A 55,509-nucleotide genomic window follows, 5' to 3' on the forward strand; every position below is an offset into this window, starting at 1 on the left:
CTCCGTCGCCCCTGGCCAGGCAACATCAACCATGCTTCACTAACATTCGATCTGGAGCCGCCATTGGGGGCCGGTCACTATTCACATTTTGCCGTATATTGGCGTTCTCTAATGTTGCTGTCAGCCCGTTGATTAAAGGCAAAAAAAACCGCTGGGTTGCCCCAGCGGCTTGAGTTTTGGGAGGATTTTTCGTTGCATAAAAAAGTGAAAAAAAACAACGTATTCAATGGTTGGTGACATGAGCAGGTCACATTTACAGGTCACATTTTGATTGATGTGCGGACGTTAAATAGGTAGGGTTGGCACTCCATCGGAGTGTGGTGTCATGCCCAAGGATAGCGGGCTTTCGAAGTATCTGTTTCGTAAGGGCGGCACATTTTACGTTCGAATGGCTGTTCCAAAAGAAATAAGGGGGGCTTTTGGCGGTAAGGATATCCTCCTTCGCAGTCTCAGGACTGGTGATCCGAAAGTCGCCGAGATAAGAAAGGATATTGAGGTCGGGAAAATAAAGGCCGATTTTCAGCGCCTTTCAAATCCTGACCATTTTGCACGCTCTTTGACATCATCATTACGGTGGTCACTCAACGCCGATGGAACTGCTTCTATCATGGAGCCTGTTGAGACAAAGGCGACCGCCATTGGGGCGCTTTCTGTGCAAATCCTCCTGGAAGATGACCCGGAGAAGAGGGCCGAATTAGAGGCCAGAAAGCAAGTCATGCTTGAAAAAATGCAGTCATCTGTTTCCGAATGGAAAGAGGACTTCCTGACGAGAAGAGGCCCTTTCGCCCGCGATCATATTGATGTAGCCAATCCAACGGACGTCCAGTCGTGGGTGCGAGACGCCAATAGGTTCTCCGAATTTATGGATGGCGGAAAGCCTCTCGATCAATCCATCCCCCTTGATGCTCTCGCCGCCGAGATCAGTGGGCGGGACGTCAGCGAAACGGTAAGGGCGCAGATCGTCCAAGAGATTCCTTCCGCCTTGCTGCCCGAGCGCGCATGGCCATACCTGTCCCGTGCCCGGTCGCCCAGTGTGCCGAACGCGGATAACATCACCTTGGGCGATCTCATCAAGCGGTTTTTCGCCGACGACAAACGTGCAAACCTCGATACTGCCACTCGGCGCAACTACAACACGACCATCGAGATCATGATTGATCTGCTTGGAGCGAATACGCCGCTTCGGGCAATAAAACGTGACGATATTCGGAGGGTGCAGAGGGTCATAAGATACTTACCGCCCCGAGCCAAGGACTGCGAACGATTTCGTGAAATGACCTATCAACAGATTTCAGAGATCGCTGAGAAAGAGAAGATAACTGCTATTAAATCTGGAACCCGTAATAAATACATTCGTAACATTGGAACATTGTTCGCTTATGCATTAGAGGAGGAAAAGGTCGAGAGTAACCCTGCCCTTGGCCTTCTGCTACATCTTCCAGAAGACCGAAATGAGCAAGGAAAGGCTCCATTTGACTCGGATGATCTTCGGGCGATGTTTCCTAACACATACCAGATGATGGGATTAAATTGGCTTCCGTTGGTTATGCTCTTTCAAGGGTTCCGGCCAAACGAAGCCGCACAGTTGGATACCGCGGACGTCATCAGGGTCGATGGCATTTGGGTATTTGACTTGACTGAGGAAACCAAGGGTCGGGTCGGTTCGGATCGCTGGGCCGACAAGTCATTGAAGAATGAAACTTCGGCGGTGCGGCGGGTGCCAATACATCAAAAGTTGATCGATTTTGGATTTATTGATTATATTAAGTTGCGTATTGATGCAAATAAGCAAAAGTTGTTTGACGTAAAGCGGTATGGTCAGGCTGGATACTTTTTATCAGTCCAAGATCAGTTTGCCGCATGGCTTGAAGGTGTTGGCGTGAAAAATCCCAGCACATCGCCGCATTCGTTTCGCCATACTTGGGCGACGAAATCCTTTGGGGTCGTTCATGACGGTCTTCGGAAGATTATGGGTGGATGGACGCTAGGCAAAGGCGTCGATGTTCAGACGTATCTTCATACAAATCTGCTTGATATCCATCGAATGAAGGCGGAACTGGACAAGGTGACGTTCGATATCTGCAACACCGATCCCGATCCTGCCCGAACTCATCCGGGGTTGATCGCGACCAAGTTAAAACGGCGGGCGACGCGGAACGGGAAGCGGCGCAGAACTATCCTTGCGGACACGCCCACTTGATCCAATCCCATCTTCGGCAGTGATCAGCGGCCATCGCTCTCCGGTCATGTCATGGGTTATAGCGGGCCGTTGTTGTGGGAGTGACTCTCAAGCATGCCGAGCATCCTTTGATAACGCTCGTCTATGGATTGAACGTCCAATGCATTTCTGCATTTAATGTGTTTATTTTCCTTGATGAGGGCCTGACGCCATAGCGCCAGTACATCATGAAAAGACTCAGTTTTGGTGATAACGCTGTTGTGGAAGGCTCGAACGTGGGTCACCTCTTCCCCCACCCACGTTGGTAGCACTATGTCCTGCCAGGGATGGAGTAGCTCGACCTCGGCTACGACCAATCCAGTATGGCGTCCTTTGAATTCATCAATCTCCCAGGACAGGTCACCGACAATCCACACATGGCGGACTTTTTCCACTGGCCGATTGGGGCAAGTCGTGAGCAACTGCGCGGCGGTGTCCGGCGGAATTGAGCACTCTGCCTCCCATCTCGTTCCGGCAAAGACCGGGGTTTTGACGGTGATAGTTCCCAGCTTCTCAGTCCAGCGGACGCGTAGGGTAATGCCGGGGGCAGAAGGCAGGTATCCCTGTCGGATGTAATGTCCCGGGGCATCACGGGGCCATCCATCGCGGACCAGGAACTTTCGTTCAGTCTCAGTACCGAGGATCATATTGTGCATGGACCGTAAATCCCGCCGGATGCAGCGCAAGTGTCCTCCCAGTGACACTGTGATTGCAATGGCCGATGCGGCAGATCGACTCTACTTTCCTGTCGATTTCCCCATTCGGGGCAACTTCTGACTTTCGGGCTGATCAACGTCAGAGCGGTCGGCTGCGGCACAGATGGACAGCAGGAACGGCTCATCTCAGGGATGTCGGAGCATCGGGCAATATGACCACAAACGTCGTTCCTTGGCCTTCCTTGCTATCGACCTCAATTCGACCGCCGTGGGCCTCAACTATCCGCGAGCAAATGTAAAGTCCAAGCCCGTTCGATCGCTCCCCTGCAGTCCCGATCTTACCTTTTACGAAGGGCTTGAAGAGATTAGCCATGACGTCTGGCGGAATGCCGCTACCGTGGTCAGAAACCGACAGTCGTTTACCGCCCTCGTCCTCGGACACTGAAACGGTGACGACATCACCGGCGCTGGAGAATTTGATCGCGTTGCAGATCAGGTTGTTGAGCACCTGCTTAACCTTCACAGCATCCCCTTCGGTCCAAGCCGGTTTTGCATCAACGATAAGATGAACTTGCTTTTTTTCAGCGGCGACAGAGCCGATGGCAACGGCTTCTTCCGCTACAGCTACAAGATTGATGCACTGCCAATTAACCTTAATGTCACCGGCATCGGCGATGGCCAGTTCCAGCACTTCCTCGATCAAATCGTTCATGAAGCTGGCTGCTTCGCGGATGGCTGTGAGCGAGCTGACCATTCGTGGCGACAGAGAGTTTTCTTCGGTCATTTCAAGGAATTCGGCATAGCCGCTGACCGCCCCAATGGGGTTCCTGAGGTCGTGTGCCAAAATCCCGAACAATTTGTTTTTCATCTCAACGGTGGCGCGGAGATCCTTGACCAAGGCTTCACGCTCTAGCATCAGGTTTATGCGGGTGATGGCGTAGCTGATCGCCCGCCACAGCATAGGACCAGTGAAGTACCCCTTTACCAGATAGTCCTGCGCCCCAAGGGCAACCGTCCGTTCGGCAAACAAGGCGTCGTCTTGGCCGGTCATGATGATGATGGGAAGGCTTGGAGCCGCCTCGCGCATGCGCAGAAGCGTTTCCTCCCCCATCGCATCGGGGAGGGAAAGATCGAGCAGAACGATGTCCGGGCCGTTGCTGGAACCGAGATGACACCGCGCCTCCACCAGCGTCACTGCGAATGACACTTGGAACTCGGGCAGCGTCGATTCTGCGAGTGCGACCGCAATCAGTTCGGCATCACCAGGGTTGTCATCAACAACAAGGACCCGCAATGATTCTCTCATAGATCAATCCAGTTGCCGTCGATGGGGACATTCACGCTTGGAAAGGTAATTATTCGCTTGGACAGTTTTTTCTGACATGCGGCTTCCTGGAGCACCCAGCGTTCTGCCATACACCAGAATTCCAGGTCTCGCCCCTCTGGCCGACCTGCAATTATCCAAAGTTTCCGAGCAATTTTTTCAATCTTCGCCTTATGATTGCTCATGGTATTCACCTTATGGTGAGGCATGAAACACGGGGCCTTCGCCACACGTGGCTACTTTGCCGCATAAAGGTTCCATTCCTGTCGATCTGCCCAGCCTGCATTCCTCGCAACGCCGGAGTAGCCGCAATGCCGTTTCGACGCCACGGACCGCCATGCAGACGAACTCCGCATCATATTTGTCACTGTGGCTGAGGATCGTCTGCGAGGCGGACATCAGCTCTTTGGCAGCTCGATGTCCATAGCAGTAGGATCGATCCAATTCACATTGCATGCGGCACCGTATTGCTCATGACAGTTTCTCCGCCGGGGCGAAGAAACGCATTAACCGTGGCGCTTTCTCCTCCATGAATCGAGAAAAGCCAAAAGGAGCGACTATGTGCAGCTTCGGAACATGCTCCTCATGGGCCTGCTCCATGGCGCGGACGGCGACGGGAAAGAGCTTCCTGAGGGACAGCGGCTTGGATACGCGGGCGGTGGCTCCCGCCTCAATGACCTGACCTGCCATATAAGCCTCCATCCATTCGTCCTTCTTGGGATCGGTCAGGACGATGATTGGGATGTTCCGCTTGCACCCGGCTTTGCCGTTGCGGATCTCGCGGACATGGTCGAGACCGCTGACACCGTCGCTTTCATACTCGACGATCAGCAAATTGGGCTTGTAGGCCCGCAAGACACTCAAAGCTTCCTTGTGGTTTTCCACTTCAGTTATTTGGTGATGGCCGGGGTAATTGAGAATCATCCCGATCAGGTGACGAAGTGGTCGGCTCTTTTCTTCAATGACGATGTGCTTGATTTTCGACATGCTACACCTCATTGCATTCCAGTATCACTTGTGCGGCTCTTTATGCTGCGGCGCACACATCTTTTCAAGTTACCGTTATCTGGCCTTTATATGACGATCAAACTGCCAAATGATGGGTGGCGAGCAACTGGGTCATCGCCAGTCATTCCCCTCGACGGAAACAAGAACAGCACCAAGTCAGGTAGGCGGCGCATTTAGGCAAATGGGACAGGCCCATTTGCGTGCGCCTCCCGCCTACCGGCGGTCGATCCGGGGTGCGCCGTGGCGATCTACTCTTTCAGCGTCAAGCCGCTGGCGGCCGGAAAGGTCGGCCCGGCATTGGCCTACCAGACTCGCCAGCCATTGCGGCTGGACGCCCAGACATTCCGGCCATCCAAGACCGGCGGCTTGGCTGCCGAGGGCATCGTCTGGCCACCGGGCGCTTCCGGGGACCTTATCTTCGGCGGGCGGGACGTCCTATGGGCCGCCGTGCTGGACGGCGAGCGCGTCCGTAAGCGCGGGCCACGACAAGGCGACATCCGGCGAAGGGCCGTGGCCGGCCGCACCGCCATCGTGGCTCTTCCGCATGAACTGTCCGCCGCCCAGCGCCATACGCTGGTGGAGGAATTCGCACGGGAGATCGCGGAGAGATACGGGTGCGCCGTTGATTACGCGCTCCATGCTCCTGATGCCGCCGGAGACCACCGCAACCATCATGCCCACATCGCCCTGACCGAACGGGTCATCTGCGGCGATGGAACCGGCCCGAAAATAAGAGCTTTCGGCGGTAGCGACCGGGCCGAGGAACTGCGTCGGATACGACAGGCGTGGGAAGACTGCTGCAACCGCCATCTCGCACGCGCCGGGTTTGTGGAACGGATCGATGCCCGATCACTGGAAGCGCAGGGAATTGGACGAAGGCCCACCCGCCACCGTGGCCCCGGACAGACCGCCATCGCCCGCAAGCGTCCAGCCGTTTCATGGGCGGTTGCGATGGTGCCCCATGACCGGCGATCAATGCGCAAGGACGCCCACACCGCCGTCTTGGCGCTCGCCAGTGCCGTCCGGCTCGCCAATGACGAAGCCTCTCGGCTGGCCGCATGGAAGTCGCTCCTGACCAACTGTCGGGACGCGGTCAAGATGGGCCTCGCCCAAGGCGATGCTCTGGACTTGGCCAAGTGGGCGCTGAGGGCCGAGGCCGCAGCGGCATGCACGAAAGCATCGGCGCGGCCTTCCGGCACCCGCCTAGGTAAGCGTGTCGGGCAAGTGCTGGCCGAGGCCGCCGAGCCGATTAACGATGCGCGCACCGGAAGGATCAATGCCGAGGAATATCCCGCTGGCGAACTGGACCCAATCCTTACCGCATTGACTGCCGCGCACGGGGCGGTGCGGCGGTTCCACCGCCAGCGGGCACGGTAAAGCCAGCGGATTGGATTACCAGCAGAACCAGTTGCAGTTCGGCTGTGGTCAATTCTCCGAACGCCCCGTTGCAATGCCAGCGGTGCAGATAAGCCGCCAACCTCGCTCTGTTCTGGATCAGGATGCTCGGGTCGCGCAGTTTGTCGAGAGCACCGGGCAACAGCACCGCGACGCGGTTCCCGAGGGTGTATTCCACGTTTCGGCGCTGCGCTGCCCACCATTCTGGACGATTTGCCCATCTTTGGGCGTCGGTGATCCCGCCGTCATCCCAGAATTCGGCATCGCCCGGCCCTTCGTCCCATGGGATGGGACGGCGCATTGCAGCGGTTAGGCTGCGTTTGGGCTGTGGCTCGAATGCGGTGGGTTGTGCGTGGTGTTCCATGGTGTTCTCCGGGAGCGGCATTGCCCGCCAACCATACATAGGGCGACCTTCAAGGCCGGTAAGGGCAAGCCATCATCATCGGCTTTCTTTGCTTTCGGCTCCAAGAGCATGCGATTTCTAATGCGTGCTAGTTTGTGATTCAATTACAGCCTTAGCAAGCATTTTTCAAAAATTGTGCCCCGGCCCCATCGGATCGTGAGATCGCGAACACAGTATTCTGTCAGCAGGCCGGAATGGTCCGGGCGCTGTGTGAGATTTCGGAAGAAGGGGAAGTAATCATGAGCGCACATGATTTGATTGAAAAATGGTCCGCATTTGAAGAGGCCCTTGCGAGATTTCGTAAAATATTAGTGGAAGCCCCGCCCATAGATGTGATGACCGAACACGCTAGAGGTAAGGCTATTAAATCGTTTCGACGATACGGTGATCCGCAATGGCCATTAGAACTAGAATATGCAAAGAACAGAGTGTTGCAGGCTATGAAGGAGTTGTTAATTGCTGGCGGCGACATTAAAAAAATATTAAATAAGACAAAAGAACACGCAGTAATATCCGGTATAGCCAAGAGTATATCTAATGGAATAGACGCTTTTGAAACTACTTTTCCGGAATGGTTTTACATAGATTTAATCTTCGAGCGGTATCTGCCGCCAGACTTTTCCGATCCATGATTTTAGTAAAGAGAGAAAACGTCCTATATTGATACTGGCGCGGCAGGCTCCTTCGTCGCGGCCAAGGCGCTCTCGGATGCACCGTGAGCGAATGTGCGAAGGGCGGCCCATGGAGGCCGCCCTTTTCGGTGCCGGAGGACATCTTTATGCCGCAAGAAACCGGTCACCTTCGACCAACACCAAGCCGGCCTTTGTCAGGCCATCTCGCGCTTCGCGGAATGCCCGAGCCGGATTTGCCCCGCCGACCGCGCCGGACTCTTTGGCCACCTCCCGCCATTCGGCTTCGGTCAGACCGCCGTCGTGCTTGACCAGTATATCGAGCACCGCCTGCTGGTTTTTACCTCTGGGCTCGGTATCGTTCGCCGGTGCTGTGGCTGCGCGCTCTTCGCCGTCGAGGACTGCAACGAGACTGGTGATGGTTTCACCGTCCTCATCAATTCCGACCTCATGACTAAGCATTTCGAAGCCGAATGCGATGCCGGATGGGCCATCCTTCTGCTTTCGGATAAAGGCCTCAAAGCCCCGGTCCGACTTGCCGACCCGGACCACGAAGTCGCAGGCGCCTTCCAGCGCCCCGCTACCCCTCATGTCGTCAGCCTCTTTCGGGGTGTGGTGAATGATGATGATCGCACAGCCGAAGGTGCGACGCAGTAGATCGCACGCCTCGATAAAGCGAGCCATGTCAGGTTGGCGGTTCTCGTCGCCATCCCCGAAGCAGCGGGCTAGAGTATCGATTATTATCGCTCGCACCGGCTCGCCATCGAACCGGTGGGCCATGTCTCTGACGAGGGCTTCGACGGCATCGGCATCCAGCAGATTGACGGGATGGGGTAGCACCTGCACGGTTGGGCACCGAGCCGCGTCGAGGCCATGATGATCGTGCCACGCCTTGACGCGATTGCGTAGGCCGCCAGCGCCCTCGCCAGCGATGATTGCAACTCCACCCTGAACGGTTCTGCGCCCGAAGCACTGTCGCCCGTGGCCAATGGATAGGGCCAGCGCCAAAGATAGGAAGGTTTTTCCAGCGCCGGGCTTGCCGTAAAAAACGCCGAGGCTTTCTCGACCAATCAGGTGCTTGATGAGCCATGCCATAGACGGTTGGCTCAGGACATCTTCAAGGTTGAGGAACCTATGACGGGGGTGATGGCTCACGGGATTGGCCTTGGAAAGGTCAATGGTGATCGGGATTGGCTTTCGGTCGATGGTCATGGTGCGCTCCTTTCGCTTTTGCTTCGACGGGGTGACGAAGCAACGCACACCTAGGGGCGAAGCAGCAGATTGACGGCGCAGGGCGGCTATGATCCGACGGCATTTCGCCACCGCTAATCTTGACCCCATGTCCAGCGGTTATGCTGGCGGAACGATGGTGACGGACGGACGGTTTCTTTTGGAAACCGTCCGTCCGTCACCATCGCCGGGCTCGCGAATTTTTATCCGTTTGGTCACATGGAGAAGTCACATTTCCAGGTCACATTTCAGGTATATTAAAGAGTGCGAATATATGTGCTAATGCATTGAAAATAATAAAAAAAACCGCTGGGTTGCCCCAGCGGCTTGAGTTTTGGGAGGAAACGTCCAAGAAAGACAACAAACTTAGGTCAGGAGACTTTCCGTTTGCTGCAGTGCAATATATAAAGGCTGGCGTTGCCGGGTGCAAGCGGAAATATTGAGCACGCCACCCTGATTTCGAGAAAATGCCTGTTTTTCAGCCCCTTGCTGACGCAGATCAGGTATGACCACTTATCCTGGGCAAGATGGCGATTGCTGGCACGGGGGATGCAAGAGTAGGGTGGCGGCAATGCTCGGGAGCGGACCCATCATGATGAAATGGCGGCAAGCGTGGACGGTGGTGGGATTGACCATCCTGTTGCTCGCCCCGGTCTCCGCCCGGGCGGTGACGCCGCCTGTCAACGAGGGGATCTGCGCCGCCGAGGTGGCGACTGCCGAACGCAGCTACGGCATTCCCCAGGCCTTGCTCCATTCCATATCCATCGTCGAATCCGGTCGCTACGACGCGGGGCACCGGGCAGTTATTGCCTGGCCCTGGACGGTGATGGCGGAAGGGCAGGGGCGATATTTTCCCAGCAAGGCCGAAGCCGTCGCCGAGGTGCGCAAGCTGAAGGCCCGCGGCGTGCAGAACATCGATGTGGGCTGCATGCAGGTCAACCTGCGCTATCACCCCACCGCTTTCGCCAATCTGGAAGAAGCGTTCGAGCCCAGCGCCAATATTGGCTATGCCGCCCGATTCCTGAAGGGCCTGTTCGACGCCACCGGCCATTGGCCGACGGCGGCGTCCTATTACCACTCCCAGACCCCCAGTCTGGCCGCCATTTATCGCGAGAAGTTGATGAAGGTGTGGACCGGCACCGGCGCCAATACCCAACTGGCCTCGGCGGCTCCCCGGGGCGGCTACAAGACCGTTCCCCACGCGCCCAGCCTGAAGGCGGTGCCGGGCTCGCAGGATGTGGAAGAGAAGCGCCGCGCCTGGCGCGAGCAGACCCTGGCCAGTCGCGACGAGGCCACGCGCATCGCCGCTGCCTACCGCCAGGCCCGGGTGTCGGAATATCAGATGCGCCGCGCCCGCTTCATGGAAGCCCGAGCCCAGCTCAATCCCGCCCTCAGGTCGCGCTGACCGCCGCCAGCAGAGCCTCGACCGCGGCCACGAACATGGCCTCGGTCAGTCGTCTGGTATTGGTGTTGTAGCGCGAGCAGTGATAACTGTCGGTCAGCACCAGTCCTCCGGGAAGTCGATGAACCGCCCCATGGCCGAAGGGGTGGGCGGATTTACGCAGGCCCAGGGTGGTCAGCACCTGATCGTGGGATTCCCGCCCCAGGCAGAGAATTCCCTTCAGGCGGGGCATGGCGGCGATCTCGGCCGCCAGGAACGGGCGGCAGGCGGCGAATTCGGCGGGCAACGGCTTGTTGGCGGGGGGGGCGCAGCGCGCCGCATTGGTGATGCGGCAATCGCCGAGGCCATAGCCGTCATCGGCGGTGGCGCCATAGCTGCCCTGCCCGAGACCCAGCCGTGACAGGGTGGCGTAAAGCAGATCGCCGGCATAGTCGCCGGTGAAGGGGCGTCCGGTGAAATTGGCGCCTTTCAGGCCCGGAGCCAGCCCCACCACCAGGATGCGGGCATCCAATCCGCCAAAGCTGGGGACTGGCGCGTTATGACGGTCGGGCCATGCGGCTCGGTTGGCGGCGCGATAGTCCACCAGTCGGGGGCAAAGGGGGCAATCCCGACCCGGCTGGGCCGGTTGGGCCTCAGTCGTCGATGGCATTGGGCTCGCGATGGCTGGGGGCGCGGGCGATCTGGGATTCCAGGTCCAGCAGTTCCAGGAAGACGTCGGCCTGACGGCGCAATTCGTCCGCCACCATGGGCGGTTGCGAGCGGATGGTGCTGACCACCGTGACCCGGACTCCCTTGCGCTGCACCGCCTCTACCAGGCGGCGGAAATCGCCGTCGCCGGAGAACAGGACCACATGGTCCAGGTGCTGGGCCATCTCCATCACGTCGATGGCCAGTTCGATATCCATGTTGCCCTTGATCTTGCGGCGACCCATGGCATCGGTGAATTCCTTGGTCGGCTTGGTCACCATGGTGAAGCCGTTATAGTCCAGCCAGTCCACCAGCGGGCGAATGGGGGAGTATTCCTGGTCTTCCATCAGGGCGGTATAATAGAAGGCACGAATTAGCCGCCCCTTGGTGGCGAATAACGCCAGGAGCTTTTTATAGTCGATGTCGAACCCCAGGGCCCGCGCGGCGGAATACAGGTTGGACCCATCGATGAACAGGCCGACGCGCTCGGCCGAATAGAATTGCATGGGAAATCCCGCTATTGAAAATGTACTTGGCCACCTCATAGGTAGGACCAATAGGGCCAAGGTAGGGTGAAAACCCGATAAGCGCAAGAGGGTCGGCCCTTGCTTTCCCGAACGCATAGGATATATAACCACTCTCCCTTTTTTGATGGTCTTAGACAAGGATCGGCCATGGCGCGCGTTACGGTAGAAGATTGCGTTCTGAAGGTTCCGAACCGGTTCGAGCTGGTGTTGATGGCCGGTCAGCGCGCTCGGGACATTTCCGCGGGCGGCAAGCTGACCGTCGAGCGCGACAACGATAAGAATCCGGTCGTGGCGTTGCGTGAAATCGCCGACGATACCATCTCCCTGGAAGCGCTGCAGAACGCGCTGATCCAGAGCCTCCAGAAGCATGTCGAGGTCGACGAGCCGGAAGAGGACGAGATGGAGGGCTTCATTCCCGATGGCGATCTCGCTTTCGAAACCGTCGCCAATGAAGACGAGATGGTCGAGGACGGCATGTCCATCAGCGATGACGGCGCCGATTTCGACCCCGAAGCGGCCGGTGATCTGGCCATCGGCGAGGATTGATCCGCTTTCCTCTTTTCCTTGGGGCCGTCACCGTTCACACTCTGAGACGGGGCGGCCCGGTGGCCGCCAGGCGAGGGCACTGACGGCATGATGCGCCAATTCGAACTGGTGGAGCGCGTCAAGTCCTACGATCCGGGAGCGGATGAGGACGCCATCAACCGCGCCTATGTCTTCGCCATGAAGATGCATGGCTCGCAGTTGCGGGCCTCGGGCGATCCCTATTTCTCCCATCCCATCGAAGTGGCGGGCATCCTGACCAAATACCGGTTGGATGCTTCCTCGATCATTACCGCCCTGCTGCACGACACCATCGAGGATACCCCGGCGACGCTGGAGGATATCGAACGGCTGTTCGGGCGCGAGATCGGCCGCCTGGTGGACGGCGTCACCAAGCTGAACCGCATCGAGCTGCAAAGCGACCACGCCAAGCAGGCCGAGAACCTGCGCAAGCTGGTGCTGGCCATGAGCGAGGACATCCGCGTCCTGCTGGTCAAGCTGGCGGATCGCATGCACAACATGCGCACGCTGCATTACATCAAGAACCCCGACAAGCGCCGCCGCATCGCCATGGAGACCATGGAGATCTACGCGCCGCTGGCCGAACGCATCGGCATGCAGGGCATCAAGATGGAGCTGGAGGATCTGGCCTTCGCCGAGCTGCATCCCGATGCGCGCGGCTCCATCGTGGCGCGGCTGTCCTTCCTGCGCGAACAGGGCGGCGACCTGATCAGCCGCATCCTGGAGGAATTGCGCAAGATCCTGGGCGAGGCCGGGGTCAAGGCCACGGTCTCGGGGCGCGAGAAGACGCCTTATTCCATCTGGCAGAAGATGCAGCGCAAGAATGTCGGCTTCGAGCAGTTGTCCGACATCATGGCCTTCCGGGTGGCGGTGGACAGCATCGAGGACTGCTACCGGGCGCTGGGCGTGATCCATTCCAAGTATCCCATGGTCCCCAACCGCTTCAAGGACTACATCTCGACGCCCAAGCCCAACGGCTACCGCTCGCTGCATACCGGCGTGTTCGGCCCCGAGCGCCACCGCATCGAGGTGCAGATCCGCACCGTGGAAATGCACGAAGTGTCGGAACTGGGTGTCGCCGCCCACTGGAAATACAAGCAGGACGGCGGCAACCTCACAGATGGCCGCCAGTACCGCTGGCTGCGGGAACTGCTCGACATCCTGGAACACGCCTCCAACCCCGAGGAATTCCTGGAGCACACCAAGCTGGAGATGTTCTCCGACCAGGTGTTCTGCTTCACGCCCAAGGGAGACCTGATCTCGCTGCCGCGCGGCGCTTGTCCGGTGGACTTCGCCTATGCCGTCCACTCCCAGGTGGGCGACACCTGCGTCGGCGCCAAGGTCAACGGCCGCATCATGCCGCTTCGGACCCAGCTCCAGAACGGCGATCAGGTCGACATCATCACGTCGAAGGCCCAGACGCCCAATCCCACCTGGGAACGCTTCGTCGTCACCGGCAAGGCCCGCGCCCGCATTCGCCGCTATATCCGCACCCAGCAGCGGGCGCAGTACACCGAACTGGGCCGCGCCATCCTGGTGCGCGGCTTCCGCCAGGAAGGCTACGACTTCACCGAAAAGGCGGTTGAGGGCGTTTTACGCATCTTCAAGGCCGCCACGGTGGACGACCTGCTGGCCATGGTGGGCGAGGGGACTCTGACATCGCGCGACGTGGTGTCCTCGGTCTTCCCGGAATTGAAGAACCAGGCCAGCCGCGTCGACAACGTGGTGGCGCTGAAGGCCCGGCACAAGGCTTCGGGCGACAAGAAGGACAAGGGCAACGCCGTCCCCATCAAGGGCCTGATTCCCGGCATGGCCATGCACTTTGCCGGATGCTGTCATCCGCTGCCCGGCGACCGCATCGTCGGCATCGTGTCCACCGGGCGCGGCGTCACCATCCACACCATCGACTGCGAGAATCTGGAACAGTTCGCCGACCAGCCCGAACGCTGGCTGGATCTGGCCTGGGACGAGGCTGATACCGATGGGCATGTGGGCCGCATCGATCTGGTGGTGACCAACGAACCCGGCGCCTTTGGCGCCATCTCCACGGTGATCGCCAAGAATATGGGCAATATCACCAATCTCAAGATCACCAATCGCACCACCGACTTCTTCGAGATGATCATCGATATCGAGGTGCGCGATGTGAAGCACCTGACCAATGTCATCGCGGCGCTGCGCGCGACCCCCGCCATCAATTCCGTCGACCGCGCCCGCAACTGAGCTTGGCGGCGGTTGCATTTGGCTGTTGGTCGGTTACCCTTCTCCCCACATTCCCCCCGGAGGTTCGCCATGAAGGCAGTCCATTTTCTTCCCGCCCTTGCCGTGACCGTTCTACTGTCCTCGGCCGCCCTGGCCCAGCCCATGAGCGGCGGCGCGGGAGAGGCCAAGGTTTCGGCCCCGGCCCCGGCCCTGGCTCCGACGGTTACTCCGTCGCCCGCCTGCGTTCCCGGCGGCCTGATCGAGGCCTTCTCGGAAGGGGCCTGGTATCCCGCGGTGGCGTTGGACCAGTTGCGCGACGGCCGCTGCTTCGTCCATTACGACAATTACGGCCAGGACGACGACGAAGCCCTGGCGCCCAAACATGTCCGCAGCCGGCGGTAGTTTCCCGACCATGAGCCAGCGTCTGCGTCTCGGCGTGAATATCGACCACGTCGCCACCATCCGGAACGCCAGGGGCGGCCTGCATCCCGATCCGGTGCGGGCCGCCCATATGGCGGCAAGCGCCGGGGCCGATGGCATCACCGCCCATTTGCGCGAGGACCGCCGTCATATATCGGACCGCGATATGGAGCGCCTCGCCAACGAGATTACCCTGCCGCTGAACTTCGAGATGGCGGCCACCGAGGAAATGGTGGCCATCGCCCTGCGTCACCGCCCCCATGCCGCCTGCATCGTACCGGAAAAGCGCGAGGAACGGACCACCGAGGGCGGGCTGGACGTGGCGGCCCACCGGGCGAGCTTGGCTCCCATAGTGGCGCGGCTGGGCGAGGCGGGAATTCGCGTCTCCATGTTCATCGAGGCCGATCAGCGTCAGCTGGATGCCGCCAGGATCATCGGCGCGCCGGTGGTGGAGCTTCATACCGGTGCCTATTGTGACGCCGAGGGCGAGGCCCGCGACCGGGAACTGGCGCGCATTATCAGCGCGGCCGCCCATGCCGAATCCATCGGCCTGGAATGCCATGCCGGGCATGGCCTGTCCTATGACACGGTCAAGCCGGTGGCGGCCATCGCCTCCATCAGGGAGCTGAATATCGGACATTTCCTGGTGGGTGAGGCCATCTTCGTCGGACTGGAGGCTTCCATCCGCCATATGCGACGCCTGATGGACGAGGCCCGCGCCCGATGATCATCGGCCTGGGCAACGACCTGATCGACATTCGCCGCATCGAAAAGACCCTGGCCCGCTTCGGCGAGCGCTTCATCGCCCGGGTCTTCACCCAGGTGGAGCGGGACAAGGCCGAGCGGCGCACCGAGGCCATCCGCGCCGCCACCTATGCCAAGCGCTATGCCGCCAAGGAGGCCACCGCCAAGGCCCTGGGCACCGGCTTTCGCGACGGGGTGTTCTGGCACGATATCGGTGTGGTCAACGATGCCCTAGGGCGGCCGACCATCGAGCTGACCGGCGGCGCGGCGGCGCGGTTGCAGCGCATGCTGCCGCCCGGCATGCGGGCCGATATCCGTCTCACCATGACCGACGAATATCCCATGGCCGAGGCGGTGGTGATCATCTCCGCCGTCGCGGCTTGACAGCCGCCTTGCGGGCTGGCTTGATCTGGCCGGAATTCCAAGCCGCCTGCTCGCGGCAAAATTTTATGTTTCAACAAGTTGCATGGCGGTCTTGATGTCTAAGGAAAAGCCCGGTGGAATGATGGAGACGGTGCGGACCATCGTCTATGCCATGCTGATCGCCGCCGCCGTCCGCACCATCGCCTTCGAGCCCTTCAACATTCCTTCGGGGTCCATGATCCCGACCCTGCTGATCGGCGACTATCTGTTCGTGTCCAAATTCGCCTATGGCTATTCGCGCCATTCCATGCCGTTCAGCATCGGGCCGGGCGGTGGGCGCATCCTGGAATCGGTGCCCGAGCGCGGCGACGTCATCGTGTTCAAGAAGCCTACCGAGAACAAGGTGGACTACATCAAGCGCGTGGTCGGGCTGCCCGGCGACCGCATCCAGGTCACCGGCGGTATTCTGCACATCAATGGCGAGGCGGTGGAGAGGAAGCGGGTCGAGGACTTCATCGAGCGCGACCGTGACGGCAACATCATCCGCGCCGCCCAGTATATCGAGACCCTGCCCAATGGCCGCAAGCACCGGATCATCGAATTCATGGGCGATCGCGGCCTGGCCGACAACACCGTCGAGTTCAAGGTTCCCGCCGGGCATTACTTCATGATGGGCGACAACCGCGACAATTCCACCGACTCCCGGTTCGCCGATGTGGGCTTCGTTCCGGCGGAAAATCTGGTGGGCCGCGCCGAGGTGCTGTTCTTCTCCAGCGACGGCTCCGCTGCCCTGTGGGAAGTGTGGCGCTGGCCCTGGGCCATCCGCTACGCCCGCCTGTTCAAGGGAATCGAGTAGGTGACGGGGGCGCTCGGCCAGTTCGCCACGGTGCTGGGCCATCGCTTCGCCCGTCCCGAGCTGCTGACCCAGGCCCTGACCCATCCCAGCATCAGCCAGGGGCGCCGCAAGCAGTCGGCGCCCTATGAACGCCTGGAGTTCCTCGGCGACCGGGTGCTGGGTCTGGTGGTGGCCGACATGCTGTTCAACGCCTTTCCCGACGAGGCCGAGGGCGCCCTGGCCCGGCGCTTCACCGGTCTGGTACGGCGCGAGGCGGTGGCGCGGGTGGCTCTGGCCATCGGGCTGGACGACCGCCTGTCCATGGCCAAGGGCGACGAGGAGGCGGGCGGTCGTGCCAATCAGGGCATCCTGGCCGATGCCTGCGAGGCGGTGATCGGAGCGATCTATGCCGATGGCGGCTTCGAGCCCGCCGCCCGATTCGTCCGCCGCCACTGGGCGGCTTTGATGGACGAGGCGGCAGCGCCGCCCAAGGACGCCAAGACGGCGTTGCAGGAATGGGCCCAGGGACGCGGCAAGCCGCTGCCGATTTATACGGTGGCGGGCGCCGAGGGACCGCCGCATGAACCGATCTTCCTGGTGGAAGTGACGGTGGAGGGCGCAGGATCGGCCCAGGGGCGGGGAAGTTCGAAGCGTCTGGCGGAACAGTCCGCCGCCGCCGCCCTGTTGGAAAAGGTGACTGTATGACCGAGATTTCGCAACAGGATCAGCGGTGCGGCTTCATCGCCGTGGTGGGGGCGCCCAATGCGGGCAAGTCCACCCTGGTCAACGCCCTGGTGGGGACCAAGGTCTCCATCGTCTCGCCCAAGGTGCAGACCACCCGGTTCCGGGTGCTTGGCATCGTCATGGCCGGGACCGCCCAGATCATCCTGGTGGATACGCCCGGCATCTTCGCCCCCAAGAAGCGGCTGGAACGCGCCATGGTGGCCGCCGCCTGGAGCGGCGCCACCGACGCCGACCATATCTGCCTGCTGATCGATGCCCATCGCGGCTATGACGACGACGCTCGGGCCATCGTGGAGAAGCTGAAGGAGGCGGGGCGCAAGGCCATCCTGGTGCTGAACAAGGTGGATCTGGTCAAGCGCGACAAGCTGCTGGGCCTGACCGCCGATCTGGATGCCGAGGGCATCTTCACCGATGTCTTCATGATCAGCGCCCTGAACGGCTCGGGCGTCGCCGATCTGATGGCCCATCTGGAAAAGCTGGTGGCGCCGGGGCCGTGGATGTTCCCCGAGGATCAGGTTTCCGACCTGCCGCAACGCCTGCTGGCGGCCGAGATCACCCGGGAAAAGGTGTTCCTGGCCCTGTATCAGGAACTGCCCTATTCGGTCCATGTGGAGACCGAAAGCTGGGAAGAGAAGGAAGACGGCTCGGCGCGCATCGATCAGGTGATCTATGTGGAGCGCGACAGCCAGAAGCCCATCGTGCTGGGCAAGGGCGGCAAGCAGATCAAGGCCATCGGCGCCGCCGCCCGCACCGAGCTGGAGGAACTGCTGGAACGCCGCGTCCATCTGTTCATCCATGTCAAGGTGCGCGACGACTGGAGCGAGAAGCGCGGCCATTACAGCGAAATCGGCCTGGATTTCGATGCCTAGGAGCGTCCCCCATCTCCCTCCCCCGCCTTGGTGGGGGAGGGGTGGGGTGGGGGCCAGCCCCCCTCTCGGTCTCCCCCCATGCGCGGCACGGGGGGAGAGGCCATGACGCTCCGCGACCTGGCCATGGCCCTGGTCTGGGGCGGTGCGGCCTTGCTGCTGGCGGTGCTGATCCACCGCTTTCGCCGGGGCGCCTGGAGCCTGGAGGACGAGGATGTCCCCCATGCCTCGCTGGGCCAGCGCCTGCTGTTCGCCTTGGCGCTGCTGCTGGCCGCCGCCGGGACCGCTCTTTTCATCTGGAGCTATCTAGGCCATGGAGTGGGATGACGAGGCCATCGTGCTGGCCGCCCGTCGCCATGGCGAGCATGGCGGCATCGTCAGTCTGTTGACCCGTTCCCACGGCCGTCATGCCGGTCTGGTGCACGGCGCCCAGTCCAAGGCCCACCGCGCCGCGGTGCAGCCCGGCAATCAGGTGCGGGCCTGCTGGAGCGGGCGACTGGCGGAGCAGTTGGGGACGTTCCGGCTGGAAGTGCTGTGCGCCCATGCCGGGCAGGTGCTGGACGATCCCGCCCGGCTGGCGGCCTTGTCCTCGGCCTGCGCCCTGGCGGAACTGGCGCTGCCCGAGCGCCAGCCCCATCCCGGCGCCCATGCCGCCCTGTCGGCGCTGCTGGGGGCCCTGACCGCCGAGTCCTGGCCCAGCGTCTATGTCCATTGGGAATTGGCGCTGCTGCGCGATCTCGGCTTCGGCCTTGATCTCACCGCCTGCGCCGCCACCGGGTCGACCGAGGATCTGGGCTTTGTCAGCCCCAAGACCGGGCGTGCCGTGTCCCGCGCCGCCGCTGGACCGTGGAAGGACAAGCTGCTGGCGTTGCCCCGCTTCCTGGTGGAAGGCGGCGAGGGCGAGGCGGCGGACATCCATGCCGGGCTGACGCTGTCGGGTTTTTTCCTGGAACGTCACGTCCTGGCGGCTCATCATGCCGCCATGCCCGCCGCCCGCATACGACTGGTTGACCGCTTCCGTGCTTGAGATACTATATCTCGCCTTCTGACCCTGGGATAAGACATGACCAAGCCCGCCGCGACCACCGGTGAAATCCGCGAGACGCCCTTTGCCGAGGCGCTGGGCGAGCGCTATCTCGCCTATGCCATGTCCACCATCGTGTCGCGCTCGCTGCCCGATGTGCGTGACGGGCTGAAGCCGGTGCATCGCCGCCTGCTGTTCGCCATGCGCCAGCTGAAGCTGGACCCCGATGGCGGCTTCAAGAAATGCGCCCGCGTGGTCGGTGACGTCATCGGTAAATACCATCCCCATGGCGACGTGGCGGTCTACGACACCTTGGTGCGCCTGGCCCAGGACTTCGCCGTGCGCTATCCCCTGGTGGAGGGCCAGGGCAATTTCGGCAATATTGACGGCGATAACGCGGCGGCCATGCGCTATACCGAGGCCAAGCTGACCGCCGTCGCCGCCGCCCTGATGGATGGGCTGGACGAGGACAGCGTCGACTTCCGCCCCACCTATGACGGCACCGAGGAAGAGCCGGTGGTGATGCCCGCCGCCTTTCCCAATCTGCTGGCCAACGGCTCGGCCGGTATCGCGGTGGGCATGGCCACCAGCATCCCACCCCATAATCTGGGGGAAATCTGTGACGCGCTGGATCTCCTGATCGCTCGGCCCGACTGCGCGGTGGACGAACTGATCGAGCGGATGCCCGGCCCCGACTTCCCCACCGGCGGCGTGCTGGTGGAGACCCGCGAGGCGGTGGCCGAGGCCTATCGCACCGGCAAGGGCGGCTTTCGGGTGCGGGCCAAATGGGCGGTGGAAAAGCTCTCCCACGGCCTCTATCAGATCGTCATCACCGAGATTCCCTATCAGGTGCAGAAGTCCAAGCTGGTGGAGAAGATCGCCGAGCTGCTGTCTGAAAAGAAGCTGCCGCTGCTGGCCGATATCAGGGACGAATCCGCCGAGGACATCCGGCTGGTGCTGGAACCCCGGAACCGCACCGTGGAAGCCGAGCTGGTGATGGAACAGCTGTTCCGCCAGACCGATCTCGAGACCCGCTTCTCGCTCAACATGAATGTGCTCGACGCCCACGCGGTGCCGCGCGTCATGGATTTGAAGGAGGTGCTGCGCTGCTTCCTCGACCACCGCATGGAGGTGCTGGAACGGCGCTCACGCTTCCGCCTCGACAAGATCGCCAAGCGCCTCGAAGTGCTGGAAGGCTTCCTCAAGGTCTATGCCGACCTGGACAAGGTGATCAGGATCATACGCTTCGCCGACGAGCCCAAGGCCGAGCTGATCAAGACCTTCACGCTGTCCGAGGTCCAGGCCGAGGCTATCCTCAATATGCGCCTGCGGTCCTTGAACAAGCTGCAGGAAGTGGAGATCAAGACCGAGCACGCGGCGCTTTCGGCGGAAAAGGCCGATCTCGACGCCTTGCTGGCCGATGAGGGGCGGCGTTGGCGCACCATCGCCGCGCAGGTGGCCGAGACCCGCAAAGCTTTCGGCGGCCATACCGCGCTCGGCAAGCGCCGCACCGAGCTGGGCGATGCCCCTTCCGCGGTGGTGGTGCCCATCGAGGCCTATGTGGAGCGCGAGCCCATCACCCTGGTTCTGTCGGACAAGGGCTGGGTGCGGGCGCTCAAAGGTCATGCCGACAATCCGGAAGCGCTGAAGTTCAAGGAAGGCGACCAGTTGCGCTTCCTGCTCAAGACCTGGACCACTGACAAGATCCTGGTTTTCGCCACCGATGGCCGGTTCTACACCATCGGCGGCGACAAGCTGCCATCGGGGCGCGGCCATGGCGAGCCGCTGCGCCTGATGATCGATCTGGCCAATGACGTGGAGGTGGCCTGCGTCATGGTGCACAAGCCCGGCCGCAAGCTGCTGCTGGCCAGCAGCGGCGGGCGTGGCTTCGTGGTGGAGGAGAACGAGGTCCTGGCCCAGACCAGGGCTGGCAAGATGATCCTGAACACCGGCGATGGCGAGAAGGCGGCTTTCTGCCTGCCCATGGAGGGCGATGCCGTCGCCATCATGGGTGACAACCGCAAGCTCCTGGTGTTCATGGCAGAGGAAATCCCGGAAATGAGCCGGGGCCGGGGCGTCATCCTGCAGAAATACCGCGATGGCGGCGCCGCCGACATCAAGGTCTTCACCCTGGCCGACGGTCTGACCTGGAGCCTGGGCGAGCGCACCCGCACCGAGGCCGACCTGACCCCCTGGCTGGGCAAGCGCGCCTCCATCGGCCGCCTGCCGCCCACCGGCTTCCCCAGGAACAACAAGTTCAGCTGACAAGGGCGGGGGGCAGCGGCCTCCAGCCATCGGGGCCGAAGGCCTCCAGCGGCTGGAAGCGGGTCTTGTAGGACATCTTGCGGCTTTCCTCGATCCAATAGCCGAGATAGAGGTGCGGCAGGCCCAGGCGCTGGGCCTCGCCCACCAGCCACAGCACCACCAGGGTGCCCAGCGAGTGCGCCGCCAAGTCGGGCTCGAAGAAGCTGTAGACCGCCGACAAGCCGTCGCCGATACGATCGGCGAGGCAAACCGCCGTCAGCGTGGCATCGGGTTGGCGGAATTCCACCAGGAAGGTATCGACCGGGCTGTCCTCCACCATGGAGCGATAGTCGTAAAAACCCATCTGCGCCATGTCCCCCCCGGAATGGCGGGATTCCTGATAGCGGGCGAACAGGCGGAATTGCTCGGCGGTGGCCTTGGCGGGGACAACCGTTGCCGACAGTTCGGCATTGACGCGGGCGATGCGGCGCATGGTGCGGTTGGGCTGGAAGCTGTCCACCAGGATGCGCACGGGAATGCAGGCCGAGCAGCCGGGGCAGGCCGGGGTATAGGCGATGGAATGGCTGCGACGGAATCCCGCCCGGGACAAGGCCTCGTGCAGAGCGTCCGCATCGCTGCCGTTCAATTCGGTGACGATCTTGCGTTCCAGCCGCCCGCTCAGATAGGGGCAGGGCAGGGGCGCCGTGGTGAAGAAGAAATGCGGCCGCTTGAGGGGGAAATGGTCCATCACATCTACTTCAGATCAGGCAATCTGCTTCACAATATAGGCGTCGGCGGAGCCTGCCGCCAGGGTAACTCAGGCGCTGGGGCCGCCCCACTGGGCCGGATCATTGACCACCACCGTTCCCGCCAGCATATCGTGCAAGGTGCGTCGCCTCGGATTGAACAGCGCCACCACCAGCACCAGGGTGCAGGTCAGGGCGATGGAAAAATAAAAGCCCAGGGTTTGGATCAGGGCCTGGACCAGGGGGGGGCGGCCCAAACTGGCCTCGGCTCCCGGGGCCACGGACATCACCTTGATCCCCGCCGCCCGCATGCCCCAGGTGGCGGATTTCGGCCCGGCGATGGTCAGGGTGTGATAGGCCACCGGCACCAGTCCAATCATCACCATCATGGGGGCCCACAGCAGCCCGAAGGAGAGGATGCCGAGAATCAGGCTAGCGATGAACATCAGGCCGCACAACAGCCCCACCACCACCAGATCGAGAAGATAGGCATAGACCCGCTTGGGCGTGACGCCGAGATAGTAGCGGGCATGGCCCCAGGGATCGCCCCATTCCGGGACATGGTCCATGGCGGTGATGTCCCGGCCGCCGGTCATGCTAGCGCTTACCCAGGGGAACCGAGAGATTCTGGGAATTGGTGGGACCCAGGTCGTTCTCGCGCAGCAAGATGATGCTGATGCGGCGATTGCGCAGTCCCTTGGGATCACCCTTGTCCAGCGGTTCCTGATCGGCGCGGCCGACCACGCGGTCGATGCGGCTTTCAGGTACACCCGAAGCGATCAGGGCGCGGCGACTGGCCAGGGCGCGGTCGGCCGACAATTCCCAATTGGTGTAGCCCGACGGGTCCTTGAAGGGCACCGCGTCGGTGTGGCCGGAAATGGCGATCCGATTATCGGGCAACTGGCGGATGACGCGCGAGACCAGGTCAAGCATGGCGCGGGTATGGCCATAGGGCGCGCTGGACCCCGAGGGGAACATGGCCAGGCCTTCCTGGTCGGTGATCTGGATGCGCAGGCCTTCCGGGGTGTTGTCCACCAGCATGGAGCCCTGGAACTGCTTGAGTTCGGGAATGCCCTTGACGGCGCCTTCCAGGATTTCCTTGGCCTTGTCGAACTTCTGCTGTTCGCGTTGGGCCTGGGCCTCCTTGAACTCCTGCTCGCTCATCCCCGATTTGTCGTTGCCTTCCTTTTCCTTGCCGCTGCCCGATTCCTTGCCGTCCTTGCCCTCTTTTCCCTCGGCCTCGACCTCGGGGGCGAATTCCTTGGATCCGGTCAGGTCCTCGCCACCGGGGCCGATGGAGGTGGGGGGCAGGTGCTGCACCAGGGTGGGCGAGGAGGTGTTGGAGGTCTGGGCGCCCTCGCCGATCACCTTGCCGCCCAGCACGCCACCGGCGCCCGACGCGCTCTTCGAGGCCATGGTGGGGGCGAAGTAGTTGGAAACGCCGGTCAGCTGTTCCTCGGTGACGGCGTTGAGCAGCCACAACAGCAGGAAGAACGCCATCATGGCGGTCACGAAGTCGGCATAGGCCACCTTCCAGGCGCCACCATGATGGCCGCCCGCGACCTTCTTGACGCGCTTGATGATGATCTGGTTGCCGCCTTCGGCCATGACCCTCTATATCCCTCGGCCCGAGTCAGTCGGGCGGCAGATTGGTGACGGTCTCTTCCAGTTCCTGGAAGGTCGGGCGCAACTCGTCGGGCAGGACCTTGCGGGCGAATTCGATGGAGACCTGCGGGGCATAGCCCTGCATATGGCCCAGCAGCCCGGCCTTGATGGCGACGAAGTAGTAATGGTCCGAATCGAAACACAACTGCATGTTGCGCGAGATGGGCGCCACGAAGGCATAGGAAATCAGCACGCCGGTAAAGGTTCCCACCAGCGCGGCGCCGATCAGATGGCCCAGCACTTCGGGCGGCTCGGTGATGGAGCCCATGGTGTGGATCACGCCCAGCACCGCGGCGACGATACCCAGGGCGGGCATGGCGTCCGACATCAGCGCCACCGCGTGGGAAATCTCGTGATAGTGCTTGTGATGGGCTTCCAACTCGCCGTCGATGATGGATTCCAACTCGTGGGCGTTGCTGGTGCCAAGGGTCAGCAGCCGCAGATAGTCGCAGAAGAAGGTGCGGGTGTGGTGGTCGCTGGAGAACTTGGGAAACTTGCCGAACAGCGGGCTTTCATCGGGTTTTTCCACATGGCTTTCCAGGGCAAGGTCGCCCTTGGTCTTGGCCAGCTTGAACACCGCGTACAGCACCGATAGCAATTCGAGGTAATCGTCCTTGCCGTGGTGGGCGCCCTTGAAGATCATCCCGATGTTCTTGATGATGCCGCTGATGATGGTCTTGGGATTGCCCAGCAGCAACGACCCAACCGAGGCGCCGAGAATGATGATGAATTCGAAGGGCTGCCACAGAACGTTCAAATGGCCGCCTGGCGCGGCATAACCACCGATCACGCTAACGATTGTTACGACGATCCCGACAATGGCGAACATTCGTATCCCCTGTTCCGCCGACAGACTGGGCCGGACAGATCATATTCCTTACCCGGAGAATGCTATAATTCCTGCCCGCTGTCGCGAGTCAACTGCGTTGTGGTGATGAAAAATGTCTCATTCCGTCGCCTTGGCCCGGGCGGTGAAGGCGGCATTTGACCATGGGGCCGAAACGCCGCTAATGTCGGACCTGTTCAATGGTTATATAGAGATCATGGCATGTCGCTGGACTCCCGCTCGTTTCGCAAGGCCCTTGGCTGTTTCGCTTCCGGGGTGACGGTGGTGACCACCCTGGTTCCCGCCACCAAGGCGCCGGTGGGGGTAACGGTCAGCGCGTTCTCGTCGCTGTCGCTTGATCCGCCGCTGGTGCTGTTCTGCCTTGGCAACGGCACATCCTCCATGGCCGCCTTCAAGGAATTCGGCCATTTCGCCATCAATATCCTGACCGAGACCCAGCGTGACCTGTCGATCCGCTTCGCGAGCAGGTCCGAGGACAAATGGCAGGGAGTCGCCTGGTCGGCCTGGAACAGTGGCGTGCCGATCCTGCCCCAGTGCCTCGCCAGCCTCGAATGCTCGTTGGTGGAAGTGCTGGACGGCGGTGACCACCAGATTTTCGTCGGCCGCGTCGAAAAAATGAAGCACCAGGAAGGCGGCAGCCCGCTGCTGTACTTCAGGGGCAGCTATCTGGATACGGCGCCCCACGGGGCCATGACCGATGTGATCTAATACCAAGCCGGACTCACCGGTAATTGGCATAAGGGCTCAGCGGTTGCGTTCCAGGGACAGGACGGCCTTGCCCTTGGCGGCCGTCGGCCAGGGCAGGTGGCCGTCGCGCCACTCCCTCAGCATGTCGTCATAGTGGCGCGACAGCGGCTGGCCGGACTGGCCGGTGGCGATGACGAAGCGGCTGGCGGAGAGATCGGATAGATCGAACACCACCCGCAGCCCGGCGCCATGAAGATGGGGGAAGACGGCGCCGCCCGCCTCGGCGCGATAGGTGCCCCGAGCAACCGTGTAATCATCACCATCCGTGGCCACGGCCAGGTTGGCCAGACGCCCCAGCAACGGTACCCGTCCCAAGACCGGATTGTCGAAGCGGGCCTGATGGGCCTTGCCCCATCTCCATTTGGCCTGGTCCGGCCCCCAGGCGGCGGTCAGGTCGCCCAAGGCCTGTTCCAGCGAGCGCTCGACCATCTCCTCGCAGCTTTCCGGTTCGGGGGTGGTGATGTCGTCGCACCAGTGGCGGCGGCGGGTCAGGGCTTCCATCAGCAGGGTGGGGCGGGGCTGGGCCACCGCCTCGAAGCGATCCTTCAGTTCGTCGGCGAAGATCGCTCGGTTAAGGCGGTTCAGCCAGGCGGCGAGGATCAGGGGTTCAGCCCGGTCTCGATCGGCGCGTCCATCCCACTCCAGCAAGCGCTGCGCCGCCTGGCGCGTGGCATCGGAGCGGAAGTCGTGGCCGTTCAGCAGTTCCTTCAACTCCAAGGCCTGAAGCGACACGGCATCGGTCTGCAGGGCGGCCATCTCGGCCACCGAGGCGGGAGGGCGCCCCTTGGCTTCCAGCACGTCCTTGATCCGCTGGGCACGATAGGCCTCGGGCCAGGACGCGGTGATCAGATAGGGAAGCTTGTCGCCGCTGACCTTGTTGTTGGCGTTGATCAGCATCCCGGCCTTCGGGTTGAAGGCTTGGGGCAGCTTCGCCGTGGGAACCCAGCCGGTCCAGTCGCCCTCGACGGTCCAGCCCCGTGCCGGAATCGTGCCATTGCCCGATTTACGGTGGGGCAGACGCCCGGCGGTCATGAAGCCGATATTGCCATCCAGATCAGCGTAACCGACATTGAGCACCGGAGCGTGCAGGTCTTTCAGCGCGGCGGTGAAGCCGGTCCAGTCCCGCGCCGCCCCCATACGGCGCAAAGCCTGGGCGGTCAGGTCCTTCTCCGCCAGCAGGGTCGATGAAAACGCCACCACCTCGCCGGGGCCGGCCACGCCCTGCTGTCCGGCCAGGTCCGATATCACCGGCCCGTGACGGGTTTCACGCACCGTCAGGACGAGGTCGGCGGCGCCCTTGATCTTGATGATTTCGTCACGGGTCTGGAACGGTCGGCTGCCCTCGGGGGTCTTGTAGGCGGTGTCGCTCGCCTGCTTCTCCACGAACAGGTCGACCGTGTCGGCCTGGGTGGAGGTAAACCCCCAGGCGATGCGGAAGTTATGGGCGATGATGTGGAACGGCACGCCCGGTACCGTCGCGCCCGTCAACCGGATAGCGGGTGCCTCGATCTCGGCCAGATACCACGGGATGGGAGCGCGGAAGCCCAGATGGGGGTCGTTGGCCAGCAAAGGCTTGCCCGTGGCGCTGTGCTTGCCGGACAGGACCCAGATGTTGGAGGCGGGAGCGGTGGCGGCGGTGTCCGGCACTGCCTGGAGCAAGGCGCGCCCGCCCTCGGCCGACAGGGTGACCGGCGCGTCGGCCGGGGTGGCGGGGAACAGGTCCTGCACCCGCTTAGGATCGAGGCTGCGGAGCAGTTGGGCCCTCAGCACGTCGTCATGCCAGTTGCCCGCCAGTTGCAGGGCCATCAGCTTCTGCCAGACCAGGGAATCCGCCACGGTCCAGGGCTCGGGGCGCAGGCCGGTGGCGGTATATTCCATCGGCAGCCGGAGCCGATATTCCGTCAACCAGGCATTGACGCCCGCCGCGTAGGAGGACAGGGCATCGCGGGTGGGGCGGTCCAGATGCTCGAAATCCCGCTGGGCCTGGCGGTAGACCCCCAGGGTCCGCATGAAGCGATCATTGGGCAGGCCAGCCTCACCCGCCAGTTCGGCCAATCGTCCGGCACCGACGCGGCGCTGAACCTCCATTTGCCACATGCGGTCCTGGGCATGGACCCAGCCCAGGGCGAAATAGGCGTCGTGATCGGTCTTGGCCGCGATGCGCGGCACGCCCAGGGCGTCACGGGTGATGGTGGCGCCCAGCTGGATACCGGCGACCGGTTGGCGGCCCTCGATTCGGGGCAGCGAACTCCAGACCACCACCCACGTCGCCGACAGCGCCAGCAGCAGCACCAGGCTGACCGACTGGAGGATCATGGATGTCCGTGAGATGCGGTGGCCAATGACTTGATAGCCGGGCTGGGCCGGAATTGCCGACCGCTCGGTCTGGTGGGGTGGGCTGGGCACGCCTTTGGCCAAGGTTTGGTCTCCGTCCGCGTCGGGGCGGTGCGACTGTGGTACCCTGGAGCATCGAAGCTGTAAAGCGCCCATCGGCTTTGGCGGAGCGTATGGCTCGTGATATAGCTGCCGCCAGCCAATTCTTTTCGCGAGGACATCCATGATCGGAAAGCTGAACCACGTCGCCATCGCCGTGCCCGACCTGGCCGCCGCCACCGCCCTTTATCGTGACACCCTGGGAGCCAAGGTGTCCGATCCGGTGCCGCAACCGGCCCACGGCGTCACCGTGGTGTTCGTGGAATTGCCCAATACCAAGGTGGAACTGCTGCATCCCCTGGGGGAGAAGTCGCCCATCGCCGCCTTCCTGGAAAAGAACGCCAGCGGCGGCATTCACCATATCTGCTACGAGGTGGCTGACATCCTGGCCGCCCGTGACCAATTGAAGGCCAAGGGCGCCCGCGTTCTGGGCGATGGCGAGCCCAAGATCGGCGCTCACGACAAGCCGGTCCTGTTCCTGCACCCCAAGGACTTCGTCGGCACCCTGGTGGAACTGGAGCAGGCCTGAGGGGGCGGGCGAGGGCGCCCGCGCTCCCTCCGCGTCCGGCAATTGAGGGGCTTGCAACAATGAGCTGGTATTGCGACATCGCCCCCGGCCATCCCTTCCATGGTCCCTATCACGACCAGGAATACGGCTTTCCGCTGACCGATCAGCGGGCGCTGTTCGAACGGCTCTGCCTGGAGATTTTCCAGGCGGGGCTGTCCTGGCTGATCGTGCTGAAGAAGCGTCCGTCCCTGGCCCTCGCCTTTGACGGCTTCGATCCCGCCAAGGTCGCCGCCTATGGCGAGGCCGACATCGCCCGGCTGATGGCCGATGCCGGGATCATCCGCAACCGCCGCAAGATCGAGGCGGTGATCGAGAATGCGCGGCGCCTGCTGCGGTTGTCCGAGGAATTCGGCTCGCTGGCGGCCTGGATCGCGGCCCATCATCCCCTGACCAAGCCCGGATGGATCAAGCTGTTCAAGTCGCGATTCGTCTTCATGGGGGGAGAGGTGGTGGGCGAGTTCCTGATGAGCATCGGCTATCTGCCGGGCGCCCATCGGGCGGACTGCCCAGTCTTCGCGCGTATCCATCCGCTTGACCCGCCGTGGATGCGGGTCGGCGCCGAATTCTATGCCAAGGCCTGAAAATGCAAATGGCAAGATCAGCCATGTGATCTTGCCACCCTTGCGTCTCCGGCGCCGACGGTCTCCCGTCGGCTGCCGCGTCGTTCCCCCCGAATCTCAAGCCGCTTGGAGCGACCAGTCTCCGGAACAAGCGTTCGTTAACCGAACTTGCGGCGCAGTCTACGCAATCCCGTTGCATTCGTCACGACTATTTTTTGTTATAGTTTCGTATAATGAGGCATATGCGAAACTCTCGAAGCCGGTGGCGGCAAGAGGGACGGTGTGGGACAGTATCGGGCGGAGAGAATTCGAAGGAGGCCGTCATGGCAATTCGTGGTGTGGCTTTCGCGGTCGTGGCCCTGTGCGGGGTAGCGGGTTCGGCCTGGGCGCAGCAGAAGGCGACGTCCAGCAGCGGCCCCATGGTGATTACCATCACCAAGACGGATTGCTCGCGCCTGATCCAGCACCAGCCCTCCGCCGATGTGGCCTATAAGCCCGGTGTCGATGTGCGCGGCCGCCCGGTGGCCTCGGCCGATGCCGATCCGGCGCGGGCGGAATTCGCCAGGAAGCTGGTCCCCGATGTGCTGGAATTCCCCATCACCATCAATCCCCTCAACTATGCGGGCCGCAATTCGGCCTATAAGTCCAAGGAAACCACCCAGGCCGCCATCGCCGCCGGGGGCGGCACCGCCACCGCCGCCCAGAGCCAGGCCCTGGCCAGCGCGGAAAGCAAGATCGCGGGCTATTCCGGCAAGGGATTGGACAACACCACCATGTCGGTGGGTACGGTGAAATACGACATGGCCAAGGGCAGCTTCCTGTTCAACGGCGAGCCGCTGTTGGGCGAGGACCAGCAGAAACTGGCCGAGGCCTGCGCCAAGCGGGGCGTGAAGTAGGTCATCTCATTGCCAAGAACTGCTGTTGCGCCTATTGTCCCCGGCGGATTTCCCTTGCCGTTCCGAGGACACTCATGCGCCGTTCCGCCTTTTTCCTGCCGACCCTCAAGGAAACGCCGTCCGAGGCTCAGATCGCCTCGCATCGCCTGATGCTGCGCGCGGGTATGATCCGCCAGTCGGCGGCCGGCATCTATTCCTGGCTGCCGCTGGGCTGGAAGGTGCTGCGCAAGATCGAGCAGATCGTGCGGGAAGAGCAGGATGCGGCGGGCGCCCAAGAACTGCTGATGCCCACCATCCAGTCCGCCGATATCTGGCGGGAGTCGGGGCGCTTTGACGCCTATGGCAAGGAGATGCTGCGCTTCAAGGATCGCCATGACCGCGAGATGCTGTATGGCCCCACCAACGAGGAACTGATCACCCAGCTGTTCCGCGACAATGTGCGCTCCTATCGCGACCTGCCCAAGATCCTCTATCACATCCAGTGGAAGTTCCGCGACGAGGTCCGCCCCCGCTTCGGCGTCATGCGCGGCCGCGAATTCCTGATGAAGGACAGCTACTCCTTCGATCTGGATTTCGAAGGCGCGAAAATGTCTTATGAGGCGATGTTCACCGCTTATCTGAAGACATTCAAGCGCATGGGCCTGACCGCCATTCCCATGCAGGCGGATTCGGGCGCCATCGGCGGCAACCTGACCCACGAATTCCACGTCCTGGCCGAGACCGGCGAAAGCGGCGTGTTCTACGACATCGCTTATGACGATCTGGCGGCCAAGGGCGAGATCGATCTGGCGGCGCTCAACAATCTGTACGCCGCCACCGACGAGAAGCATGTGCCCGGCGGCCCCAACGTGCCGCCGCCCGAACGCCTGCGGGAAGCGCGCGGCATCGAGGTTGGCCATATCTTCTATTTCGGCACCAAGTATTCCAAGGCCATGAACGCCCAGGTCCAGGGCAAGAACGGCGAGCCGGTCTTCGTGGAGATGGGCTCCTATGGCATCGGCGTTTCCCGCCTGGTTGGCGCCATCATCGAGGCCTATCACGATGATCGCGGCATCAAATGGCCGGAATCGGTGGCGCCGTTCAAGGTGGGGCTGGTCAATCTGAAGACCGGCGATGCCACCTGCGACGCCACCTGCGACGACCTTTACGCCAAGCTCTCCGCCGCCGGGGTCGAGGTGCTGTACGACGACCGCGACGAGCGCGCGGGCGTCAAGTTCGCCGATATGGACCTGATCGGCCTGCCCTGGCAGTTGGTGGCCGGTCCCAAGGGCCTGGCCCAGGGTTTTGTGGAACTGAAGAACCGCGCTTCCGGCGAAAAGGTGGAGCTGTCGGTGGAGTCGGCTCTCTCGAAGCTGATCGGTTAAGTGTTGTCGTCATGCCCGGACTTGATCCGGGCATCCATGGATTGCCGGGTCAAGCCCGGCAATGACGCTGGAGTAGGGCATGATCTTCGACGCCTTTGAACGGATGGTGGCGTTCCGGTATTTACGGGCGCGCAGGAAGGAAGGCTTCATCTCGGTGATCGCCGGTTTCTCGCTGGCAGGCATCGGGCTTGGCGTCGCCACCCTGATCGTGGTGATGGCGGTAATGAACGGCTTCCGCCATGAACTGCTGGGCCGCATCCTGGGGCTCAACGGCCATATCGGTGTCTATGGTCAGGCGGGGGCCATGACCGAGTTCGATCCCCTGGCCCAATCCATCCGCGCCCTGCCGGGCGTGGTCCGAGTGATCCCCACGGTGGAAGGCCAGGTCTTCGCCACTTCGGGCGGCGGCGGCACCGGCGCCATCGTGCGCGGCGTGCGGCCCGAAGACATGTTCACCCGCGCCGTCTTCCAGAAGAACTATCGCGGCCGCCCCGACGATTTCACCGGCGATGACGCGGTGGTGATCGGCTATCGGCTGGCGGAAAAACTGGGGGTTCGCCTCGGCGACACCGTTTCCCTGATCTCGCCCAAGGGCAACGCCACCGCGTTCGGCACCGTGCCCCGCATGCGCGGCTATCGGGTGGTGGGCACCTTCAATGTCGGCATGTTCGAATACGATTCCGGTTTCGTCTTCATGCCCATGGAGGCGGCCCAGACCTATTTCCGCCTGCCGGGAGCGGTGACCCAGATCGAGGTGTTCATGGAGAACCCCGATATGGTTCCCGACGCCCGCAAATCCATCAACGAGCTGACCGGCGGCACGGCCCGCATTTATGACTGGCAGCAGGCCAACGCCAACTTTTTCAACGCCATCCAGGTGGAACGCAACGTCATGTTCCTGATCCTGACCCTGATCATCCTGGTGGCGGCCTTCAACATCATCTCCAGCCTGATCATGCTGGTAAAGGACAAGGGCCGCGACATCGCCATCCTGCGCACCATGGGGGCGAGCCGGGGGATGATCATGCGCATCTTCTTCCTGTCGGGGGCCTCGGTAGGGGTGGTGGGCACCTTGGCGGGCACCCTGCTCGGCGTCTGGTTCGCCACCCATATCGAGCAGATCCGCCAGTTCATCCAGTCCATCATCGGCCGCGAGCTCTTCGCCGCCGAAATCTATTTCCTGACCCAGCTGCCCGCCCGGGTCGAGCCCGGCGAGGTGGTCACCGTGGTGCTGATGGCGCTGGGCCTGTCCCTGGCCGCCACCATCTATCCGTCGTGGCGGGCCGCCACCCTCGATCCGGTGGAGGCGCTTCGCTATGAGTGACGACGGTCTGAGGCTGGAAAACGTCCGGCGCAGCTTCAAGCAGGGCAAGGACAGCCTGGATGTGCTGCAAGGCGCCAACATGGCCATCAGGGGCGGCGAGATCGTCGCCCTGGTGGGGCCATCGGGGGCGGGCAAGTCGACCCTGCTGCATATCGCCGGTCTGCTGGAAAAGCCGGATTCCGGCGAGGTCTATCTGGCGGGCAACGCCGCCGGGGCTTTGGGCGAGGGCGAGCGCACCAAGCTGCGCCGCCTGCATCTCGGCTTCGTCTACCAGTACCATCACCTGCTGCCGGAATTCTCGGCGGTGGAGAATGTCGTCCTGCCGCAGATGATCGCCGGGGTGTCGCGCTCCAAGGCCAAGCTCCGGGCGCTGGACCTGCTGACTCGCATGGGACTGGCGGAGCGGGCCGAGCACCGGCCGGGGCAGTTGTCGGGCGGCGAGCAGCAGCGGGTCGCCATCTGCCGCGCCCTGGCCAACGCGCCCCGGGTGCTGCTGGCCGACGAGCCCACCGGCAATCTCGACCCCCATACCGCCGAGGGCGTGTTCGACGAACTGATCAAGCTGGTGCGGGGCTCCGGCGTCGCCGCCCTGATCGCCACCCACAATCCTGACCTGGCCCGGCGCATGGATCGTACCGTCAGACTTCAGGACGGACTGCTGGTGGAGGCGACGTAGAAGGGGCCAGCCAAATTCGGAGCGCGAGCGCCGGCGCTCCGATTTCCGTCAGGTCTTCACCGCCGCCAGCACCGAGATGAACTGCAACCGGCTGGGCCCCTGGGAATACTGGTCGAAGGACAGGTTGACCGGCTCCATCAGCCCATCTGCCATGGCCTGCTGGAACAATCCGTAGAAGTTGGAGTTGAAGCCATGGCGGGCGGCGCCGTCCGAGGCTTCCACATGGGCTTTGGACCCCGGCACCTGATAGCCGATGGGTTCGATGAAGACGCAGGTGACGGCGCCGGGCAGGGCGGCCAGCCGCTTGAAGAAATCCGGATGCACGCTCGGCACCGCATAGGCGGCCCAGCAGGTGAAGACCAGGCTATCCTTGGCCTCGCCCACGAAGGACAGATCGGGATCGGTGAAGGTGAAGGCGTGGCCGGACAGCGTTAGGCCCGGTTCGCGCTCCGCCAGGCGGCGTTGCAGGTCGCGTCCGGCGGCGCTGGGCTCGGCGCCGAGATAGCGGGCGTCCGATGGTCCGCCTTGCAGCCAGATCTCGAACAACTGGCGGCCATAGCCGCTGCCCAGTTCGACAATGCAATCGCGCCCCCGGGCCAGATCGGCCAGCAGCCGCGAGACATCGAAGCGCAGATAGGGGCTGACCGGCGTGGGGATGCCACGGATCAGCTTGGTGTCGAGCCGGTCGAGCCCGGCCAGGGGATCGGGATCGAAGCCCTTGACCGGCTCGTAGGCGGGCTCGTCGGAATTATCCAGGGATGCCGCCAGGGAGAAGCGGCGCTCGTGATCGTCGAACAGCGCCAGCAGCCGGGCCAGGGAGGGAGACCCCGCGTCCAACTGTTCGAACGCCTCGGCCCGCGCCCGCCAGGCCAGATCATAATAACGTTCCCAATCCATCCAGCCCTCCCGTGACAGCCCGGCCGTTCCAGGCTACTCTTTTGCCCATGCCCAGCCACGCCGATTTTGTCCATCTCCGCGTCCACACCGCCTATTCCTTGTCGGAAGGGGCGATCAAGCTCAAGCAGTTGATCAAGCTGTGCGAGAAGATGGCCATGCCCGCCGTAGGCATCTGCGACACCGGCAATCTGTTCGGGGCGCTGGAATTCTCGGTTTCCTGCTCGGACGCGGGTATCCAGCCCATCGTTGGCGTCCAGATCGCGGTCCGGCGCGAGGATGGCGGCCCGTCCAAGGACGGCCGCAAGCCCGAGCCCGACTGGCTGGTGCTGCTGTGCCAGGACGAGGCGGGGTATCTCAACCTGCTGAAACTGGTGTCCAAGGCGTTCCTTGAGACCGATTCGGGCGAGACGCCCCAGGTCACCCTGCACGACCTGGAAAGCCGCTCCGATGGGCTGATCGTGCTGACCGGCGGCCCGGCGGGAACGGTGGGGCGCCTGCTGGCCGAGGGCCAGGCCGACAAGGCCGAGATCATCCTGGCCCGCCTCGCCCGGGCCTATCCCGGCCGGGCCTATGTGGAACTGATGCGCCACGGACTCGAGGTGGAGGACCGCATCGAACCGCTGCTGGTGGACCTGGCCTATAAGCACGAGCTGCCGCTGGTGGCCACCAACGAGCCCTTCTTCGCCGACCGGGGCATGTACGAGGCCCATGACGCCCTGATCTGCATCGCGGAAGGGGCCTATGTCAGCCAGGACGAGCGCCGTCGCCTGACCCCGGAGCACTATTTCAAGACCCCGGCCGAGATGCGCGAGCTGTTCGCCGACCTGCCCGAGGCCTGCGACAATACCCTGGTGGTGGCGCGGCGCTGCGCCTATATGGCGGCCAAAAGGAAGCCGATCCTGCCGCCCTTCCGCATGGACGGCCTGACCGAGGCCGAGGTGCTGCGCAAGAAGACCTGGGACGGGCTGGAAAAGCGGCTGTGGAAGCATGTCTTCCAGCATGGCATGACCGACGAGGAGCGCGAGCACGCCGCCAAGCCCTATCGCGAGCGTATCGAGTTCGAACTGAACGTCATCGAGCAGATGGGCTTTCCCGGCTACTTCCTGATCGTGTCCGACTTCATCCAGTGGTCCAAGGCCCACGAAATCCCGGTGGGGCCGGGCCGTGGTTCGGGCGCCGGTTCGGCGGTGGCCTGGGCCCTGACCATCACCGATCTGGACCCGCTGCGCTGGGGGTTGCTGTTCGAGCGATTCCTCAATCCCGAACGCGTCTCCATGCCCGACTTCGATATCGACTTCTGCCAGGACCGCCGGGAAGAGACCATACGCTACGTGCAGGAGCGCTACGGCTACCATCAGGTGGCCCAGATCATCACCTTCGGAAAGCTGCAGGCCCGCGCCGTGCTGCGCGATGTCGGCCGCGTGCTGCAGATGCCCTATGGCCAGGTGGACCGGCTGTGCAAGATGGTCCCCAACAATCCCGCCAAGCCCACCACCCTGGAGGAAGCGCTGCAGAGTGAGCCGGTCCTCAAGGAGATGAAGGACCGCGACGAGGCGATCAGCCATCTGCTCGACCTAGCCATGAAGCTGGAAGGCCTCTACCGCCACGCCTCCACCCATGCGGCGGGCGTGGTGATCGGCGACCGCCCGCTGGACGAACTGGTTCCGCTCTATCGCGATCCGCGCTCGGACATGCCGGTGACCCAGTTCAACATGAAATGGGTGGAACCGGCCGGGCTGGTGAAGTTCGACTTCCTCGGCCTCAAGACGCTGACCGTCATGGTCACGGCGGTCAAGCACGTCAAGAAGACCAAGGGGCTCGATATCGACCTGTCGGCCATCCCCCTGGACGACGCCAAATCCTACGACCTGCTGCATCGGGGCGACGCCGCCGGGGTGTTCCAGCTGGAAAGTTCGGGCATGCGCGACGTGCTGCGCAAGATGGGTCCCAACCGGCTGGAAGACCTGATTGCGGTGGTGGCGCTGTACCGCCCCGGTCCCATGGACCAGATTCCGCGCTACATCGCCTGTAAGCATGGCAAGGAAGAGCCGGACTACATGCATCCGCTGCTGGAGCCGATCCTGAAGGAAACCTTCGGGATCATGGTCTATCAGGAGCAGGTGATGCAGATCGCCCAGGTGCTGTCGGGCTATTCCCTGGGCGGCGCCGACCTGCTGCGCCGCGCCATGGGCAAGAAGGACAGGGAGGAAATGGACCGCCAGCGGGCCAAGTTCGTCGAGGGCGCCACGGCGCGCGGCGTCGACGGTGCCCAGGCCTCCATGATCTTCGACAAGGTGGCGAAGTTCGCCGAATACGGCTTCAACAAGTCCCATGCCGCCGCCTATGCCCTAATCGCCTATCAGACCGCCTGGCTGAAGGCCAATCACCCGGCCGAGTTCATGGCGGCGACCATGACCTACGACATGGGCAATACCGACAAGCTCAATTCGTTCCGCCAGGAGCTGGATCGCCTTGGGATTCCGCTGCTGCCGCCCGATATCAACCGCTCGCGGCCCGATTTCTCGGTGGAACTGATGCCCGATGGCGCCCAAGCGGTGCGCTACGCCCTGGCGGCGCTGAAGAATGTGGGCGAGGCCGCCATGAAAAGCCTGGTGGAGGAGCGCGATCGCGGCGGTCCGTTCAAGGATCTGGGCGATTTCGCCACCCGCATGGATGCCCGTGTTCTCAATCGCCGCCAGTTGGAAAACATGGTCAAGGCCGGGGTGTTCGACAGCCTGGACAAGAATCGGGGCCGTCTGTTCAAGAACGCCGATACCCTGACCCGCTATGCCGCCAGTGCTGCCGAGGACCGGGCGTCAAGCCAGATGAGCCTGTTGGGCGGTTCCAATGCTCCGACGCTGAAGCTGGAAAACTGCTCGGACTGGTCGCCGCACGAGAAACTGAACCAGGAATTCGAGGCGGTGGGGTTCTATCTGTCCGCCCATCCGCTGGATGCCTATGCCAAGAGCATGAAGCGGCTGGGCGTGCTGAAAATCGCGGAATTGCCTCGCCATCTGCAAAGCGGCGGCAAGGGGCGGGTACGCCTGGCGGGCTCGCTGCTGTCCAAGCAGGAACGGGTCTCGGCCAAGGGCTCGCGCTATGCCTTCCTGCAATTCTCCGACGCGTCGGGTATGTTCGAGGTCACCTGCTTCTCGGAAATTCTCGCCGCGTCACGGGAACTGCTGGAGGCGGGGGGGCCGCTGCTGATCGATGTCGATGCCAAGCTGGAGGAAGACCAGTTGCGCATGACCTGCCAGCGCATCGCCTCGCTGGACCAGGAATCCGCCAAGGCCGCCGCCGGCATCCGCATCGTCATCGACAACGACGCCCCCATCCGCGATCTGCAGACCCTGATTAACGGCGAGGGCAGGGGCCGCAACCTGATCCGCATCGTCGCCCGTGCCGCCGGGCGCGAGGTGGAGTTGGGCCTGAAAGGCACCATCGCCATTACCCCGAAATTCATGAGCGCGCTCCGCTCGATCCCCGGCATCGCCGAGGTGGAGGAGATATGATGTCAATCCGCCGGTTGACGGCCGCGTTCCTGATCCTTCTGCTCGCGGCCTGTACGCCATCAGAGTTTTCCGAGCCGCCCGAGGTCAGTCTGGTGGACTTGCGCCCGCTGGATGTGACGCTGTTCGAGCAACGTCTCGCCGTGGGCCTGCGTATCCGCAACCCCAATGATGCCGCCATGTCCATCGACGGAATGCGCTTCGCGCTGGAGGTCAACGGCCGCCCCTTCGCCAAGGGGATGGGTGACCAGACGATCACGGTGCCGCGCCTTTCGGAGGCGGTGACCGAGGGCGTGGCGGTGGTCGGCACCGCCGATCTGCTGCGCCAGCTCATGGGGGCGCCCGAGGCCAAGGGGCTGGACTACCATATCAGCGGCACGCTGTTCCTGAGCGGCGCCAGCCGTCGCAGCCTGCCTTTCGACTCGCAAGGATCCTTTGACCTGTTTTCCTCGTCCGTCTCCAAAACCAGGGGGGCAATGCCATGATGCCGATCCAGAAGCTAGATCACATTCTGAAAGGCCATGCCAAATGGCTGAAGGGGGACAGGGATGGGGTGCGCGCCATCCTTGACCACGCGGATTTGAGCGGCGCCGATCTGCGGGAGCGGGACCTGCGCAGCATCAGCCTCCGCGAGGCCGATCTCAGCCAGGCCGATCTGCGCGGTGCCAATCTCACCGACTGCAATCTGTCTGGTGCCGATCTGCGCGGCGCCAATCTCGACCGTGCGGTGCTGCAACAGGCCGATATCTCCCACGCTGACCTGCGCGGCGCCTTCCTGGAGGGCGCCGATCTCGACGGCGCCGATATCTGGCGCAGCAACCTTTTCAGCGCGGTGATCAGCCCGGCCAAGCTGCACCGGGTGCTGGGCTGCGTCGATCCCAAGACCCATTGATGCCCAATTCCCTTTAATGCCCAATTCCCTTTAATGGAAGCATGATGAATCGCGTTCTTGCCCTTGTCGTCGTCGCCATCCTGGCCGGGATCAATATTGCCGGCTGGTGGTGGTTCAATCGCCCGGTGCCGGTGGAGCTGTCTTTCAACGAGCCGTTCCCCTCGGTTTCCTTCGCGCCTTTCCGCCGCGGCCAGGGGCCGATCACGCGGGTCTATCCGCCGCCCGAGCAGATCAAGGAAGACCTGCAAAGCCTGGTGGGGGTCGCCAGGGGCATCCGTACCTATACCAGCCTGGAAGGCATGCATGTGGTGCCGCCCGCCGCGGGCAAGCTGGGTCTGGAGGTCACTCATTCCGCCTGGCTGGGCCTGGAGCCCGAGGTCAACGACAAGGAGGTGGCGGCGCTGATCCAGGCCGCCAACCAGCATCCCGACGCCATCAAGCGGGTGATCGTCGGCAACGAGGTGCTGCTGCGCCAGGACCTCACCGCCGACCAGTTGATCGCCCATATCCGCAAGGTGAAGGCGGCGGTGACGCAGCCGGTAAGCTATGCCGATGTCTGGGCCTTCTGGCTGAAGAATCCCCAGGTGGCCAAGGAGGTGGACTTCATCACCATCCACATCCTGCCCTATTGGGAGGATGAGCCCATCGCGGTGGAGCATGCCGCCCAGCATATCGTGAAGATCTATCGCATGATGGCCGAGGCCTTTCCCGGCAAGCCCATCCTGATCGGCGAGGCGGGCTGGCCCACTTATGGCCGCACCCGTGGCCCGGCGGTGGCCAATATGGAAAACGCGGCGCGCTTCGTCCGTACCCTGGCCCTGGTCTCCAAGGAAAACGGCTTCGACTACAACGTGGTGGAAGCCTTCGACCAGCCCTGGAAGGCCAAGCTGGAAGGCACCGTCGGCGCCAAATGGGGCGTGGTGGATGAGGAGCGGCGGGTGAAATACGCCATGTCGGGGCCGGTGGAGCCCAGCCCGCGCTGGCCGTGGCACGCCGCCGCTTCCACTCTCCTGGGCGTTGCCGCCACCTTGATTTTCCTGCGCCGCTCCGACCGCTTCGATGCCAGGGCGATGGTGGCGGTGGCGGTGCTGGCCCAGATTTGCGCCGCCTTCGCGGTCTGGCAGGTGGTCTATGTCCGCGCCCTGGCCTATGACCTGGGCGAGGATATCTGGAGCGCGGCCCGTATCCTGGCCCACGGCGCCCTGGCGGTGCTGGTGGTCCGGGCGGCGGCGGAAAGCTTCGCCAAGGGGGCAACTCAGGCCAAGGCCGCCCTGGGGCAATGGCTGGTGGCGCTGTACGGCTTTTGCGCCATCTCCATTTCAGTGATGCTGCTGTTCAACGGCCGTTACCGCGACATTCCGCCGGTGGAATTCCTGGTGCCCTGCGTTGCCGTCACCCTCTATGCCCTGGCCCGCATGGCGCTGCTGCGGCTGGACTGGAAGCGCGCCTTCGCGGTGGGCTCGCTGTTCGGCGAGTCCTATCCCGGCGGGGTCTGCCCCAGCGGCAAGATCGCCGCCATGCTGGGCCTGTCGGTGCTGGCGGTGCCGCTGTCCGAGGCGGTGGCGTTGGCTCGGGGCGAGGATTTCGTGGTGTCTCACCCCAAATTCGCCGACCAGTTCCCCCTGCTGGTCCGTGCCTTGTGGGAAAATACCGAGATCGTGGTCTGGGCGGCGATGGTGGCGGTGATGATCCTGCCCTTCCTGGCCCAGTGGCTGCTGGAGCGGGAGCGCTAGTGTGGTGAATTCGAGGTTCCTATAATGTCTCCGTACCCGACATTAGGAACTTCGAATTCGTAAACCACACTAGAAACAATAAGTTACTAGTGTCCATATCGATTCTGAAATTCGAAAGGAGTTTGAATTGGATGCTGCGAATTTCAGAAGCGGGACACTAGCATGAAGCGGTCGCCGCGCTTCCAGCCGGTGTTGCCGGATTCCCTGGGCTGGTGCGCCGGGCGCCATGGTCCCATGGTGTTTCCGGCGAAGGACGCCTATGTGGGCCGCTCGCTGGCGGATTATCATGAATATTCCGAGGGCGAGGTGGACCTGTTCCGCCAGATGTTGCGTCCCGGCGACACGGTGGTGGAGGCAGGCGCCAATATCGGGGCGCTGACCGTGCCGCTGGCCCGGCTGGTGGGACCCAGGGGGCGGGTCTGGGCCTTCGAGCCGCAGCGGCCGGTGTTCGGCGTGCTGTGCACCAATCTGACCCTCAACGGCCAGGAGCACGTTCGGCCGGAGCGGGTGGCACTGGGAGAAGGCGAGGGCAGCATCAAAGTGCCGGTCATCCCCATGGGGGCCGAGGTCAATTTCGGCGGCCTGTCCCTGGGCGAGCTTGACGGCGAGCCCTGCCCGGTGCGCAGCCTGGATTCCTATGGCCTGCAATCCCTAAGGCTGATCAAGGCCGATGTGGAGGGCGCCGAGGTCCAGCTGATCCTGGGCGCCAAGGATACCATCCGGCGGCTGCGTCCCTTGCTCTACATGGAAAACGACCGTAAGGAACGCTCCGCCGCCCTGATCAAATCCATCATGGATCTGGGCTACCGGCTATGGTGGCATGTGGTGCCGCTGTTCAGCCCCAACAATTTCGCGGGAAATACCACCAACATCTTCGGCGCCATCGGCTCCAAGAACATGGTCTGCATCCCGGCCGAGCAGCAAGTCGACATGACTGCCTTTACCGAGATTCTTGGCCCCGACGCCCCGCATCCGTTCTGAGGGTCAGGGCAGGCTCATGGCGAGGCGGAAGCCCAGATTGGCATTGTGCAGCGGTTGCTTCAGCGAGGCGCGATAGAAGGTGGTGGTGGCCATGGGCAGGTTCAGGGCCGAGCCGCCCCGGGTCACGCGATAGCAGCCCTTTTCCCAGTCGATGCCATGATCGGGCTTGGCCTTGGCGAAGAAGTCGGCCAGATAGCAGTCGCCGGTCCATTCCCAAACATTGCCCAGCATGTCGTAAAGGCCGAAGGCATTGGGTTTCTTCTGGCCCACCGGATGGGTGATTCCGCCCGAATTTTCCACATACCACGCGTAGTCTCCCAACTGACGCGCATCCTCGCCGAAGTAATAGCTGGCGGCGCTGCCAGCGCGGGCGGCGTATTCCCATTCCTTCTCGGTGGGCAGGCGGAAGCTCTTGCCGGTCTTGGCGTTCAGCTTGGCGATGAAGTCCTGGATGATCTTCCAGTCCACATGGTCCACCGGCAAGGTTGCGCCCTTGACGGCGCTGGGGTTGCTCCCCATCACCATTTCCCATTCCGCCTGGGTGACTTCGAAGCGGCCTAGCGCGAAGGTCTTGTCGACGGCGATGACAGGGCGTTTCGGCGCGCCCGGTTCCGGGTCCTCGTAATCCTTGGGATTGCCCGCCGTCACCGATCCCGGCGGGATCAGCAGCATTTCCGGGCAAATGGGGCAGGGGCGGAAGGGCTGACCGGGAGGCGGAACCGGGTCGGCCGCGACCGGCGTCGAGGCCAGGACCACGAGGACGGCAAGCCTGGCGAGACCTGGACTTGGGAAATTCATGGCCGCCACTCCGAATTGCACTGTTGAATTCAGATGGCATGTTGCCTGGAAATGGCAATGCCGACCTTGACATTGATCAACAACAAAAATTTTGTGTGCAATGGCGAGGGGGAATCTGGAGCGCTGTTTGAAACAAACACCGAGCGCAGTATTACTTCGCCAGCAGGCGGGCGGCTTCGGGAGCGGTATAGGTCAGGATGGCGTCGGCTCCGGCGCGCTTGAACGCCAGCAGGCTTTCCAGCATCACCTTGTCCCAGTCCAGCCAGCCGTTGAGGGCAGCGGCCTTCATCATGGCGTATTCGCCGGACACCTGATAGGCGAGGGTGGGGACCGAGAAGGACTCCTTGACCCGCCGGACGATGTCGAGATAGGGCAGGCCGGGCTTGACCATGACCATGTCGGCGCCTTCCGACAGGTCCAGGGCGACCTCGCGCAGCGCCTCGTCGGTATTGGCGGGGTCCATCTGATAGGTCTTCTTGTCGCCGCCCTTCAGCGCCGATTTCGATCCCACCGCGTCGCGGAACGGCCCGTAGAAGCTTGACGCGAACTTGGCGGCATAGGACAGGATGCGGACATGATCGAATCCAGCACTATCAAGGGCTTGCCTGATTTCCTTGATACGCCCATCCATCATGTCGGACGGCGCGATGACGTCGCATCCGGCGGCGGCCTGCACCAGCGACTGGCGACAGAGAATCTCATTGGTGCGGTCGTTGACCACATAATCGTCGATCACCAGCCCGTCATGGCCGTCGCTGTTATAGGGGTCCAGCGCCACGTCGCAGATGATGCCGAGGCGGGGAACCGCCTTCTTGACGGCACGCACGGCGCGACAGACCAGATTGTCGGGATTGACCGCCTCGGCGGCATCGGGGGTCTTCAAGGCAGCCTCGACCGAGGGAAACACCGCGATGGCGGGAATCCCCAGATCGGCGGCGCGGCGCGCCTCCTCGACCAGCAGGTCGATGGAAAAGCGCGCCACTCCGGGCATGGAGGCCACCTCCTGGCGCACGCCTGTTCCCTCCACCACGAAGACCGGCCAGATCAGGTCGTCGACCGTCAGGCGGTTTTCCGAGACCAATCGCCGGGACCAGTCGTCCCGGCGATTGCGCCGCATGCGGGTGAGGGGGAATTGGGCGTGCGGAAGGAAGGTGGGCACTTTGCTACGCGGCCTCCAGAGCCTGCTTGAGATCGGCGAGGATGTCGTCGATATGTTCGATACCGACCGACAATCTCACATAGCCCGGCGTCACGCCAGAGGCCAGCTGTTCGTCGGCGGTCAGCTGGGAATGGGTGGTGGTGGCCGGGTGGATGGCCAGGGATTTGGCGTCGCCGATATTGGCCACGTGATAGAACAGCTTCAGCGAGTCGATGAACTTGCGCCCCGCATCGGCGCCGCCGGTCAGCTCGAAGCCCAGCAGGGCGCCATAGCCGCCCTTCAGGGCCGCGTCGGCGCGTCGGCGATGCTCGCCGGTCTGCTGGCTGGGATGGATGACGCGGGCGACCTTGGGGTGGTTGACCAGATATTCCGCCACCGCCAGGGCGTTCTTGTTGTGCTCGCGCATGCGCAGGGGCAGGGTTTCGAGGCCCTGAAGCGCCTGGAAGGCGTTGAAGGGGCTGATGGCGGCGCCGATATCGCGCAGCAGCACCACGCGGGCGCGGATGATATAGGCGATGGGGCCGAGCGGCTTCACCGCCTGGCTCCAGATCGCGCCGTGATAGCTGGGATCGGGTTCGTTCAGCAGCGGGAAGCGCTTGCCCTGCTTTTCCCAGTCGAAGGTGCCGCCGTCGATGATGGCGCCGCCAATGGAGGTACCATGGCCGCCCAGGAACTTGGTGGTGGAATAGACTACGATATGGGCGCCCAGGGCGAGCGGCTTGCACAGGATGGGGGCGGCGGTGTTATCGACGATCAGCGGCACGCCCGCCTTATTGGCCAGGGCGGCCACCTCGGCGATGGGGAACACCTGCAGCTTGGGGTTGGGCAGGGTCTCGGCATACCAGGCCCGGGTCTTGTCGTCGGTGGCGCGGACAAAGGCCTCGGGATCGGTGGGGTCGACGAAGCGGGCCTCGATGCCCAGCTGCTTGAAGGTATTGGCGAACAGATTCCAGGTGCCACCGTACAGATCGGTGGAGGTGACGAAATTGTCACCGGCCTGGGCCACGTTCAGAATGGCGAAGGTGCTGGCCGCCTGGCCCGAGGCCACCGCCAGGCCCGCGACGCCGCCTTCCAGGGCGGCAAGGCGCTGTTCCAGAACATCGGTGGTGGGGTTCATGATGCGGGTGTAGATGTTGCCGAACTCTTTCAGCGCGAACAGATTCCCGGCATGCTCGGTATCGCGGAACTGGTACGAGGTGGTCTGGTAGATGGGAACCGCGACGGAATTGGTGGCGGGGTCGGCGCGATAGCCGGCATGCAGCACGATGGTCTCGGGATTGGCGCTGGTCACGGACATGGGCCTTTGGCTCCTGTGGAAGGTTGCGCCGCCGGTGGCGGGGTGGGGAATTCCTGGGCCGACAGCGTCCATCGCCGGACGCCGCGTGGCAATCTGGAAAATTTCACACCAAAAATTTTGGTGGTCAAGAAATTAGTACATAAATTTGATATGGAATTAGGCGGCCATGAGTGACGCGGAAACCATCATCAGCCAACAGGGCGGGGTCGGGCGAATCATCCTCAATCGCCCCAAGGTGCTCAACGCCCTGTCCCTGGCTCAGTATCACGACCTGACCCGTATCCTCGTTGCATGGGAGGAGGATGATTCCGTCCGCCTTGTCGTGCTGGAGGGTGCGGGCGAGCGCGCCTTCTGCGCCGGGGGCGACATCCGCGCGGTATGGGATGCGCAAAAACGCGGCGATCACGCCTTCAATCACGATATCTTTCGTACCGAGTACCGCCTTAACCGTCGGATCCACCGCTTTCCCAAACCCTATGTCTCGCTGCTGGACGGGATTTGCATGGGCGGTGGCGCCGGTCTGTCGGTCAATGGCGGCTGGCGGGTGGCTACCGAGCGGACCCAGTTCGCCATGCCGGAAACCGGCATCGGCTTCTTCCCCGATGTGGGGGCCACCCATTTCCTCAACCGCTGCCCAGGTCGTTTAGGGCTGTATCTCGGGCTGACCGGCGCCCGGCTTGGTCCCGCCGACTGTGTCTGGGCCGGGATCGCCACTCACTTCGTTCCGGTCGAGCGTCTGGAAGCCCTGCGCGAGGCCTTGGCCCTTGCGTCCCGCGCCGCCGATGTCGCGGCCGAGGTCGAGGCGACCCTGGCGCGCTTTCACGTCGATCCCGGCCCCGGCCCCATGGCGCTGCGGCGTGATCTGGTGGAGCACTGTTTCGGCGGCGACAGCCTGGATGGCATCATCGATGCCCTGCGTGCAGACAAGTCGGAATGGGCCTGGGATAGTTTGGAAGCGCTGACGGGGCGTTCACCCACCAGCCTGACGGTGACCTTCCGCCAACTGACCGAGGGGCGAGGCATGGCATTCGACAAGGCCATCGCCCGGGAATACCGTTTGGCCTGCCGCTTCCTGGCCGGGCGGGACCTCTATGAGGGCATCCGCGCCCAGGTGGTGGACAAGGACCGCAGCCCCCGCTGGTCACCCGCCAACCTGTCCGAGGTGGATGACTTGGCGGTGGAGGCATATTTCTCGCCGCTGGTCGGCGATGAATTGCCGTTGCCGTGAGGAGGCGGACATGGCGCTGAGCGGAGATGTACTGTTCGAACTGCGGCGATTGGGCAATGCGGTCAAGATCACCGCGTTTCATTGCGACAGTCTGACCGAGGTTACGGTCATGGGGCCGGTCAATACCCCCGAGGCCCATCTCAAATTGCTGGCGCTGCGCAAGCTGGAATATGTCCTGGCGAAAAAGAAGTAGCGGGCCTCAGCCTCGCGACGGCGCCAGTCGGAACTCAAGCAGTCCGTCGATCCCTTTCAGGGTTTCCACCAGCTTGGACGGGTCCAACGGACTGGTGGCGTGCAGGACCAGTTCGTATTCGAAACGGCTCCCCTGTTCGCCAAGATGGAAGCTCCAGTCTGACACCCGGTAGCCATGGGCCTCCATGATGCCCTGGATATTGGTCGTATCCGGAGCGTCTTCGGCGGGAAAGCGCAGGGTGAGATGGAGAAGCTCCTGATGGGGCAGGGCGCTTTCGATGCTGCGCACGCCGCTCATCAACACCACGGTGATCACCGCCACCGAGATGGCGGCGCCATAGAATCCCAGGCCGATGATGATGCCGATGGCCGCCGTGATCCAGATGGAGGCGGCGGTGGAAAGCCCATGGATGGAAAAGCCGTTGCGCATGATGACCCCGGCTCCCAGGAAGCCGATGCCGGTCATGATTCCTTGCATCACCCGGGTCGGATCGGCCAGGGCGGTAGTGCCCTGGGCCGTGCCGCCGAACCACATGGCGGGATAGGCATTGACCACGGTCAGTGCGGTGGAGGCGACGCAGACCAGGGCATAGGTTCGGATTCCCGCCGCACGACCGTGATACGACCGCTCATAGCCGATGATGCAGCCGACCGCCAGGGCGCCCAGCAGATGCAGGGTGATCAGGCCGTTGGTGGCGAGTTCTCCCAGCGACCAATAGGACATCAGAATTTCCACGGCGGGCGGATTCCTTGCCGGAAACGACGAAGGCCGACATCGGGCAATGTCGGCCTTGCGAAGACTGTGAACGGGAGGATCAGCGCCGCGGCTTACGCACTGGCTTTTCCGCGGTTTCCCCCGCCTTGCGTCCCAGGCCGATTTTCTTGGCGAAGTCGGAGCGCTGGGCAGCGTAGTTGGGGGCCACCATGGGATAATCCGGGGGCAAGGCCCATTTGGCGCGGTATTCGTCCGGCGTCATGTTGTAGGTGGTCCGGAGATGACGCTTCAGCATCTTCAGCTTCTTTCCGTCCTCCAGACAGATGATGTAATCGGCGGTGACCGATTTCTTCACCGAAATGGCGGGCTTTGGCGCTTCGGACTTGGCCTCTGCCGGTCCACTTTCCAGAGAGGAGAGCGAACTGTAGATCGTATTGATCAGGTCCGGAAGCTGGCTCGCGGACACCGGGTTCTTGCCGACATAGGCGGCGACCACATCGGTGACCATGCGCAGCAGGTCATCACGATCGGCCTTATCGGAGTTTGCATCATTCATATGACGATCCAACCAGAGTATGTTGCCATCATTGAGTCAATGAATGCATAAGTCATCTTTGGCTGTCAATTCCAATCTGAATGCTATGAATATTGAATTCTTTCGCGGTTGCGTGATGGCAGTAATCATCCGGTCAGCATATGGCGAAATACGCATGGGCTACGTGGATGCAGGGCCATTTCTATTGATTAGAGTAAGGTAAAGGGCACGGGCCTCAGCCAAAAGCAATAAGCCGTCCGGGTCTCGCGGCAAGGGCCCATGAGGTTGTGGCGCATTGGCAAGAGCCTCCGATATATGGTATCTAGCGCGAATGTCATCAAGCCTGTCGGGGTGTTGTGGAATGAGTGTCGGAACCATCGCCATCGCGTCGGATCACGGCGGCGTCGAATTGAAGGCGCTGCTGGCCAAGGACCTGGCCGAGTGGGGATGGACGGTGCTCGACCTCGGGACCGATGGCCCCGCCTCGGTGGATTATCCCGATTATGCGGTCAAGGTGGCCGAAACCCTCAAATCCGGTCAGGCGGATCGCGCCGTGCTGCTGTGCGGCACCGGCATCGGCATTTCCATCGCCGCCAACCGCTTTGCCCATCTGCGCGCCGCCCTGGTGCACGACGCCTTTGGCGCCCGCATGTGCCGCCAGCATAATGACGCCAATGTCCTGGTCATGGGCGGCCGCACCGTCGGCCCGGAAGTGGCCCGCGACTGCCTGAAGATCTTTCTTGAGACCGATTTCGAGGGCGGCCGCCACGCCCGCCGGGTCGGCAAGCTTTCCGACATCGTCTAGACCGTTCCATCCGAAAGAAAATCCATGTCCAGCTCCTCCACCGACGCCTTCTTCCGCACCCCGCTCTCCGATCGCGATCCCGAGATTTTCGGTGCCATCGCCAAGGAGCTGAAGCGCCAGCAGGACCAGATCGAGCTGATCGCCTCCGAGAACATCGTGTCCCGCGCGGTGCTCGAGGCCCAGGGCTCGGTCATGACCAACAAGTATGCCGAAGGCTATCCGGGCAAGCGCTATTACGGCGGCTGCGAGTTCGTCGATATCGCCGAGCAACTGGCCATCGACCGCGCCTGCAAGATTTTCGGCTGCTCCTATGCCAATGTTCAGCCCAGCTCCGGCTCCCAGGCCAATCAGGGCGTGTTCATGGCGCTGTTGCAGCCCGGCGACACCATCCTGGGCATGAGCCTCGCGGCCGGTGGCCACCTGACCCATGGCGCCGCTCCCAACCAGTCGGGCAAGTGGTTCAAGGCCATCCAGTACGGCGTGCGCCAGCAGGACTCCCAGATCGACTTCGGCGAGGTCGAGGACCTGGCCCGCACCCATAAGCCCAAGCTGATCATCGCGGGTGGCTCGGCCTATCCGCGGGTCATCGATTTCGCCCGCTTCCGCAAGATCGCCGACGAGGTCGGGGCCTTCTTCATGGTGGACATGGCCCATTTCGCCGGTCTGGTGGCGGGCGGCGTCTATCCCAGCCCGCTGCCCCATGCCCATGTGGTCACCACCACCACCCACAAGACCCTGCGCGGCCCCCGGGGCGGCATGATCCTGTCCAACGACGCCGATATCGGCAAGAAGATCAATTCCGCCATCTTCCCCGGCATCCAGGGCGGGCCGCTGATGCATGTGATCGCGGGCAAGGCGGTGGCCTTCGGCGAGGCGCTGCGCCCCGAGTTCAAGGACTACGCCAAGCAGGTTCTGGACAATGCCCGCGCCCTGGCCGACGTGCTGCTGCGTCGCGGTCTCGACATCGTCTCGGGCGGCACCGATTCCCACCTGATGCTGGTGGACCTGCGGCCGAAGAAGCTGACCGGCAAGGCGGCCGAGGCCAGCCTGGAGCGGGCGGGCATGACCTGCAACAAGAACGGCATTCCCTTCGACCCGGAAAAGCCCACCATCACCTCGGGGGTGCGGTTGGGCACTCCGGCGGCGACCACCCGGGGCTTCGGCGTCGCCGAGTTCAAGCAGGTTGGCGAGCTGATCGGCGACGTGCTGGACGGCCTGGCCGCCCATCCCGATGACAATTCGGCGGCGGAGGCCAAGGCCCGCGCCCAGGTGGCGGAGCTGTGCAAGCGGTTTCCCATCTACCAATAAAACGACCGAAGGGGGGATAAAGTCATGCGGTGTCCGTTCTGCGGCCACGAGGATACCCAGGTGAAGGACTCGCGTCCCACCGAGGATAATTCGGCCATCCGGCGGCGCCGGTCCTGCCCCGAATGCGGGTCGCGCTTCACCACCTTCGAGCGGGTGCAGATCCGCGATCTGGTGGTGATCAAGAAGGATGGTTCGCGGTCGCCCTTCGACCGCGACAAGGTGCTGAAGTCGCTGAAGATCGCGCTGCGGAAACGTCCGGTGGACGAAGAACAGATCGAGCGCATCGTCAACGGCATCCATCGCCGCCTGGAAAGCATGGGCGAGAATGAGGTACCCTCCAAGTTCATCGGCGAACTGGTGATGGAGGTGCTGATGGACCTCGACAAGGTCGCCTATGTCCGTTACGCCTCGGTGTATCGTAATTTCCGCGAAGCCAAGGACTTCGAGGATTTCCTGGGGAAGATGGTTGGCCCACGCCTCGACTGACGCCAAGCAGATCGACATCGACCGGGGGCATATGCGTGCCGCCCTGGCCCTGGCCCGGCGCGGGCTTGGCACGGTATGGCCCAATCCGGCGGTGGGATGCGTGATCGTGTCCCAGGGCCGGGTGGTGGGACGGGGCTGGACCCAGCCCGGCGGCCGCCCCCATGCCGAGACCGAGGCCCTGGCCATGGCTGGAGAGGCCGCGCGCGGTGGCACCGTCTATGTCACCCTGGAGCCCTGTGCCCATCACGGCAAGACCCCGCCTTGCGCCGAGGCTTTGGTGTCGGCGGGAGTGGCCCGGGTGGTGGTGGCGGTGCAGGATCCCGATCCCCGGGTGGCGGGCAAGGGTGTCGCCCTGCTGTCCAAGGCCGGGGTCGAGGTGCTGGAGGGCTTGCTGGAGGACGAGGCCGCCGAGCTCAATGCCGGTTTCTTCCAGCGTGTCACCATTGGCCGTCCCCTGGTGACCCTGAAACTGGCGGGAACTCTCGATGGGCGCATCGCCACCCATTCCGGTGAAAGCCGCTGGATCACCGGCGAGGCCGCCCGCATGGCGGCCCATCTGCTGCGCGCCGAGACCGATGTGATCATGGTGGGCAGCGGTACCGCGCTCTATGACGACCCGGACCTCACCTGCCGCCTGGGGGGTCTGTCCGAGCGCTCGCCGGTGCGGGTGGTGGTGGACGGGCGCCTGCGCCTGCCCCTGACCAGTCGGCTGGTGGCCAGTGCCAATGACATTCCCACCTGGGTGCTGACCCTGGAAGGCTGTGACGGCAATCGGCGCGAAGCCTTCATGGATGCCGGGGTCGATGTGGTGGAAATCCCCGCCGGGGCCGAGGGGTCCATCGACCTGGAGGCGGCCCTGGATGCGCTGGCGGAAAGCGGTGTCACCCGCGTTCTGGTGGAGGGCGGCGCCCATCTGTCGGCGGCGCTGCTGCGCGCCGGTCTGGTGGATCGGCTGATCTGGTTCCGGTCGCCGCGCATGATGGGCGGCGACGGCCTGGCCGCCGCCGTGGCCTTCGGGGTCGACCATCTGGCCCAGACGCCCCGTTTCGAACGCATCGATGTCCGCCCGGTGGGCGACGACATCATGGAAACCTATTCTCGGCTCTGAGAGGACGCGCGACTTCCATGTTCACCGGCATCGTCACCGATTTTGGCGAGGTCCGGCGGGTGATTCGGGGCTTGGGCCGCGAAACCCGCTTCGAGATCGCCAGCCATTACGACTCCGCCACCATCGCCATCGGAGCCTCCATCGCCCATAACGGCGTCTGCCTGACGGTGATCGAGACCGGGCCGGGCTGGCACGCGGTGGAGGCCTCGGCCGAGACCCTGTCCAAGACCACCCTGGGCGGTTGGGTCGAGGGCAGCCGGGTCAACCTGGAACGTGCCCTGAAGCTGGGAGACGAGATGGGCGGGCATATCGTCTCGGGCCATGTGGACGGTATCGCCACGGTGGTGAGCATCACGCCCGAGAATGAATCCAAGCGCTATGTCTTCGAGACGCCGGTTGATCTGGCCAAATTCGTGGCGCCCAAGGGATCGGTGGCGCTGGACGGCGTATCGCTGACCGTCAACGAGGTGGAGGGGCGCCGTTTCGGGGTCAATATCATCCCCCATACCCAGGCGGTGACCACCTTCGGCAGCTACCGGCCGGGCGATGCGGTCAATATGGAAATCGACATGCTGGCGCGCTATGTTGCGCGCCTCCTGGAACGGGAATAGGCCGCAAAGTGTCTGAATATCATCAATATCTGTCGAGCATCGAGGATATCATCGACGAGGCCCGGCAGGGTCGCATGTTCATCCTGGTGGACGACGAGGATCGCGAGAACGAGGGCGATCTGGTCATCCCCGCCGAGATGGCGACTCCGGAAGCGGTGAATTTCATGGCCCGTTACGGTCGCGGGCTGATCTGCCTGTCCATGACCCGGACCCGGGTGGAGGAGCTGGGGCTGAAGCTGATGAGCTCCGACAACGGGACTCGCATGCAGACGGCCTTCACTGTCTCCATCGAGGCCCGGGAAGGCGTCACCACCGGTATTTCCGCCGCCGATCGCTCGCGCACCGTCCAGGTGGCCATCGATCCGGCCAAGGGACGCCACGATATCGTGACGCCGGGCCATGTCTTTCCCCTGGTGGCCCGTGACGGCGGCGTATTGGTCCGTGCCGGTCACACCGAGGCGGCGGTGGACATTTCGCGCCTGGCCGGGCTCAATCCCTCGGGCGTGATCTGCGAGATCATGAACGATGACGGCACCATGGCGCGCATGCCCGATCTGGTGAAATTCGCGCAACATCATGGCCTCAAGATCGCCACCATCGCCGATCTCATCGCCTATCGCCGCCGCAACGACAAGATCGTTGCGCGCGAGATGGAAGCCCCGTTCCATTCCAAATGGGGCGGCGACTGGACCATGATGGTCTATACCAACACCGTCGCCTATGCCGAGCACATCGCCCTGGTGAAGGGCGATCTGGGCGGTGACAAGCCGGTGATGGTGCGTGTCCATGCCGTCAACGTGCTGGACGACGTGCTGGGCGATCAAGGGTCGGGCAAGGCCGGCGAGCTCCATTCCGCCATGGAAATGATCGCGGCCCATGGCTCGGGCGTTGTGGTGCTGATCCGCGAGCCTCGCCCCACCAGCCTGTCGGATATGGTGCGCGCCCATCTGGAGCGGCGTCAGCCCGCTCCGGCGCTGCGCGATTACGGCGTCGGCGCCCAGATTCTTCTGGATCTGGGGATTCATGAAATGATTCTGCTGTCCAATACCAAGCGCTCCATCGTCGGCCTCGAGGGCTACGACATGAAGGTGGTGGAGCAGCGGCCGATTCCGGTCGGCTGAGAAGGAGTGACTGCCATGGCCCGCGTGCTGATTATCGAGGCCCGCTTCTACAATCACATCGCCGACGGCTTGCTGTCGGGCGCCCGTGCCGAGTTGGACAAGGCGGGGGTGGAACACGACTTGCTGGTGGTTCCCGGCATTTTCGAGCTGCCCGCCGCGTTGAAGCTGGTGCTGACCGCCGCCGAGCAGGGCAACGAAACCGCCCGCTACGACGGCTTCGTCACCCTGGGCTGCGCCATCCGGGGCGAGTCCGACCATTACCACCATGTGGGAACCGAATGCATGCGGGGCATCGCCGACCTGTCCATGGCCTATGATCTGGCGCTGGGCAATGGCGTGCTGACCGTTCACAACGAGGCCCAGGCCTTGGCCCGCTCCGATCCCAGCCGCAAGAATCTCGGCGGGCAGGCGGCGCGGGCCTGCCTGCGCATGATGGCGGTGAAGAAGGAATTGGGACTATGAGCGAGCATCGCGAGCGCGGCGCCATTGAGGCGCCCGGAGCGCAGCGGAGGAGCCAAGCGCCCGGATGGGCGCGCCCGGCGTTTGAGGGACAATCTAAATGACTCCCAACCCCTCGGTCGCCAAGCGCAGTTCCGCTCGTCTGGCGGCGGTGCAGACCCTGTATCAGATGGACATGACCGGCGTTTCCGCCGAGCAGGCCCTGGCCGATGCCAAGGAGCGGCGGGCCAACGAGCCGCGTGGTCGCCTCGCCGAGCCCGATACATCCTTGCTGGGGCAGATCGTCCGCGGCGTCTCGACCGACAGTCAAAGCCTGGACGAGGCCATCGGCGGCGCGCTGACCGGCGACTGGACGGTGGAGCGGCTGGAAGCGGTGCTGCGGGCCATCATCCGGGCGGGGGCCTGGGAACTGTCGGCCAAGCCGCAGACGCCGACCCGCGTCTGCATCTCGGAATGGGTCGATGTCGCCCACGCGTTTTATTCCGGCCCCGAACCGGGACTGGTCAATGCCGTACTGGACCGTCTGGCCCAGTCGCTGCGGCCCGAGGGACCTGGGCGCGGGGACCTGGGGCGCGCGGGGGGATGAGCACGACGGGCGCCCAGGCTCCCGATGAATTCGGCCTGATCGCCGAACTGTTCGCGCCGTTGTCGGCGGGCTGCCCAGGTGCCCTGAACCTGACCGACGACGCCGCCTTTCTTGCGGCGGAGCCGGGCTTTGACACCGTCGCCACCATGGACGCCATGGTGGCCGGGGTCCACTTCCTGCCCGACGACCCGCCCGAGTTGATCGCCCGCAAGCTGGTGCGGGTCAATCTGTCCGATCTGGCCGCCAAGGGCGCCGTGCCCCGGCATCTGATGCTGGCCGCCGCCTTTCCCAAGGGCACCGGCATGGACTGGCTGCGGGCCTTCGCCGAGGGATTGCGCCAGGATGTCGAGGAATTCGGCGTGTCCCTGATCGGCGGCGACACTGTGGCGACGCCCGGGCCGCTGACCCTGAGCCTTACCGCCCTGGGCCGGGTGGAGGCGGGCAGGGGGCTGCGGCGCTCCGGCGCGGTTCCCGGCGATCATGTCTATGTCAGTGGCAGCATCGGTGACGGAGCCCTGGGTCTGCTGGCGGTGCAAGGCCGCCTGGCGGGATTGCCCCCCGATGCTGTGGCCACCCTGGCCGGGCGCTATCGCCTGCCCCAGCCTCGCATTGTCCTTGGCCCCGCCCTGGTGGGGTTGGCCCGCGCCAGCATGGATGTGTCCGATGGGCTGGTGCAGGATCTGGGACATATCTGTCGCGTCTCCGGCGTCTCGGCGGTCATCGAGGCGGAGCGGGTGCCGCTGTCGGATGCGGCGCGGGCGGCGGTGGCCATGGATCAGTCGCTGCTTGCCCTCGTGCTGACGGGAGGCGATGATTACGAATTGCTGTTCACCGTTCCGGCCGGCGCGGCACGGGGGATCGAGTCTCTGGCGCGGCGAACCGGAGTCGCCCTGACCCGGATCGGACGCATCGAGGCCGCCACCCAGGCGGCAGGCGTTTCGGTTGTGGACGCCGATGGCGTGGTCGTGCCGTTGCCCCGGGGCGGATGGCGACATTTTTGACGGCCTCGGCCGGTTGAGGGGGAAGAGGTTTGGTCCGCTTGATCATCATTGTCGTGGTGCTGCTGCTGCTGGGCGGTGGAACTGTCGGCGGACTCTATTTCTTCGGCATTGATCCCCTGGCCAAGCTGGGGATCACCGCCCCCGTGGTGCAGAAGGACGCGCCTCCGCCGCCACCGCCTCCGCCCAGCTATGTGGAGTTCGGCGTTCTCATCATCCCGGTCATCCAGGACCGCGAAGTCAAGAAACAGGCGGAAATGATTGTTCGTCTGGAAGTCGAGCCCAAGAACAAGGAAATCGTGGCTCGCAACCTGCCCCGGCTCCAGAATGCCTTCCTCGGCGACATGATCGGCTTTCTCAGCGTCACGGTGCGAGAAGGCCAGCCGCTGGATGTGGGGGCCATCCAGAATCGGCTGAAGATGGTGTCGGACAAGGCATTGGGCGGCGTCTACGTCAAGGATGTCATTATCGAGAACGCGGTGTTGAAATAGGTCGCGGCGCCTACCCGATTGGACGGGGAGAGAGTTGGCCGCTTCCCGCCCGGTGCCGTCGCGCGGATTTGCGCCAGGGCAGGAAGTTTCGTAAGGAACCTTGGAATTAGATCAATTATTCCAGGGTAGGGGTTCAACCACAGCATTTTATTGCATCACACCGCCTTATCTGGCAGTTTCTCCTCGCTTCCGTCCTCCTCCTCACGCCCCAGCACTGTTCGCCGGACGTTATGCGGGATGCGACGCTAAGAAGACTCATCAGGGGACTCGAACCAAATGACAAACCTCT

Annotated in this window: 59 protein-coding genes (1 of these 59 only partly in view); 40 read left to right on the forward strand and 19 right to left on the reverse strand. The window is 63.1% G+C overall.

The annotated features are described in order from the left end of the window. The first annotated feature begins 325 nt into the window (after positions 1-325). Positions 326-2,200, forward strand: coding sequence for a DUF6538 domain-containing protein (locus A6A04_RS08500; RefSeq protein WP_156612531.1), 1,875 nt, complete (start codon positions 326-328; stop codon positions 2,198-2,200). 56 nt (positions 2,201-2,256) lie between these two features. Here A6A04_RS08500 and A6A04_RS08505 read toward each other — a convergent pair whose 3' ends face one another. The 4 genes from A6A04_RS08505 to A6A04_RS08515 form a co-directional block, all read right to left on the reverse strand. Beyond that, positions 2,257-2,874 carry a CYTH domain-containing protein gene (locus tag A6A04_RS08505; protein ID WP_068491886.1) on the reverse strand — a complete coding sequence of 206 codons (618 nt, stop codon included), beginning with the start codon at positions 2,872-2,874 and terminating at the stop codon, positions 2,257-2,259. A gap of 181 nt (positions 2,875-3,055) precedes the next feature. Then, on the reverse strand, positions 3,056-4,180 hold the full coding sequence (locus A6A04_RS08510; protein ID WP_068491888.1) for a hybrid sensor histidine kinase/response regulator: 1,125 nt from the start codon (positions 4,178-4,180) through the stop codon (positions 3,056-3,058). After that, complete coding sequence (locus A6A04_RS21610; protein WP_156612532.1) at positions 4,177-4,383, reverse strand: DUF2934 domain-containing protein; 207 nt, start codon at positions 4,381-4,383, stop codon at positions 4,177-4,179. Before A6A04_RS21610 ends, A6A04_RS08510 begins: the two co-directional genes overlap by 4 nt. 286 nt (positions 4,384-4,669) lie before the next feature. Then, on the reverse strand, positions 4,670-5,185 hold the full coding sequence (locus A6A04_RS08515; RefSeq protein ID WP_068491889.1) for a response regulator: 516 nt from the start codon (positions 5,183-5,185) through the stop codon (positions 4,670-4,672). Positions 5,186-5,446: 261 nt separating this feature from the next. Between A6A04_RS08515 and A6A04_RS08520 the strand changes: the two genes are divergently transcribed. Then, positions 5,447-6,583 (forward strand): MobA/MobL family protein, encoded by a 1,137-nt coding sequence (locus A6A04_RS08520; protein ID WP_068491891.1) that lies wholly within the window; start codon positions 5,447-5,449, stop codon positions 6,581-6,583. Here the strand turns inward: A6A04_RS08520 and A6A04_RS22280 are convergent. Continuing rightward, positions 6,522-6,965 (reverse strand): hypothetical protein, encoded by a 444-nt coding sequence (locus tag A6A04_RS22280; RefSeq protein ID WP_156612533.1) that lies wholly within the window; start codon positions 6,963-6,965, stop codon positions 6,522-6,524. The two genes, A6A04_RS08520 and A6A04_RS22280, sit on opposite strands and share 62 nt — an antisense overlap. A gap of 278 nt (positions 6,966-7,243) precedes the next feature. Here A6A04_RS22280 and A6A04_RS22285 point away from each other — a divergent pair, with 278 nt between their 5' ends. Next, the gene (locus A6A04_RS22285; protein WP_156612534.1) at positions 7,244-7,636 is read left to right on the forward strand and encodes a hypothetical protein; all 393 of its coding nucleotides are present in this window, start codon (positions 7,244-7,246) and stop codon (positions 7,634-7,636) included. 144 nt (positions 7,637-7,780) lie between these two features. On the opposite strand, the gene A6A04_RS08525 is transcribed toward A6A04_RS22285, so the two are convergent. Further along, complete coding sequence (locus A6A04_RS08525) at positions 7,781-8,845, reverse strand: AAA family ATPase (protein WP_068491894.1); 1,065 nt, start codon at positions 8,843-8,845, stop codon at positions 7,781-7,783. A gap of 610 nt (positions 8,846-9,455) precedes the next feature. Here A6A04_RS08525 and A6A04_RS08530 point away from each other — a divergent pair. Continuing rightward, positions 9,456-10,268 (forward strand): lysozyme family protein, encoded by an 813-nt coding sequence (locus tag A6A04_RS08530; RefSeq protein ID WP_068491896.1) that lies wholly within the window; start codon positions 9,456-9,458, stop codon positions 10,266-10,268. Here the strand turns inward: A6A04_RS08530 and A6A04_RS08535 are convergent. Both A6A04_RS08535 and A6A04_RS08540 read right to left on the reverse strand, forming a co-directional pair. Next, positions 10,255-10,914 carry a uracil-DNA glycosylase gene (locus A6A04_RS08535; RefSeq protein WP_068491898.1) on the reverse strand — a complete coding sequence of 220 codons (660 nt, stop codon included), beginning with the start codon at positions 10,912-10,914 and terminating at the stop codon, positions 10,255-10,257. The genes A6A04_RS08530 and A6A04_RS08535 overlap by 14 nt on opposite strands. Then, positions 10,898-11,458, reverse strand: a complete 561-nt coding sequence (locus A6A04_RS08540) for a LabA-like NYN domain-containing protein (RefSeq protein ID WP_068491900.1) — start codon at positions 11,456-11,458, stop codon at positions 10,898-10,900. The genes A6A04_RS08535 and A6A04_RS08540 overlap by 17 nt, the downstream gene beginning before the upstream one ends. A gap of 168 nt (positions 11,459-11,626) precedes the next feature. Here A6A04_RS08540 and rpoZ point away from each other — a divergent pair, with 168 nt between their 5' ends. From rpoZ to parC, 11 genes are all read left to right on the forward strand, one after another. Further along, positions 11,627-12,025, forward strand: coding sequence for a DNA-directed RNA polymerase subunit omega (gene rpoZ / locus A6A04_RS08545; RefSeq protein WP_068491902.1), 399 nt, complete (start codon positions 11,627-11,629; stop codon positions 12,023-12,025). Positions 12,026-12,112: 87 nt separating this feature from the next. Further along, positions 12,113-14,266: a RelA/SpoT family protein gene (locus tag A6A04_RS08550; protein ID WP_068491904.1), complete on the forward strand. Its 2,154-nt coding sequence runs from the start codon at positions 12,113-12,115 to the stop codon at positions 14,264-14,266. 69 nt (positions 14,267-14,335) lie between these two features. Beyond that, a complete protein-coding gene (locus A6A04_RS08555) occupies positions 14,336-14,647 on the forward strand; it encodes a hypothetical protein (RefSeq protein ID WP_068491906.1) in 312 nt (103 codons plus the stop codon). A 10-nt stretch (positions 14,648-14,657) separates the two neighbouring features. After that, positions 14,658-15,392, forward strand: a complete 735-nt coding sequence (locus tag A6A04_RS08560) for a pyridoxine 5'-phosphate synthase (protein WP_068491994.1) — start codon at positions 14,658-14,660, stop codon at positions 15,390-15,392. Next, positions 15,389-15,793 (forward strand): holo-ACP synthase, encoded by a 405-nt coding sequence (gene acpS / locus A6A04_RS08565; protein WP_068491908.1) that lies wholly within the window; start codon positions 15,389-15,391, stop codon positions 15,791-15,793. Before A6A04_RS08560 ends, acpS begins: the two co-directional genes overlap by 4 nt. Before the next feature lie 94 nt (positions 15,794-15,887). Next, the gene (gene lepB / locus A6A04_RS08570) at positions 15,888-16,628 is read left to right on the forward strand and encodes a signal peptidase I (protein ID WP_068491996.1); all 741 of its coding nucleotides are present in this window, start codon (positions 15,888-15,890) and stop codon (positions 16,626-16,628) included. After that, a complete protein-coding gene (rnc, locus tag A6A04_RS08575; RefSeq protein ID WP_068491910.1) occupies positions 16,629-17,312 on the forward strand; it encodes a ribonuclease III in 684 nt (227 codons plus the stop codon). Beyond that, positions 17,309-18,220, forward strand: coding sequence for a GTPase Era (era, locus tag A6A04_RS08580; protein WP_068491912.1), 912 nt, complete (start codon positions 17,309-17,311; stop codon positions 18,218-18,220). The genes rnc and era overlap by 4 nt, the downstream gene beginning before the upstream one ends. 102 nt (positions 18,221-18,322) lie before the next feature. Further along, positions 18,323-18,544 carry a hypothetical protein gene (locus A6A04_RS08585; RefSeq protein WP_068491914.1) on the forward strand — a complete coding sequence of 74 codons (222 nt, stop codon included), beginning with the start codon at positions 18,323-18,325 and terminating at the stop codon, positions 18,542-18,544. Then, positions 18,531-19,244, forward strand: coding sequence for a DNA repair protein RecO (gene recO / locus A6A04_RS08590; RefSeq protein WP_068491916.1), 714 nt, complete (start codon positions 18,531-18,533; stop codon positions 19,242-19,244). The genes A6A04_RS08585 and recO overlap by 14 nt, the downstream gene beginning before the upstream one ends. A 36-nt stretch (positions 19,245-19,280) precedes the next feature. Further along, positions 19,281-21,506, forward strand: a complete 2,226-nt coding sequence (parC, locus tag A6A04_RS08595; RefSeq protein WP_068491918.1) for a DNA topoisomerase IV subunit A — start codon at positions 19,281-19,283, stop codon at positions 21,504-21,506. Here parC and A6A04_RS08600 read toward each other — a convergent pair. From A6A04_RS08600 to motA, 4 genes are all read right to left on the reverse strand, one after another. Further along, positions 21,499-22,233, reverse strand: coding sequence for an arginyltransferase (locus A6A04_RS08600; RefSeq protein WP_068491920.1), 735 nt, complete (start codon positions 22,231-22,233; stop codon positions 21,499-21,501). The genes parC and A6A04_RS08600 overlap by 8 nt on opposite strands. Before the next feature lie 69 nt (positions 22,234-22,302). Then, positions 22,303-22,827: an RDD family protein gene (locus A6A04_RS08605; protein ID WP_068491922.1), complete on the reverse strand. Its 525-nt coding sequence runs from the start codon at positions 22,825-22,827 to the stop codon at positions 22,303-22,305. Between the two features lies 1 nt (position 22,828). Then, positions 22,829-23,839 (reverse strand): flagellar motor protein MotB, encoded by a 1,011-nt coding sequence (locus A6A04_RS08610; RefSeq protein WP_068491924.1) that lies wholly within the window; start codon positions 23,837-23,839, stop codon positions 22,829-22,831. A gap of 25 nt (positions 23,840-23,864) precedes the next feature. Then, a complete protein-coding gene (motA, locus tag A6A04_RS08615) occupies positions 23,865-24,725 on the reverse strand; it encodes a flagellar motor stator protein MotA (protein WP_068491926.1) in 861 nt (286 codons plus the stop codon). A gap of 219 nt (positions 24,726-24,944) precedes the next feature. On the opposite strand from motA, the gene A6A04_RS08620 reads away from it, so the two are divergent. Beyond that, positions 24,945-25,451 carry a flavin reductase family protein gene (locus tag A6A04_RS08620; RefSeq protein ID WP_068491928.1) on the forward strand — a complete coding sequence of 169 codons (507 nt, stop codon included), beginning with the start codon at positions 24,945-24,947 and terminating at the stop codon, positions 25,449-25,451. Positions 25,452-25,487: 36 nt separating this feature from the next. Here A6A04_RS08620 and A6A04_RS08625 read toward each other — a convergent pair whose 3' ends face one another. Further along, positions 25,488-27,806, reverse strand: coding sequence for a penicillin acylase family protein (locus A6A04_RS08625; RefSeq protein ID WP_156612535.1), 2,319 nt, complete (start codon positions 27,804-27,806; stop codon positions 25,488-25,490). Between the two features lie 241 nt (positions 27,807-28,047). Here A6A04_RS08625 and mce point away from each other — a divergent pair, with 241 nt between their 5' ends. The 6 genes from mce to A6A04_RS08655 all read left to right on the forward strand — a co-directional run bounded on the left by mce (position 28,048) and on the right by A6A04_RS08655 (position 33,311). Next, positions 28,048-28,452: a methylmalonyl-CoA epimerase gene (gene mce, locus A6A04_RS08630; protein WP_068491931.1), complete on the forward strand. Its 405-nt coding sequence runs from the start codon at positions 28,048-28,050 to the stop codon at positions 28,450-28,452. Positions 28,453-28,511: 59 nt separating this feature from the next. Beyond that, complete coding sequence (locus A6A04_RS08635) at positions 28,512-29,072, forward strand: DNA-3-methyladenine glycosylase I (RefSeq protein WP_068491933.1); 561 nt, start codon at positions 28,512-28,514, stop codon at positions 29,070-29,072. A 302-nt stretch (positions 29,073-29,374) separates the two neighbouring features. Continuing rightward, positions 29,375-29,947: a hypothetical protein gene (locus tag A6A04_RS08640; RefSeq protein WP_068491934.1), complete on the forward strand. Its 573-nt coding sequence runs from the start codon at positions 29,375-29,377 to the stop codon at positions 29,945-29,947. Between the two features lie 74 nt (positions 29,948-30,021). Then, positions 30,022-31,311, forward strand: coding sequence for a proline--tRNA ligase (gene proS / locus A6A04_RS08645; RefSeq protein ID WP_068491935.1), 1,290 nt, complete (start codon positions 30,022-30,024; stop codon positions 31,309-31,311). A gap of 79 nt (positions 31,312-31,390) precedes the next feature. Next, positions 31,391-32,635, forward strand: a complete 1,245-nt coding sequence (locus A6A04_RS08650; protein WP_068491937.1) for a lipoprotein-releasing ABC transporter permease subunit — start codon at positions 31,391-31,393, stop codon at positions 32,633-32,635. Further along, positions 32,628-33,311 carry an ABC transporter ATP-binding protein gene (locus A6A04_RS08655; protein WP_082914809.1) on the forward strand — a complete coding sequence of 228 codons (684 nt, stop codon included), beginning with the start codon at positions 32,628-32,630 and terminating at the stop codon, positions 33,309-33,311. Before A6A04_RS08650 ends, A6A04_RS08655 begins: the two co-directional genes overlap by 8 nt. Positions 33,312-33,359: 48 nt before the next feature. Here the strand turns inward: A6A04_RS08655 and A6A04_RS08660 are convergent, their stop codons facing one another. Next, positions 33,360-34,208, reverse strand: coding sequence for a hypothetical protein (locus tag A6A04_RS08660; protein WP_068491940.1), 849 nt, complete (start codon positions 34,206-34,208; stop codon positions 33,360-33,362). A gap of 47 nt (positions 34,209-34,255) precedes the next feature. Between A6A04_RS08660 and dnaE the strand changes: the two genes are divergently transcribed. The 5 genes from dnaE (at position 34,256) to A6A04_RS08685 (ending at position 41,323) form a co-directional block, all read left to right on the forward strand. Beyond that, positions 34,256-37,720, forward strand: a complete 3,465-nt coding sequence (gene dnaE, locus A6A04_RS08665) for a DNA polymerase III subunit alpha (RefSeq protein WP_068491942.1) — start codon at positions 34,256-34,258, stop codon at positions 37,718-37,720. Next, positions 37,717-38,202 (forward strand): LEA type 2 family protein, encoded by a 486-nt coding sequence (locus tag A6A04_RS08670; protein WP_245651132.1) that lies wholly within the window; start codon positions 37,717-37,719, stop codon positions 38,200-38,202. Before dnaE ends, A6A04_RS08670 begins: the two co-directional genes overlap by 4 nt. Next, positions 38,199-38,609, forward strand: coding sequence for a pentapeptide repeat-containing protein (locus tag A6A04_RS08675; protein ID WP_068491946.1), 411 nt, complete (start codon positions 38,199-38,201; stop codon positions 38,607-38,609). Before A6A04_RS08670 ends, A6A04_RS08675 begins: the two co-directional genes overlap by 4 nt. A 41-nt stretch (positions 38,610-38,650) precedes the next feature. Then, positions 38,651-40,342: a glycoside hydrolase family 17 protein gene (locus A6A04_RS08680; protein WP_245651133.1), complete on the forward strand. Its 1,692-nt coding sequence runs from the start codon at positions 38,651-38,653 to the stop codon at positions 40,340-40,342. 162 nt (positions 40,343-40,504) lie between these two features. Then, entirely contained in the window at positions 40,505-41,323 is an 819-nt protein-coding gene (locus tag A6A04_RS08685; RefSeq protein ID WP_068491949.1) for an FkbM family methyltransferase, read from the forward strand. 3 nt (positions 41,324-41,326) lie between these two features. Here the strand turns inward: A6A04_RS08685 and A6A04_RS08690 are convergent, their stop codons facing one another. From A6A04_RS08690 to A6A04_RS08700, 3 genes are all read right to left on the reverse strand, one after another. Continuing rightward, positions 41,327-42,121, reverse strand: a complete 795-nt coding sequence (locus A6A04_RS08690; protein ID WP_068491997.1) for a formylglycine-generating enzyme family protein — start codon at positions 42,119-42,121, stop codon at positions 41,327-41,329. 151 nt (positions 42,122-42,272) lie between these two features. Beyond that, positions 42,273-43,280 (reverse strand): porphobilinogen synthase, encoded by a 1,008-nt coding sequence (gene hemB, locus A6A04_RS08695; protein WP_281196729.1) that lies wholly within the window; start codon positions 43,278-43,280, stop codon positions 42,273-42,275. Positions 43,281-43,284: 4 nt separating this feature from the next. Continuing rightward, on the reverse strand, positions 43,285-44,577 hold the full coding sequence (locus tag A6A04_RS08700; protein WP_068491951.1) for an O-acetylhomoserine aminocarboxypropyltransferase/cysteine synthase family protein: 1,293 nt from the start codon (positions 44,575-44,577) through the stop codon (positions 43,285-43,287). A 166-nt stretch (positions 44,578-44,743) separates the two neighbouring features. On the opposite strand from A6A04_RS08700, the gene A6A04_RS08705 reads away from it, so the two are divergent. Both A6A04_RS08705 and A6A04_RS08710 read left to right on the forward strand, forming a co-directional pair. Continuing rightward, a complete protein-coding gene (locus tag A6A04_RS08705) occupies positions 44,744-45,805 on the forward strand; it encodes an enoyl-CoA hydratase/isomerase family protein (RefSeq protein WP_068491953.1) in 1,062 nt (353 codons plus the stop codon). A 10-nt stretch (positions 45,806-45,815) separates the two neighbouring features. Further along, positions 45,816-45,998, forward strand: coding sequence for a DUF6898 family protein (locus A6A04_RS08710; protein ID WP_068491954.1), 183 nt, complete (start codon positions 45,816-45,818; stop codon positions 45,996-45,998). 6 nt (positions 45,999-46,004) lie between these two features. Here the strand turns inward: A6A04_RS08710 and A6A04_RS08715 are convergent, their stop codons facing one another. Together A6A04_RS08715 and A6A04_RS08720 are read right to left on the reverse strand one after the other, a co-directional pair. Further along, positions 46,005-46,721 carry an MgtC/SapB family protein gene (locus A6A04_RS08715; RefSeq protein ID WP_245651134.1) on the reverse strand — a complete coding sequence of 239 codons (717 nt, stop codon included), beginning with the start codon at positions 46,719-46,721 and terminating at the stop codon, positions 46,005-46,007. Between the two features lie 91 nt (positions 46,722-46,812). Next, positions 46,813-47,268 carry a MucR family transcriptional regulator gene (locus A6A04_RS08720; protein ID WP_068491959.1) on the reverse strand — a complete coding sequence of 152 codons (456 nt, stop codon included), beginning with the start codon at positions 47,266-47,268 and terminating at the stop codon, positions 46,813-46,815. A gap of 340 nt (positions 47,269-47,608) precedes the next feature. Here A6A04_RS08720 and rpiB point away from each other — a divergent pair, with 340 nt between their 5' ends. From rpiB to A6A04_RS08775, 11 genes are all read left to right on the forward strand, one after another. Then, the gene (rpiB, locus tag A6A04_RS08725; RefSeq protein ID WP_068491961.1) at positions 47,609-48,052 is read left to right on the forward strand and encodes a ribose 5-phosphate isomerase B; all 444 of its coding nucleotides are present in this window, start codon (positions 47,609-47,611) and stop codon (positions 48,050-48,052) included. Positions 48,053-48,076: 24 nt separating this feature from the next. Beyond that, positions 48,077-49,360 (forward strand): serine hydroxymethyltransferase, encoded by a 1,284-nt coding sequence (gene glyA, locus A6A04_RS08730; protein ID WP_068491963.1) that lies wholly within the window; start codon positions 48,077-48,079, stop codon positions 49,358-49,360. A gap of 24 nt (positions 49,361-49,384) precedes the next feature. After that, complete coding sequence (nrdR, locus tag A6A04_RS08735; RefSeq protein WP_068491964.1) at positions 49,385-49,846, forward strand: transcriptional regulator NrdR; 462 nt, start codon at positions 49,385-49,387, stop codon at positions 49,844-49,846. 31 nt (positions 49,847-49,877) lie between these two features. After that, a complete protein-coding gene (ribD, locus tag A6A04_RS08740) occupies positions 49,878-50,954 on the forward strand; it encodes a bifunctional diaminohydroxyphosphoribosylaminopyrimidine deaminase/5-amino-6-(5-phosphoribosylamino)uracil reductase RibD (RefSeq protein ID WP_068492001.1) in 1,077 nt (358 codons plus the stop codon). Positions 50,955-50,971: 17 nt separating this feature from the next. Then, positions 50,972-51,565: a riboflavin synthase gene (locus A6A04_RS08745; protein ID WP_068491966.1), complete on the forward strand. Its 594-nt coding sequence runs from the start codon at positions 50,972-50,974 to the stop codon at positions 51,563-51,565. Between the two features lie 8 nt (positions 51,566-51,573). Further along, positions 51,574-52,686 carry a 3,4-dihydroxy-2-butanone-4-phosphate synthase gene (ribB, locus tag A6A04_RS08750; RefSeq protein WP_068491968.1) on the forward strand — a complete coding sequence of 371 codons (1,113 nt, stop codon included), beginning with the start codon at positions 51,574-51,576 and terminating at the stop codon, positions 52,684-52,686. A 15-nt stretch (positions 52,687-52,701) separates the two neighbouring features. Beyond that, the gene (ribH, locus tag A6A04_RS08755) at positions 52,702-53,148 is read left to right on the forward strand and encodes a 6,7-dimethyl-8-ribityllumazine synthase (protein WP_068491970.1); all 447 of its coding nucleotides are present in this window, start codon (positions 52,702-52,704) and stop codon (positions 53,146-53,148) included. Between the two features lie 97 nt (positions 53,149-53,245). Beyond that, positions 53,246-53,731, forward strand: coding sequence for a transcription antitermination factor NusB (gene nusB, locus A6A04_RS08760; protein ID WP_068491971.1), 486 nt, complete (start codon positions 53,246-53,248; stop codon positions 53,729-53,731). After that, complete coding sequence (thiL, locus tag A6A04_RS08765) at positions 53,728-54,732, forward strand: thiamine-phosphate kinase (RefSeq protein ID WP_068491973.1); 1,005 nt, start codon at positions 53,728-53,730, stop codon at positions 54,730-54,732. Before nusB ends, thiL begins: the two co-directional genes overlap by 4 nt. Before the next feature lie 38 nt (positions 54,733-54,770). Beyond that, entirely contained in the window at positions 54,771-55,220 is a 450-nt protein-coding gene (locus A6A04_RS08770) for a flagellar basal body-associated protein FliL (RefSeq protein WP_082914811.1), read from the forward strand. 276 nt (positions 55,221-55,496) lie between these two features. Then, positions 55,497-55,509: the beginning of a sodium-translocating pyrophosphatase gene (locus tag A6A04_RS08775; protein ID WP_068491977.1), read on the forward strand. The gene runs 2,072 nt beyond the window's last position; the window shows 13 of its 2,085 coding nt (coding positions 1-13); it begins with the start codon at positions 55,497-55,499; the stop codon falls past the right edge of the window.

The organism is Paramagnetospirillum marisnigri (assembly GCF_001650715.1).
GTDB classification, from domain to species: Bacteria; Pseudomonadota; Alphaproteobacteria; order Rhodospirillales; family Magnetospirillaceae; genus Phaeospirillum; species Phaeospirillum marisnigri.

Coding starts and splice junctions, on each gene's coding strand:
- A6A04_RS08500 (WP_156612531.1), top strand. CDS start 326: ATGCCCAAGGATAGCGGGCTTTCGAAGTATCTGTTTCGTAAGGGCGGC.
- ribD (WP_068492001.1), top strand. CDS start 49,878: ATGCGTGCCGCCCTGGCCCTGGCCCGGCGCGGGCTTGGCACGGTATGG.
- A6A04_RS08705 (WP_068491953.1), top strand. CDS start 44,744: ATGAGTGACGCGGAAACCATCATCAGCCAACAGGGCGGGGTCGGGCGA.
- A6A04_RS08585 (WP_068491914.1), top strand. CDS start 18,323: ATGACGCTCCGCGACCTGGCCATGGCCCTGGTCTGGGGCGGTGCGGCC.
- A6A04_RS08640 (WP_068491934.1), top strand. CDS start 29,375: ATGGCAATTCGTGGTGTGGCTTTCGCGGTCGTGGCCCTGTGCGGGGTA.
- A6A04_RS08680 (WP_245651133.1), top strand. CDS start 38,651: ATGATGAATCGCGTTCTTGCCCTTGTCGTCGTCGCCATCCTGGCCGGG.
- A6A04_RS08720 (WP_068491959.1), bottom strand. CDS start 47,268: ATGAATGATGCAAACTCCGATAAGGCCGATCGTGATGACCTGCTGCGC.
- A6A04_RS08700 (WP_068491951.1), bottom strand. CDS start 44,577: ATGTCCGTGACCAGCGCCAATCCCGAGACCATCGTGCTGCATGCCGGC.
- A6A04_RS08685 (WP_068491949.1), top strand. CDS start 40,505: ATGAAGCGGTCGCCGCGCTTCCAGCCGGTGTTGCCGGATTCCCTGGGC.
- A6A04_RS08715 (WP_245651134.1), bottom strand. CDS start 46,721: ATGTCCTATTGGTCGCTGGGAGAACTCGCCACCAACGGCCTGATCACC.
- glyA (WP_068491963.1), top strand. CDS start 48,077: ATGTCCAGCTCCTCCACCGACGCCTTCTTCCGCACCCCGCTCTCCGAT.
- A6A04_RS08655 (WP_082914809.1), top strand. CDS start 32,628: ATGAGTGACGACGGTCTGAGGCTGGAAAACGTCCGGCGCAGCTTCAAG.
- A6A04_RS08670 (WP_245651132.1), top strand. CDS start 37,717: ATGATGTCAATCCGCCGGTTGACGGCCGCGTTCCTGATCCTTCTGCTC.
- proS (WP_068491935.1), top strand. CDS start 30,022: ATGCGCCGTTCCGCCTTTTTCCTGCCGACCCTCAAGGAAACGCCGTCC.
- parC (WP_068491918.1), top strand. CDS start 19,281: ATGACCAAGCCCGCCGCGACCACCGGTGAAATCCGCGAGACGCCCTTT.
- mce (WP_068491931.1), top strand. CDS start 28,048: ATGATCGGAAAGCTGAACCACGTCGCCATCGCCGTGCCCGACCTGGCC.
- A6A04_RS08745 (WP_068491966.1), top strand. CDS start 50,972: ATGTTCACCGGCATCGTCACCGATTTTGGCGAGGTCCGGCGGGTGATT.
- A6A04_RS08675 (WP_068491946.1), top strand. CDS start 38,199: ATGATGCCGATCCAGAAGCTAGATCACATTCTGAAAGGCCATGCCAAA.
- acpS (WP_068491908.1), top strand. CDS start 15,389: ATGATCATCGGCCTGGGCAACGACCTGATCGACATTCGCCGCATCGAA.
- A6A04_RS08605 (WP_068491922.1), bottom strand. CDS start 22,827: ATGACCGGCGGCCGGGACATCACCGCCATGGACCATGTCCCGGAATGG.
- A6A04_RS08660 (WP_068491940.1), bottom strand. CDS start 34,208: ATGGATTGGGAACGTTATTATGATCTGGCCTGGCGGGCGCGGGCCGAG.
- A6A04_RS08710 (WP_068491954.1), top strand. CDS start 45,816: ATGGCGCTGAGCGGAGATGTACTGTTCGAACTGCGGCGATTGGGCAAT.
- ribH (WP_068491970.1), top strand. CDS start 52,702: ATGGCCCGCGTGCTGATTATCGAGGCCCGCTTCTACAATCACATCGCC.
- A6A04_RS08525 (WP_068491894.1), bottom strand. CDS start 8,845: ATGACCATCGACCGAAAGCCAATCCCGATCACCATTGACCTTTCCAAG.
- thiL (WP_068491973.1), top strand. CDS start 53,728: ATGAGCACGACGGGCGCCCAGGCTCCCGATGAATTCGGCCTGATCGCC.
- A6A04_RS08690 (WP_068491997.1), bottom strand. CDS start 42,121: ATGAATTTCCCAAGTCCAGGTCTCGCCAGGCTTGCCGTCCTCGTGGTC.
- A6A04_RS08625 (WP_156612535.1), bottom strand. CDS start 27,806: ATGATCCTCCAGTCGGTCAGCCTGGTGCTGCTGCTGGCGCTGTCGGCG.
- A6A04_RS08515 (WP_068491889.1), bottom strand. CDS start 5,185: ATGTCGAAAATCAAGCACATCGTCATTGAAGAAAAGAGCCGACCACTT.
- A6A04_RS08555 (WP_068491906.1), top strand. CDS start 14,336: ATGAAGGCAGTCCATTTTCTTCCCGCCCTTGCCGTGACCGTTCTACTG.
- recO (WP_068491916.1), top strand. CDS start 18,531: ATGGAGTGGGATGACGAGGCCATCGTGCTGGCCGCCCGTCGCCATGGC.
- nusB (WP_068491971.1), top strand. CDS start 53,246: ATGACTCCCAACCCCTCGGTCGCCAAGCGCAGTTCCGCTCGTCTGGCG.
- A6A04_RS08540 (WP_068491900.1), bottom strand. CDS start 11,458: ATGCAATTCTATTCGGCCGAGCGCGTCGGCCTGTTCATCGATGGGTCC.
- rpiB (WP_068491961.1), top strand. CDS start 47,609: ATGAGTGTCGGAACCATCGCCATCGCGTCGGATCACGGCGGCGTCGAA.
- A6A04_RS22280 (WP_156612533.1), bottom strand. CDS start 6,965: ATGGAACACCACGCACAACCCACCGCATTCGAGCCACAGCCCAAACGC.
- A6A04_RS08635 (WP_068491933.1), top strand. CDS start 28,512: ATGAGCTGGTATTGCGACATCGCCCCCGGCCATCCCTTCCATGGTCCC.
- dnaE (WP_068491942.1), top strand. CDS start 34,256: ATGCCCAGCCACGCCGATTTTGTCCATCTCCGCGTCCACACCGCCTAT.
- A6A04_RS08510 (WP_068491888.1), bottom strand. CDS start 4,180: ATGAGAGAATCATTGCGGGTCCTTGTTGTTGATGACAACCCTGGTGAT.
- A6A04_RS08535 (WP_068491898.1), bottom strand. CDS start 10,914: ATGCCATCGACGACTGAGGCCCAACCGGCCCAGCCGGGTCGGGATTGC.
- A6A04_RS22285 (WP_156612534.1), top strand. CDS start 7,244: ATGAGCGCACATGATTTGATTGAAAAATGGTCCGCATTTGAAGAGGCC.
- A6A04_RS08530 (WP_068491896.1), top strand. CDS start 9,456: ATGATGAAATGGCGGCAAGCGTGGACGGTGGTGGGATTGACCATCCTG.
- lepB (WP_068491996.1), top strand. CDS start 15,888: ATGTCTAAGGAAAAGCCCGGTGGAATGATGGAGACGGTGCGGACCATC.
- era (WP_068491912.1), top strand. CDS start 17,309: ATGACCGAGATTTCGCAACAGGATCAGCGGTGCGGCTTCATCGCCGTG.
- A6A04_RS08650 (WP_068491937.1), top strand. CDS start 31,391: ATGATCTTCGACGCCTTTGAACGGATGGTGGCGTTCCGGTATTTACGG.
- nrdR (WP_068491964.1), top strand. CDS start 49,385: ATGCGGTGTCCGTTCTGCGGCCACGAGGATACCCAGGTGAAGGACTCG.
- A6A04_RS08560 (WP_068491994.1), top strand. CDS start 14,658: ATGAGCCAGCGTCTGCGTCTCGGCGTGAATATCGACCACGTCGCCACC.
- A6A04_RS08600 (WP_068491920.1), bottom strand. CDS start 22,233: ATGGACCATTTCCCCCTCAAGCGGCCGCATTTCTTCTTCACCACGGCG.
- motA (WP_068491926.1), bottom strand. CDS start 24,725: ATGTTCGCCATTGTCGGGATCGTCGTAACAATCGTTAGCGTGATCGGT.
- rpoZ (WP_068491902.1), top strand. CDS start 11,627: ATGGCGCGCGTTACGGTAGAAGATTGCGTTCTGAAGGTTCCGAACCGG.
- A6A04_RS08620 (WP_068491928.1), top strand. CDS start 24,945: ATGTCGCTGGACTCCCGCTCGTTTCGCAAGGCCCTTGGCTGTTTCGCT.
- A6A04_RS21610 (WP_156612532.1), bottom strand. CDS start 4,383: ATGAGCAATCATAAGGCGAAGATTGAAAAAATTGCTCGGAAACTTTGG.
- A6A04_RS08610 (WP_068491924.1), bottom strand. CDS start 23,839: ATGGCCGAAGGCGGCAACCAGATCATCATCAAGCGCGTCAAGAAGGTC.
- A6A04_RS08550 (WP_068491904.1), top strand. CDS start 12,113: ATGATGCGCCAATTCGAACTGGTGGAGCGCGTCAAGTCCTACGATCCG.
- A6A04_RS08505 (WP_068491886.1), bottom strand. CDS start 2,874: ATGCACAATATGATCCTCGGTACTGAGACTGAACGAAAGTTCCTGGTC.